Below are 57,671 nucleotides of genomic sequence, written 5' to 3' on the forward strand. Positions count from 1 at the left end.
TCGTTCTGAGCCAGGATCAAACTCTCAAGTTGAAAAGCACTTACATGCTTATCCTTGACGTTCGAACCTCTGCACATCACTTCCCGATCGGCTAAGATCGGGAATTGTCTCTGTTTGTTGTGCTTCGGGTTTCATCAGAAACCGAAAGCCGTACAAACAGTGAAGCTGACTATCCATCATCGGACCGAAATCCTAGGTAGTTGATATGTGCAGTTGTTTGTTCATCGAATGAACCAAACCGCCCACATATCTCTTCAGATACCAAATTGTCAAAGAGCGCGGACCCGAAAGTCCAGAGACAAAATCAACCGACTGCGCTAAATACTAACTAGCGCCGCCCGCTTCATAAACCTCAATAATGTGCCGCTTCGCTTCCCTCAAGAGCACCGCCCCGTCGTTCCGTCCCGCGTCCCAACCGCGCCTCAGCGCCGCCGGTGAAGGGGGTTCTAAGGTTATACCGGGAGACCCGCAACCCCTTTTTTCATCTAATGTGTGTGTTTTTTGAACTTTATGTGAAATATAATAAAGTCAATTACTTACATCACAACAGTTCTAGAAACGAACGCCTGAGACCGACAGGAATGCCGCTTTGCAGCGTTTGCGCCAACTATATCTTGGGTTATCCACAGACTTACCCACCAAACGCAGCGAGACTCAAAAATTCAGAGCAGACTCAGAACCGATGGGCCGCATGTCATCGCGCAAGAATCGCCGACAGCCGCCCAATGCCCGGACTATGCCAGTCGGACCCGATGACGGTATTTCAACCGAAGGGTCAGCAAGACGACCACCACGCCCAGATAGATCAGCGGCTCTACCGGGACTCCTTTCACCACCATGATGAAATGCGCCGCCCCCAGCAAAGCCACCGCATAGGTCAGGCGATGCAGTTTGCGCCATGTCTGCCCCAACCGGCGGATCGCGGCGTTGGTCGATGTCAGCGCCAATGGCAGCATCAGGACAAAAGCGGCCATGCCGATGGTGATATAAGGACGTTTGACGATATCGGCCCAGACCCGTGCCAGTGTCTGCACATCCAGCAGCGCCCAGATCAGCAGATGCGCCACGACATAGCTGAAGGCCAGTACTCCCAGCGTCCGGCGGAATTTCAGCAGGTTCACCCCTGCATAGCGCCGCAACGGCGTGATCGCCAAACCGGCGATCAACAGCTTCAGCGCCCATTCCCCATAGGCATGTTCCAGCGCCTTGACCGGATCAACGCCGAGCGCGCCGTTCCAGCCTTGCCAGAACAGATAGGCGATCGGCACAAGGCCAATCACATAGATGACCCATGTCGGCAGTTTGCGGGCCGTTCGATTGATCAGGTCGGTCATCTGATACATGGCCAGATCAGAAATGGGTCTTGAGGTTCATGCCACGATACAGCGACGCGACCTCGTCATAGCCGTTGAACATCGGCGTCGGCACCCGCTTGGTAAACAACCCGCCCCCGATCTTGCGCTCGGACCCTTGCGACCAGCGCGGATGATCCACCTCAGGGTTCACATTGCTGTAGAACCCGTATTCGCGGGCATTGGCCTTGTTCCAACTGGTCGGCGGCTGTTTGTCTGTCAGGGTGATGCGGACCACCGATTTGATCGACTTGAACCCGTATTTCCATGGCACCACCAACCGCAGCGGTGCGCCGTTCTGATTGGGCAGATCCTTACCATAGATCCCGGTCGCCATGAGGGTCAGCGGATGCATCGCCTCATCAAGGCGCAATCCTTCAACATAGGGCCAGTCCAGCACCGGCACTCGCTGCCCCGGCATTTCTTCGGGCCGCATCAGCGTTTCGAAGGCAACATATTTTGCGCTGTTCTGAACCCCGGCAAGAGCCAGCAGATCGGCCAATTCGAACCCGTTCCACGGAATCACCATCGACCAGGCTTCAACACAGCGGAACCGATAGATGCGTTCTTCTACCGTCATCGTCTTCAGAATGTCGTCGAAATCATAAGCACCGGGCCGGTCGACCATGCCGTCAATCTTGACCGTCCAGGGTGCAGTGGTCAGCTGACCGGCATGGCGGGCCGGGTCATCCTTGCCGGTGCCGAATTCGTAGAAATTGTTGTAGCTGGTCACCTCTTCCCAGCTATTCGGCGTCAGCGTCTCGGCCGCAGCCTGACTGCCCAGCCCGGTCAGACCGATCCCGGCCATCCCAGCCATCCCAGCCATGATCTGGCGTCGGTTCAAATAGGTCGTTTCGGATGTGACATCATTGTCGGTCAGTGTGTTTTTCCAGCGGCCAGCCATCGGGACATCCTTTTGTTGCGGTTGCGGTCAAGCTAACGCGCTGCCCCCAACGGGCCAAACCACATCGGCTCACAATCACGTGCCGGGGATGAAACAAATAAATTCCATATGCAAAGCTGCAAATATGTTTGACCTGAGTCAAAGCAATAGTGGCAATATTGGTTAAGTTCTTAAAGGATTATGCGGTCGCGCCGCGGCCGATACGGAGGAGGATTCCATATGAAACCGTTTATCCTTGCCGCGGCTCTTGCCGCAGCAGCAGCCACCACCGCTTTCGCTGACGGAATGGTCAGCTATTCCACAGAAGACAGTTTCGAAGACGTCGTGTTCGGATTGGAAAACGCAATTCTGGATCAGGGGCTGGTTATCGATGCTGTCAGCCATGTCGGGGAAATGCTGGAACGCACCCGGGCTGATGTTGGATCGAACGTGACGATTTTCACCCATGCGGATGTCTACAGCTTTTGTTCCGCCAATCTGTCGCGCAAGGTGATGGAGGCCGATCCGATGAATATCCGGTTCTGCCCTTACGACATTTTCGTGGCCGTACAGCCCGATACCGGCAAGACAACCATCGGCTACCGGGAATTCCCCGATGGTCCGATGCAAGAAGTGCAAGCATTGGTAGATACGATTACCCGCGCGGCGATCGGTATGGATTAAACTTGCACAATCGTCCGGCGATTTCGCCATTGCTTGAAAATCGAAACAGCCCCCGCTCAATCAGCGGGGGCTGTTTCGGTTTTTATCCCTTTTGGGACATAAACTTTGGCGCAACTTGGCCGCGGCGCGAACCTTACCCGATTCTTTTCCGGCCCGGTTTTGATTGCTTATCCGGGCCTGCATTCGGGTTAGGGGCGGGCAATTTCATGACCGAATTCACACAAGGAACCACTGCTGACGTTTCACTATCGAGTGCGATTGCCCAGATTATATTGACCTTCTGGATGGCAACGACACCTATTTCGGCGATAGTGACGCGGATCAGATTCTGGGTGGGTCCGGTGACGATTGCCCAAGAAAGGGCGCATACCGTCCTCACCGTCAGCAGCACCTATATGGTGACGCGACTGGATACGCTGGCCAGTAACATCGCGGCGGATGACTTCTGCTTCGCCTGATCCGATCCAGACACGCAAAAGCCCGCCCGGTTAAGGGCGGGCTTTTCTCTAGTCACCGGTTTTAGTGCACCACTGCATCTTCGGGCGGTTGCCGGTTCGAAGACCCGATCCGGTCGCCGATGATCAACCCATCGGCCCCGGCGGACACCACCAACCTGTCACCATCTTTCACATCCCCGGCCAGCAGCAATTCCGCCAACGGATCCTGCAGGGCGCGCTGGATCACCCGCTTCAGCGGACGCGCGCCAAAGACCGGATCATAACCTTCATCGGCAAGCCACTTCTTGGCGACGTCATCCAGTTCCAGCGTGATCTTGCGATCCACCAGACGTTTGGCCAGACGCTTGAGCTGAATTTCGACGATGCCATCCATATCGGCCCGGCCCAACCGGTCGAAGATGATGGTTTCGTCCAGACGGTTCAGGAATTCGGGGCGGAAATGGGCCCGCACCGCATCCATCACGTCGCGCTTGGCATCTGCGGCATCAGCCCCATCGGGCAATTGGCTCAGCGCCTGCGCCCCCAGGTTCGAGGTCAGCACGATCAGCGTTTGCTTGAAATCAACGGTGCGGCCCTGACCATCGGTCAGCACACCATCATCCAGCACCTGCAACAGCACGTTGAACACGTCCGGGTGGGCTTTTTCGACCTCGTCGAACAGCACCACCTGATAAGGCCGGCGCCGCACCGCTTCGGTCAGAACCCCACCTTCGTCATACCCGACATAGCCCGGAGGCGCACCGATCAGACGTGCTACGCTGTGCTTTTCCATAAATTCCGACATGTCGATACGCACCATCGCATTGTCGTCGTCAAACAGGAAATTGGCCACCGCTTTGGTCAACTCGGTCTTACCGACGCCGGTCGGCCCCAGGAACAGGAACGATCCCAGCGGACGATTTTCATCGTTCAGCCCGGCGCGCGCCCGGCGGACCGCATTCGACACCGCTTTGACCGCCAGATTCTGACCGATCACACGACGGTGCAAATCGTCTTCCATCCGCAGCAGTTTCTCGCGTTCGCCTTCCAGCATCCTGGCCGTCGGGATCCCGGTCCAGCGTTCGACCACAGCAGCAATCTGTTCGGGGCGGACGGCCTCTTCGACCATCATGCCCTGATCTTCCTGCGCTTCGGCATCGATCAGCTGCTTTTCCAGCCCCGGAATGACGCCATAGGACAGCTCCCCGGCCTTGGCCAGATTGCCTTCGCGCTTAGCGATTTCCAATTCGGCACGGGCATGGTCCAACTGTTCCTTGATATCACGCGCACCAGCCAGCTTATCGCGTTCAGCCTGCCATTTCGCGGTCATCTCGGCGCTCTGCTGTTGCAGATCCGACAGTTCCTTTTCCAGATTTTCCAACCGGTCTTTGGACGCTGCATCCTCTTCCAACTTCAGCGCCTCGACCTCGATCTGCATCTGCAGGATCTGACGATCCAGTTGGTCCAGTTCCTCGGGCTTGGAATCCACCTCCATCCGCAACCGGCTGGCGGCCTCGTCAACCAGGTCGATCGCCTTGTCCGGCAGGAACCGGTCGGTGATATAGCGGTGTGACAGGGTCGCCGCCGAAACCAATGCCGCATCCGAAATGCGCACGCCGTGATGCAGCTCGTATTTTTCCTTGATACCGCGCAGGATTGAAATCGTATCCTCGACGGTCGGTTCTTCTACCACGATGGGTTGGAACCGCCGTGCAAGGGCTGCGTCCTTTTCCACATATTTGCGGTATTCATCCAGCGTGGTGGCACCGATACAATGCAATTCCCCCCGCGCCAGGGCAGGCTTGATCAGGTTGGCCGCATCCATTGCGCCATCCGCCTTACCGGCACCGACCAGAGTGTGCATTTCATCGATGAACAGGATAATTTCGCCCGCAGCCGCTTCGATTTCCTTCAGGATCGCTTTCAGACGTTCCTCGAATTCACCACGGTATTTCGCGCCTGCGATCAATGATCCCATGTCCAGCGCCAGAAGCTTCTTGTTCTTCAGGCTTTCGGGCACGTCACCATTGATGATGCGCAACGCCAAGCCTTCGGCAATCGCGGTCTTACCCACGCCGGGTTCCCCGATCAGCACCGGGTTGTTCTTGGTCCGGCGGCTCAGCACCTGCATCGAACGGCGGATTTCTTCGTCCCGACCGATGATCGGGTCGATCTTGCCCTGTTCTGCGGCCTCGGTCAGGTCGCGGGCATATTTCTTCAGCGCGTCATAGCCTTCTTCGGCAGACGCGCTATCGGCAGTGCGACCCTTACGGATATCGTTGATCGCCCCGTTCAATTTCTGTGGCGTCACCGCACCGGCATCCAGCGCGTCCTTGGCCTTGGATTTGACCAGCGCCAGCGCCATCAACATCCGTTCCACCGGCACGAAACTATCGCCTGCTTTCTTGGCTATCTTTTCGGCTTCGTCCAGAACCCGCGCGGTTGCGTTGTCCATATAGACCTGACCGGCATCCCCAGACACTTTCGGCTGTTTGGCTACAGCAGCATCCACTGCCTCAATGACGCGTTCGGACGACCCGCCCGCGCGTGTAATCAGATTGGCCGCCAGCCCCTGATCGTCATCCATTAATGCTTTGAGTATATGTTCGGGCACCAAGCGCTGGTGATTTTCCCGCATCGCGATGGTCTGAGCCGCCTGAATGAAACCGCGCGACCGCTCGGTGAACTTGTTCAAGTCCATCGTATTCTCCTTTTCAAAAGCACCCTATCTGCGTAGCGCCCGCTTCGCGGCACGCCCTATGTTCGGGCCTCAAAAGTGAGGTGGGAACTCCGAAAGGATAGTTCAAGACCCCTCCCTCAGCACATCTGTAAAAACAGCTGGTTCAATCGTACTTTAAGTATAACCCAAATTTAACACCATGATCGTTAGTTTCAAAGAACCAGTGCAGGGCGTATTTATGTATATTACTCAGATCGAAGTTTCGCAGATGCAGGGAAATTCAGAATCGGGCCAAGCGTCCGGTTTCGTGTCATTCGACTCTGACATGGGCCATGTGCAAATGCACTGCGCGGTGACCGACGTAACCCCGACCAGTTGCCACCGCGCATTGATTTCCGAAGCGTTGCGTCAGCTGGGCCGGATGCCGGAATACCGGAATGGCCGCCGAACCTTGTCCTTTGCCCCTGGAATTCTGGCCGCCGAACCCGCCGCTGCTTGACGACTTGGCGATATCCCGCGAAAAGGGCGCAACCTTGCAGGAGCACCCTTCTCATGTCCGATGATCGTCTGATCGTAGCCCTCGATGTTCCCAACGCCCTCGAAGGTCTGAACCTGGCTGAACAGCTGGGCGATGCCGTATCCTTCTACAAAATCGGCCTTGGAATGCTCACCGGCGGTGGGCTGGCGCTGGCCAATGAGTTGAAACAGGATCACGGCAAACGCATCTTTCTGGACATGAAACTGTTCGATATCGGTGCCACGGTGGAAAGCGCAGTGCGCGGGCTGGCGCAATTCGATATTGATTTCCTGACCGTGCATGGCGATCCGCATGTGGTCCGCGCCGCCAAGGAAGGCGCAGCAGGCAAGGATCTGAAAATACTTGCGGTGACGATCCTGACTTCGCTGGATCGCGATGATCTGGACGCCAGCCTGATCAAACCCGGCACAATGGCCGATCTGGTGGTCGAACGCGCCGCCCGCGCTTTCGAAGCCGGTGCCGACGGCATTATCGCTTCACCGCAGGAAGCCGCCCTGATCCGTGCCTTGCCGCAGGCTTCTGGCCGTCTGATCGTCACCCCCGGTGTGCGCCCGGCCGGGGCCGCCTTGGGCGATCAGAAACGCATTGCCACACCGGCTCAGGCGGTGGCCGATGGCGTCGATCACATCGTGGTCGGTCGCCCCGTCTGGCAGGCAAAAAATCCGCGCGCGGCAGCCGAAGCGATCCTGACCGAAATGAACAGCCCGCAGGCCAAATCGCCCAATCACTGAACAGCCGCAGCGCCGGCGGTTCTTTATCCTTCACGGTCGCGCAGATAAATCCGCAGCCGTTCGGCGAAATGCGGGATTGCCTTGGGGTGCGCAAGATAAGTTTCGGCCTGCATCATCTGCCAACGCTGCCCTTCATCGCCCAGCTTGATATCGTCCATCCGCGCCGCTGGTAAATGCGCCGCGTAGAACCATACCGGCAATTGATCGTCACGCGGGAAAATCTGCTTCCACACCAAATCGCCGGGAACCAGACGGATCGACAATTCCTCTTCGGTTTCGCGGATCACGCATTGTTCGGGTGTTTCGCCAGGATCGCGTTCGCCCCCCGGAAAATCCCAGTAATCCGGCCAAGGGATATGGGAAAAATCATCCCGCAAGATTACCGCCAACTGCTCGCCCACAAAAAGCATCAACTTGGCGCCGGCGAATGCTGTAACGTTACTCTGAATACCCATATACCTATCCTTGCCTGCTCAAAGGAAACGCCGTTTCTATGCCATCGCTTTGTCGAGATTGCATGACAGATTTTGACACTGGCCCGCGCTGCCCTTCCTGCGGCAGCCCCAGACTCGTGCAACATCCTGAACTGTTTTCATTATCGATTGCCCACATGGACTGTGATGCATTCTATGCCTCGGTTGAAAAGCGCGACAATCCCGAACTGGCTGACAAACCCGTGATCATAGGCGGCGGGCGGCGCGGCGTGGTGTCGACCGCCTGCTATGTCGCCCGGATTCGCGGCGTGCATTCGGCGATGCCGATGTTTCAGGCGCTGAAGCTTTGCCCCGACGCGGTGGTGATCCAACCCCGCATGCAGGTCTATGCCGAAGTCTCGCGCGATATCCGGCAGATGATGCAGGACCTAACACCGGATGTGCAGCCGCTGTCTCTGGACGAAGCGTTCATGGATCTGTCGGGGACAAGTCGGCTGCATCACGCACCGCCCGCAGTGATGCTGGCGCAGTTGGTCAAACGGATGAAGGACGAATTGGGCGTGACCGGGTCGATCGGGCTCAGCCATAACAAATTCCTCGCCAAGGTCGCGTCAGACCTGCAAAAGCCGCGCGGGTTTTCAGTGATCGGCAAGGCCGAGACAGCGGATTTTTTGCGCGACAAACCGGTTCGGATGATCTGGGGCGTCGGTCAGGCCACCCAGACCGCGCTGGACAAGGCCGGGATTCGCACCTTCACCGACCTCTTGCGATGGGATCGGGACGACTTGAATATGCGCTTTGGATCGATGGGGGATCGATTGTGGCATCTGGCCCGAGGCCAAGATCGGCGCCGGGTTACGGCACATGAACCGATGAAATCGATTTCCAATGAAACGACCTTTTTCGAAGACACCAGCGCTCCCGACATTTTGGACGGCCACCTGTGGCGGATGGCGGAAAAAGTCGCCGACCGCGCCAAGGCCAAGGGACTGGCGGGCCGTGTCGTCACCCTGAAGCTCAAGCGATCCGATTTCAAATCCCTGACGCGCCGACACAAGCTCTATGATGCGACCCAGTTGGCCGACACGATTTACCGCAATGCACGGTCGCTTTTCGATCAGATCCCCGGAACCGGCCCCTATCGACTGATCGGTGTCGGATTGTCCGAACTGTGCCCCGAAGATCAGGCCGGGCTGGCCGGTGACCTGCTGGACCCCGAAGCAGGCAAGCGCAGCAAGGCCGAACGCGCCACCGATGCGATCCGTGAACGGTTCGGCAAGGACATGATCAAGAAAGGCAGATCACTGCGCTGATCACTCCGCTGCCAGCTTTGCTTCCCTTGCCCCGATATCCGCTATCCGCGCGATGATATCGCGCAGCACGGTGCGGAACGCGTTGAAATTGTTGTTCGGCCGGATCATCTGTTCGTTCATATATAGCGACCGGTCGATTTCGATCTGAATTGCATGTTGGCGCCGCGACGGGCGCCCGTAATGCTGCGCCGTATAAGCCCCGGCAAAAGGGGCATTGCGCGACACCCGAAACCCGGCTTCCAGAAAAGCAGTTTCAATTTGCTCGACGATATCGGCCCCGGCGGCCGCGCCAAACCGATCCCCCAAAACGATATCGGGTCGGGGGACGCCCGGACGCACCACGCTATCAACCGCCTCATGTGGCATCGAATGGCAATCGATCAGAATCGCTTCACCAAAACGGGTGTACGAATCGCTCAGCAACTTCTGCAACGCGGTGTGATACGGTAACCAATAGATGCTGATCCGTCTGTCGGCCTCTTCCCGGGGGATCTTGCCGTTATAAATCGCGCGGCCATTGGCGACCACGCGCGGGATAATGCCAAGACCCGAAGCGATTCGCGGATTATGCCCGCCACTGCGCACCCCTTCGATCAGCGCCGGGTCCAATTCGTCGGCGCTGCGGTTAAGATCGATAAAGGCGCGCGGCGCCCCCGCCAGCAACAGCGGGGCCCCGAAACGCGGGGCGCAATCGAAAAGCCTGTCTACAAAGGCATCTTCCGAACTGCGAATCGAATACTCATTCAAAACTGTGCGTCGTAAAAACGACGCGGGATAATCCCGGCCACTATGCGGAGATGCGAAAACCACGCTGGTATTGCGTGTTTCGGGGTGTATTAACTCGAACGCGACCTTGGGCAACGGAGACTCCATATTTGGAAAATACCTTAGCCTGAATATTCTTGTCGCCAAAAGCCCTTGATCCCCCCGCCGACTCCTTTTATAGGGTCCGAACCGGCGCGGAATTCCGCGCCCCTTTCTTTGGGGCTCGGGGCCAAACTGGACAAATACGGGCGATTAGCTCAGCGGTAGAGCACTTCGTTGACATCGAAGGGGTCACAAGTTCGATCCTTGTATCGCCCACCATTTACTTCGCTTCACATGAAGCGACCCGCAACCCAGGCGCAAAGGCGCGCCGCGAATGAAGGAGATAGGCCATGAAGGTCAAGAACTCGCTCCGCTCGCTGAAGCAGCGTCACCGCGACTGCCGTGTCGTGCGCCGCAAAGGCCGCGTTTACGTCATCAACAAGACTCAGCGACGCTTCAAAGCCCGTCAGGGCTGAGTACAGCTTACAAGACTTTTTGAAAAACCGCTCTGAGCATCAGAGCGGTTTTTCTGCTGCCTGCACCCTGCGAACGTCCATCACACGCCCGGTAGCGCAATAACCCCGATTTTCGATGCGATCCTGTAAGAAAACGCCGCGAGCACCTATATCTCTGATCTGCGTCATGAACTGTTCATCCGAATCATCGCATGGATAGGTCAGGAAATGTGAAAAGGGATCCGCAATGACCGCGCCTACTGCAAAACCGAATGTCGTGAAACTGCCCGATCCCGAGGCCCCCAAGCCATCCGCCATTGGGTCCAATCCGCAGCAGTCCCACAACCCTGTACATCCTCCTCAAATTCATCATCCAAATGATGCACTGGACCGGTCAATACGCGCAGCGATGTCGAAACTGACCTCCGGCATGTCCCCCTATGCAGCGTCAGAAGCATGGGTCGACTGGGCCGCGCATCTGGTCACCGCGCCGGGGCGGCAACTGGAACTGCTGGATCATGCGCAGAAAAACATGTTCAAACTTGCGTCCTTCGCCGCCGATCAATTCAGCCAGGATCCAAAGCCACCTTTCAAACCAAAACCCACCGATCATCGCTTCACCGATCCAGATTGGGCCAAGCCACCGTTTTCAATGCTGCAGCAAAGTTTCCTGTCGATTCAGGATTGGTGGGATCACGCCACCAATGACCTGCCCGGTGCGCAAAAGAAGAACACCGATCGCGCCGCCTTCATGATCCGGCAGATGCTGGATGCTGCATCACCGTCCAACCTGCCGATGCTGAACCCTGAAATCATTAAGAAGGCGCGCGAAACCAAAGGCGATTCCTTTGTTGAAGGGTTAAAAAATCTGGCTGAGGATATTCAGCAATACATCACTGACGATCCCGTTGAAGTGCCTGACGAATTCCGTGTCGGCGAAGCTTTGGCAGCAACGCCGGGCGAAGTGGTGTATCGCAATACCCTGTTCGAACTGATCCAGTACAGCCCGCAAACCGACAAGGTTCATGCCGAACCGATCCTGATCGTGCCGGCCTGGATTATGAAATATTACATCCTTGATCTCAGCCAGCATAATTCGCTGATCCGGAACTTGGTAACGCAGGGCTTTACCGTGTTCGCGATTTCTTGGGTCAACCCGACCGCGGAACAAAGCGACCTGTCGATGGATGATTATCGCCAGAACGGGGTGATGGCCGCAATCGACGCGATTTCTGACATCGTGCCGGATCAGAAAATCCACGCCTGCGGCTATTGCCTTGGCGGTACCATCCTGTCGATTGCCGCTGCGACCATGGCGCGGGACGGCGATGACCGACTGGCCTCGATCACGCTTCTGGCGGCGCAGACAGATTTCACCGAAGCCGGTGAATTGATGCTGTTTCTGGATGAAAGCGAATTGAGTTACCTCGAAGCCATGATGTGGGCACAGGGTTATCTGGATAACAAACAGATGAGCGGTGCCTTTCAGGCGCTCCGGGCCGAAGACCTGATCTGGACCCGCGCGGTACGGCGGTACTTGATGGGGATCGACGAAAAACAGGCCGATATTTCAGTCTGGAATCAGGACGCAACCCGGATGCCCTACAAGATGCATTCGCAATACCTGCGCGGGCTGTTTCTGGAAAACCGGCTTTCTGCGGGCCGCTTCGCGGTCGACGGTAAGGTGATCGCGCTAAAGGATATCAAGGCTCCGCTCTTTGTCCTCGCCACCGAAAAAGACCACATCGCGCCCTGGCGGTCGGTATATAAGACCAAACTTTTCACCGATGGGGACCTGACTTTCGTTTTGACCAAGGGCGGCCATAACGGCGGCATTCTCAGCGAACCGGGCCATAAGGGGCGGCATTATCGCATCGGATTCCGTCCCGCCGACGCGCTTTACAGCGATCCCGACAGCTGGGTCGCCGCGCATGATCCCAAAGATGGGTCATGGTGGCTGGAATGGAATGACTGGCTGCAAAAAGCCCAATCCGGTGCCGAACTGGTCGACCCTCCCTCAATGGGGGCCCCGGACAAGGGCCTTCCGCCACTGGTCCCGGCCCCCGGTACTTATGTGTTCCAGAAATAGCCTAGCGCGACATTTCCCTGGTCAACCGCACCATTGTTTGTTGCGACACATAACCGGTCACCGCCAGTCCGGTGGCCTGCTGGAACCCTTTCAACGCCGTGCGCGTCCGGTCGTCGAAATTCCCATCCACCGGACCGGGATCAAACCCGGTCTGCGACAAGGCCTGCTCCACCATCAGTCGTGAAACCGGGTTGCCCGCGATCGTGCGCTCCTCGGCCTTGGCCTTTTCTATCGCAGCAAGATCGGCGTTGCGCCGTTCCAATTGGGCAATACGGTCCCTTGCCTCTGCGACATGGCGGCTGTTGGGAAAAGATTGAACAAAGCCGCGATACGCGGCAATGGTGTTTTGCTGCATAGCGCTGTTCCACGCGGCGGTCTCGGTCCGGTTGCTGTCCATTTCGTCCAGTTTTCGCCGCGCCGTTTGGGCATAAACCCCATCGGGAAAGCGATCGAGATAAGCGCGAAGCCCTTCAACGGACCCCAATGCGCCGGTCTGATCCCAATACGCGCGATCCTGACGTTCCTGATCTGTCCTGACTTGTGCCGCTTCGCGCTGAATCTGCGCCAGTTGTGGCGCGGTCAGATAGGACGTTTCGGCATGACCCCGGCTTGTTTGATACCGCGAAATCGCGGCCCGTGTCGCCCTGCCGAAGATACCGTCGGCACCGCCGGTATTGAACCCAAGAATTGTCAGGTCCCGCTGCAACTGCTGCCGCGCGGCGCGGCTCAACCCCAAAGCGCCTTCTACGGCTTCGGCCTGACGCCGCGGTTCGTCTTCCACCGAATTGATCAATCTTTGCGCCTCAGTGGCGAACAGTCCTTTCGGAAATCGGTTGAGATAGGCCCGATATGCTTCGGGGCTATCGATATCGCGCACCGCGCTCCAATAAGCCGTATCGCCTTGATCGACCGGATCACTGCCGCCCCTGCCAAGCGCAATATCGTTGGGCAGATAGCCCCTAAGCGCCACACCGTCCGGCAGGCTGCGCGCGATCTGACCCAGCGGCTGCCGCGCCGCCAGAAGCATATCCCGGATCACCGGTTTGATCGCTTCGGTCGGCCCGGTCAGCACCGCAACACCCTGGGAGGCGGATAATTTTCTGGCCCCGACCCGCAATCCCGGCCCGGCCCCTTCACGGCTGCTCCAGGACGGTGCAACCACCAATACCCCATGCCCCTGAAAGGTCCCAAGCAGCCGGTCAATTTCAGCCAGAGACACCCCGTAACGCCCGGCATTCAGGTTCGACAACCCACGATATTCGCGCCCCAACAGCCAACTGTCGTTGAACGACGCCACCACACGCCCGGACAGAAGCACGACAATGCGGTCCACATCACCATCGCTCAGCGTCTGCCGAAACGACTCGATCGAACGGATCATCGTCTCGGTTTTCCAATCCTGCCCGCCAAAGACCTGAAACCCGGCCCCTCTCAGCATATTGGCCCATTCGTCATAAGATGCCGATTCCGGCTCCGCAGTGGCGGAATCATAGGATTTGTTCGACAGGATCAGGGCATAGTCCGCAGCCAGTGCCCCGCCTCCCCACACCAAGGTCGCGGCAACAAGACCAGCAAGACGTATTTTAAAGCGCATGACAGACCTCCCTAAGGTTCTGCCCCGAGCTTAATCGTACGAACGCTGATCCTCGATCACTTTTCCGTCGTTCGGCAGATCGCCGGGGGCAACCAACTGAATCTTGCCCTTCATCTTTAGCACATCAACCACCGACGCAGCATAGGCATCGGGCGACTGCGCCTCGGTTTCGATCTGAACCGTCATCGTGTCCATTTCGCCATCGCGGCCCGCGATGACACGGGCCTTGACGATATCGGCATGTTTGGCGACCAACTGCGCCACTTGTTCCGGGCGCACGAACATGCCCTTGATCTTGGTGGTCTGGTCGGCGCGACCCATCCAGCCCTTGATCCGCATATTGGTGCGGCCACAGGGGCTTTGCCCGGCCAAAACCGCGCTCAGATCGCCGGTGGCAAATCGAATCAGCGGATAATCGGGATTCAGGGTGGTCACCACCACTTCGCCCACTTCACCGGGTGCGACCGGATCGCCGGTGCCGGGGCGAACGATTTCCACCACCACGCTTTCATCGACGATCATACCTTCCATCGCTTCGGTTTCATAAGCGATATTACCCAGATCAGCGGTGGCATAGCTTTGCAGACAAGCAATACCGCGATCCGCGTATTCCTGCCTCAGTGACGGGAACAAAGCACCGCCGCCCACCGCCGCCTTGGTAATCTTGAGCGCAAGCCCCATCGCTTCGGCCTTGTCAAGAATCACCTTCAGGTAATCCGGCGTCCCGCTATAGGCCGTTACGCCCACATCATGGGCCGCACGCGCCTGCAATTCGGTTTGGCCGGTACCGGCCGGCAGCACGGCTGCGCCAACCGCACGGGCACCACTTTCGAAAATCATCCCTGCCGGAGTCAGATGATAGCCGAAACAGTTCTGTACAATGTCGCCCTTGCCGATGCCGCAAGCGTTCAAAAACCGCCCCATGCGCCACCAATCGTGTTCGATCCCCCCCGGTTCATAGATCGGACCGGGAGATTGAAAGATATGTGCAAAGCCGCTGGCAGGTTTCGTGGTTAACCCACCAAACGGGTAATCCGCTTCCTGTGCCCGGCTCAGATCGGATTTACGCAAAACCGGCAAGGTCGCCAGATCTTCAACCGATCTGATCTTTGCCGCATCGAAACCCTTCAAAGCGTCGCCATAGCCGGGCAATCCCTGCGCCCGCGCGATCTGTTTCGGCAGCGCCACGGTCAGCGCAGCCGCACGTTCATCCGCGCTGCGGGTTTCGAGATCGTCAAAGAAACGGCTCATAATCAATATCTCCGGAACAGCCCCGGACCTCTCATCCGGTGCAACAGTAAATGGGGACGGGCCCCGGGGCCCGACGAAAACTTTCTCAGCTCAACCAACGCTTGCGGCGGCGATACGACCGCACATCGCGGAAACTCTTGCGGCCTTCTTCAGACATGCCGAGGTAGAATTCCTTCACATCCGGATTTTCTCGAAGGTCAGCGGCTGGGCCATCCATCACCACACGGCCGGATTCCAGAATATAACCGTAATGGGCAAAGCGCAGCGCCACGTTGGTGTTCTGTTCGGCCAACAGGAAGGTCGCGCCTTCCTTTTCATTGAGATTCTTGACGATATTGAAAATTTCTTCGACCAACTGCGGTGCCAGCCCCATAGAAGGTTCATCCAGCAGGATCGTTTCCGGTCGGCTCATGATCGCACGGCCAATTGCCACCATCTGTTGTTCGCCACCCGAAGTATAACCCGCCTGACTGCGGCGGCGCTCTCTCAGGCGCGGAAAATAATTATAGACCATCTCAAGATCGGCATCGATTGCACCTTTGCCATCCTTGCGCGTATAGGCACCGGTCATCAGGTTTTCTTCGACGGTCAGGTGCTCAAAGCAATGGCGCCCTTCCATCACCTGGATCACGCCCTTTTGGACCAGATCGGCCGGGGCCAAGTCCTGCACGCGTTCGCCGCGATAGGTGATACTGCCCTTGGTAACTTCGCCACGCTCCGAGTGCAGCAGGTTCGAAATCGCCTTGAGCGTCGTGGTCTTGCCTGCTCCGTTCCCGCCCAGAAGCGCGGTAATCCCGCCCTTGGGCACTTTCAGCGACACGCCCTTCAGCACCAGGATAACGTGGTTGTAGATCACCTCGATATTGCTGACCTCCAGAAGGGTCTCGTCAGCGGGTCCTGCATCCAGCATCTGCATTAACTTTCTGGTTTTCGGTTTATGGGAATTCCGGCCGCGCACGCTGCGCGCGGCCGGAACCATGAAAGATTTAGTTACAACCCGGCGTGAGGTTGTTTTCCTTGGCGTAGGATTCGGAATCATCGTCGATCAGCGGCGTCAGAACGTCCTGATCGGCCTGCATATAGTCGGTGATCATGTTCCATTCACCGGCTTTCGCATCCCACTGAAGAACGGCGGCATAGCCGTCGCCACCATGATTTTCACAGCTCACGTTGAAGGACGGGCCGAAGTTGGGCATGCCCAGAGCGGTCATCTTGCCTTCGGTCATTTCCAGCTTTTCCATACCGTCGCGCATCATCGCAGGGGTGATTGCCGAAGTGCCATGGATCTGCTGAGCGGTTTTGGCCGCTTCGGCTGCCAACATCGCGGCATAGAGGCCACGGTTGTACAGAACAGTACCGATCTGGTCGCCCGCGCCAGCGGCCTTGCCTTCATCGACCACGAATTCCTGAATATCCTCATACACCGGATAATCAGACCCCACGTTGTGGAAGGTCAGGGACTTGTAGCCATTTGCAGCTTCGCCGGCAGGTTTCACGTCGTTTTCCGAACCCGACCACCAGATGCCGATGAAGTTTTCCATCGGGAAGCGGATGTTGACAGCTTCCTGAATGGCAACCTGATTCATCACGCCCCAGCCGTACATGATCACGTAATCGGGACGTTCGCGGCGAATCTGCAGCCACTGCGACTTCTGTTCCTGACCAGGATGGTCAACGGGCAGCAAAGTCAGGTCGTAACCGTGCTTCTTGGAAAGCTCTTCCAAAGTACGGATCGGTTCCTTGCCATAGGCCGAATTGTGATAGACCAAAGCGACCTTCTTGCCGCTGATGTCACCGTCGTTGATGTCCAGCAGGTGCTTGATCGCAACCGATGCACCATCCCAGTAGTTGGCAGGATAGTTGAAGATGTGGCTGAATACCTTACCGTTCTTGGCCGAAGTCCGGCCATATCCCATCGTGTGCATTGGGATATTGTCCGCGGTCGCTTTGGGGATCAACTGATAGGTAATACCAGTCGACAGCGGCTGATAAACCAACGCGCCTGTCCCTTTGGTCGATTCAAAGCATTCGACACCTTTTTCGGTGTTATAGCCGGTTTCGCATTCCACCAGGTTGACCTGTTCGCCGCCGATACCGCCATCGCGTTCGTTCAGCAGGGTGAAATAATCGGCATAGCCGTCAGCAAACGGAATGCCGTTTGCTGCATAGGGGCCCGTCCGGTAGCTGAGAGACGAAAATGTCAGGTCAGCCATGGCCGGCGATGCCGCCACAAGCGCAGCAATCGCTGCAGAGATCAGTTTCAATTTCATCGGTAAAGTTCCTCCCTTTGGTCATATCCGATGGTTTTGTACCGGGGCTCCTCCGACCCCCGGACTTATGGCAGGGCCCGTCCCTAGTGCGGGAAGGGCCAAAGCCGTAGTTTTTCTTTGGCGACGCGCCACAATTGCGCCAACCCATGGGGTTCCGCGATCAAGAAAATGATGATCATCGCCCCCACAATCATGAATTCCAGATGCGCGGCCAGATCGGTCGGCCAGCCCAGCATGCCAACCAGAACGTTTTTCAACAGCACTGGCAACAGAACAAGAAACGCCGCCCCTGCGAAGGACCCAAAGATCGATCCCAGACCACCGATGATGACCATGAACAGCACGAGGAACGATTTGGTGATGCCAAAGGCTTCGCCCACTTCAACCGCGCCGAGATAGACCGAGAAAAACAAGGCTCCCGAAACGCCGATGAAGAACGAACTGACAGCAAAGGCGCTCAGCTTGGACTTCAGCGGGTCAACCCCGATGATTTCAGCCGCGATATCCATATCGCGGATCGCCATCCACTTCCGCCCCTGGGTGCCCCGTGTCAGGTTTCGCGCCAGAATGCCGCAGATAAACACGAAAACCAGACAGAACATGTAAGAAGCCCAGGCGCTGGTATTGGCCCCGGTCACGGCAATACCGAAAACGGTACGTTCCGGCGCACTGATCTGTCCCGAAGCCGAATAGTTGTAGAACCACGGCACTTTGTTGAACAGCCAGACTAGGAAAAACTGCGCCGCCAGCGTTGCCACGGCCAAATAGAACCCCTTGATCCGCAAAGATGGCAAGCCAAAGGCCATACCAACCATTGCGGTGATCCCGCCGGCCATCAGAACATGGAAGAAAATATTCACTTCCGGCATCGCGGTCATCAGCTTGTAGCAGGCATAGGCGCCCACAGCCATGAAACCACCAGTGCCCAGCGAAACCTGCCCACAATATCCGACCAGGATATTCAGCCCGATCGCGGCAATCGAATAGATCAGGAACGGCATGAACACCGCGTTGACCCAGTAATCGTTAACCGCAAACGGAATAACCAAGAAGGCAGCGAATAGGACGAAATAGTACCGGTACCGGTCGAACCGGATCGGGAAAGTCTGGTTGTCATCGACATAGGACGTTTTGAATTCGCCCGCTTCACGATAGAACATCTGTTATTTTCCTTTCTGCCGCTTACAGCGGATGCTCGGCCTGCGCGCGTTCACGCGCTGCCGGATCAATCAGCGAGGTCTTGGCAGCATAGCCGCTGGCCTCGGCGCCGCGCGCCAGTTTCAGATAGGCGATCACCCCCACACCAAAGCCAAGACAGGCTAGGATGGCAGAGATGACCAGTTGCCGATCGCTAAATCCGTCAGACGTCAGGGCGAGATAGCCAAAGGACCAAAACCCGGCCCAAGCGATCACGTTGATCAAAGCGATGAGTTTCTGCATGCCTCAGACCCTCTCGATGATCTTTTCACCGAACAGACCTTGCGGACGGAACACCAAGAACAGCAGCGCCAGAACATAGGCGAACCAGTTTTCGGTCGCGCCGCCAACCAGCGGACCAACGGTGAATTCGAACAGCTTTTCACCGACCCCGATGATCAGCCCACCGACGATCGCACCGGGGATCGAAGTGAACCCGCCCAGCATCAGTACCGGCAGTGCCTTGAGCGCGATCAGCGATAGCGAAAACTGCACACCCGATTTCGCACCCCACATGATGCCCGCGACCAGCGCCACGAACCCGGCAACCGACCACACCATCACCCAAATGAAATTCAGGCTGACGCCAACGGACAGGGCCGCTTGGTGATCATCTGCCACCGCGCGCATTGCCCGGCCCTGCTTGGTGTACTGACTGAACAACACCAGCACGATCACCAGAATAGCCGCGATCACCGTTGCGACGATGTCCAGCTTGTCGATGAAGAAGCCAAAGAAATTTTCATTCCCAAAGCCCAGCCATTGGGTATTTTCCTCAATCCAGAAACTGCCCCCTTGCGGCAGACCAACATCCAGTTTCTTGATATCCGACCCCCACATGAGGTCGCCGAAACCTTCCATGAAATAAGCCAGCCCGATCGTGGCCATGAACAGGATGATCGGCTCTTGGCCGATCAGGTGTCGGAACACGAACCTCTGCACGCAGTAAGCCAGAACGATCATCATGCCCATGGTCAGGATGATCGACACAAATCCGTTGATATGCCACCCGAAATGGTGAATGTCCGTGCCCAGAACCGCGTTGATCAGATGGCTGAAGGGTACTTGCCCGTCCATGAAACCCACCAAAGTCAGCGCGGCGAACAGCGCCATCACACCTTGGGCATAGTTGAAGATCCCCGACGCTTTGTAGATCAAAACAAAGCCGAGCGCGACAAGGGCATAAAGAACGCCAGCCATAAGGCCGTTCAATAACACCTCGGTCCCGAATAGAAGTTGCGTAGGCATTCGTTACGCCCCCTTAACCTGTTGAATTTCGTGCGCAAAATCAATCATGAGACACCCCCAGATAGGCGTCGATCACGTCCTGATTGCTGCGCACTTCGTCGGGGGTTCCGTCCCCGATCTTCTTACCGTAATCCATCACCACCACCCGGTCCGACAGATCCATCACCACGCCCATATCGTGTTCGATCAGGGCAATCGTGGTGCCGAATTCGTCGTTCACGTCCAGAATAAAGCGGCTCATGTCCTCTTTTTCCTCGACGTTCATGCCCGCCATCGGTTCATCCAACAGCAGCAACATCGGTTCGGCGGCCAACGCCCGGGCCAGTTCGACCCGCTTTTTCAAACCGTAAGGCAACCGCGCCACCGGGGTTTTGCGGATCGACTGGATTTCCAGAAAGTCGATGATCTTTTCCACCGCTTCGCGGTTTTCGACCTCTTCCTTCTCGGCTTTGCCCTTCCACATGGCCTGATGCAGAATGTTGGACTTCATATAGTTCAGCCGTCCGGTCATCACGTTGTCGAGAACCGACATGCCTTCGAACAAAGCGATGTTCTGGAATGTCCGGGCGATGCCCTGTTGCGCCACCTGATAGGGTCTCATTTGCGGGCGTTTCGCGCCCTTGAACCAAACTTCGCCCTCTTGCGGCACATAGAACCCCGAAATTACGTTCAGCATCGACGACTTGCCGGCCCCGTTCGGGCCGATGATTGCCCGAATTTCGCCTTCCTTGATGTCGAAACTGATATCGGTGATCGCCTTCACCCCGCCAAACCGCAGCGTGATGTTCTTCATCTCCATCAGAGTGCCGCCAATCTTGCGGCCATCTGCGGTGACGTATCCTTCTTCGTTGCTCATTCTGCCGCCACCTTTCGCGTTGTCACCGGTACTACCTCGGCATCGATCAGCTTCAGCGTTGCGCTGATCGACCCTTTGCGGCCGTCTTCATAGGTCACTTCGGTCTTGGTGAAGATTTCATCCTTACCGCTGTACAGAGCATCGATCAGATCGTTGAACTTTTCCTCGATAATCCGGCGGCGCACCTTGCGGGTCCGGGTCAGTTCACCGTCATCCGCATCCAGTTCCTTGTGCAGAACCAGGAACCGATGAACCTGACACCCCGACAGCATTTCATCCACCGCCACGGATTTGTTGACCTCTTCCACATGCAATTTTATCGCGTTCAGAACCTCTGGATGACCGGCCAGTTCCTGATAAGAGGAATAGGAAATATTGTTACGCTCGGCCCAGTTTCCGACCGCGTTCAGGTCGATATTGACGAACGCCATACATTGATCACGGCCATTCCCGAACACCACTGCTTCAAGGATGTTGGGATAGAATTTCAGCTTGTTTTCAACGTATTTGGGCGCAAACAGACTACCATCGGCCATCTTGCCGACATCCTTGGCCCGATCGATGATCCGCAGATGCCCGGTATCGGGTTCGATGAACCCGGCATCGCCGGTGGCGACCCAACCTTCGGTGTCTTTGGTTGATGCGGTGCTTTCAGGGTTCTTGTAGTAATATTCGAACACCCCGGGACTGCGGTAATACACTTCACCGCTTTCGCCGATCTTGATTTCGACGCCGGGCGATGGAACCCCAACCGTATCCGACCGCACTTCACCATCAGGCTGGGCGGTGATGAACACCGTCGCTTCGGTCTGACCGTAAAGCTGTTTCAGGTTGATGCCCAAAGACCGGTAGAAATCAAAGATTTCCGGCCCGATCGCTTCACCGGCAGTATAGCCGACCCGCACACGGGAAAAGCCCAACGTATTCTTCAGCGGGCCATAGACGAACAGATCGCCCAGCCAGTATTTGAAACGATCCCCGAAACCGACCGGTTTGCCGTCCAGAATATCGCCACCCACTTTCTTGGCGTGATCCATGAAGTAATGGAACATACGCCGCTTCAGTGGCGACGCATCTTCCATCCGGATCATCACGCTGGTCAGTTCGATCTCGAACACCCGTGGCGGGGCGAAATAATAGGTCGGCCCGATTTCACGCAGATCGGCCTGAAGGGTTTCTTCACTTTCCGGGCAATTGACGCAAAAACCGCACCAATAAGCCTGACCGACCGAAAAAATGAAATCCCCGACCCATGCCATCGGCAGATAGGCCAGGATTTCCTCATCCAGACGCAGATGATCGAATTCGCTGGAATTCTTGGCGCTTTCGATCACGTTGCGGTTCGACAGGACCACCCCCTTGGGCTTGCCCGTGGTGCCCGACGTGTACAGCATCACACAAGTGCTGTCGTAGTCCAGCTTGTCGCTTCGACGCTTCAGCTCCGGCAGGAATTCTTCACGCGCGGCGTGGCCTTGTTCCTGAATATGGCTGAATTCATGCAGGCGAGAATGATCGTATTTCCGCATCCCGCGCGGATCGAGATAGATCATATGCTCGAACTGATGCAGGCGATCCTGAATCTCGATGACCTTATCGACCTGTTCTTGGTCCTCTGCGATCACGAAACGTGCGCCGCAATGATCCAGAACGTAAACCATCTCTTCGGCGGCACTGTCCTGATAGATCGGGACCGGCACCGCGCCAACGGATTCGGCGGCAACCATCGACCAATACATATATGGCCGGTTGCGCCCGATAATCGCGATAAAATCGCCTTCGTTGACGCCAAGATTGATCAGACCCAGGGCGAGATTCGTTATCTCTTTCTCTGCCTGTTTCCAGGTCCAGCTCTGCCAGATCCCGAATTCCTTTTCCCGATAGGCGGGTCTGTCGCCAAATTCGGTGGCGTTACGGTGCAACAACGCCGGGATGGACTTAAGTCCCCCCGCCGTCTGTGACGACTGTGCCAATTCTGTTCCTCCCAATTGCCCGTCAAACCGGACCTGCGGCTCTCCCTGCCGCGATTCTCCCTCTGCCAAAGGGAGCGAAATTAAATTTCACCGTCAACTTTTTCCTGATCATTTCCCAAATCTAACGAATTGTAACAACCGCGATTCAGGCGCTTTCCGCCGCCGCCCCTGAATGTTAGCCATAATGCAGGAGGAGCAAGAATGCCCCATATACCTCAGGATATTGCGGCAATGACCATGGCCGGGCTCAACCTGATCGAGCAAGGTTTGTCGATCTATGATCGTGATCTCAAACTGGTGGTGTGTAACCGTCCCTTCAGGGAAATGTTCGGCCTGTCGGGACATTTGGTCGAACCTGGTGCGGATTTCAAAGACACGATTCGCTATATCACTGAGCGCGGCGAATACGGGGAAGTCGATGATATCGACGAAGCCGTTCAGGCCCGCGTCGATCAGGCCAAGACCTTCACCCCACATTACATGGAACGTAAACGCGCCAATGGCCGTTGGATTTCGGTCGAAGGGTCGCCGCTGCCACAGGGCGGATGGATCACCGTTTACACCGACATCACCCCCACCAAGCAGCAAGAAGAATTGCTGCGCACCCGGTCCGAGGAATTGTCAGACAAGGTGCTGACCTATGCCGAACAGTTGGCCACCTCCAACCGCAAGCTCGCTGCGACCATCACCGCGCTGGAAGAAGCCAAAAGGCAACTGACCGAAACCGAAGCGCGTACCCGCCAGACCACTGAAATGATGCCGGCCCATATTGCGCATCTGGGAATGGATAGACGCTATACATTTTCGAACCGCAAGCTGTCTTCGATCATGCCCGGACGACCATCAGACATTCTCGGCCTGCATATCAAGGACGCTCTGGGCAAGGATATCTACACAGCGATCCTGCCGCATCTCGAAGTCGCCTACGCCGGAACCGCTTCGGTCTTCGAATTCTTCGACGAAGAAAGTTCCCGACGCATTCGCGCCGCCTTCACACCGGCACAGGACGCAGACGGTGAAGACGCAGGGATCTATATCCTGTCGATGGATATCACCCGCGAAACCCAGGCGCGCACTGCGTTGCAACAGACCCGGCGCCGGGAAATGGCGGCGCAGCTGACCAGCGGTATGGCGCATGATTTTTCCAACTTGTTGACCATCATCCTTGGCAGCCAATCGCGGTTGCAACGGATGGACTTACCAGAACCGGCCAAGCGCCAGATCGAAGCCACGCTTTCGGCGGCGCATCGCGGCGGCGCGCTGCTGAACCGGATCGCCGACATTACCGGTGCGCGGGAATGGAACCCGGCCCCCGCCGATGTCAGCCTGATGCTGCACGACCTGCAAATCCTGACCAACCCGGCGCTGCCAGACAATTTCACCCTGCATATCAGCAACCTGCTACGCGAAAATATGCTGATGCTGGATACTGGCATGTTGCAGGATTCATTACTCAACCTGATCCTGAACGCCCGCGACGCTTGTGGTGCCGCTGGCCAGATCAGCCTGACCGTCGCCCCGGTGCAGAACCTGTGGGCCGAATTTATCCTTGATGACAACGGGCCGGGGTTTTCCGACAGCGCGCTGGAACACGCGCTGGAACCGTTTTTCACCACCAAAGGCGGCGAAGGATCGGGGCTTGGCCTGTCGATGGTATATGACATGACCAAACTGGCAGGTGGGCGGCTTCGTATCAGCAACACCGAAACCGGCGGCCGGGTCGTCATCCGCCTGCCGTTGCAACCTGCCCCGCCACCGCTGGAACCCGGATTGGTGCTTCTGGTCGAAGACAGCCCCGACCTGCGCGAAACCGTGCGCGCGATGCTGACATCGATGGGCAATACCGTGATCGAAGCCGAAAGCGCCGACGAAGCGCTGGCGCTGCTGGAAGAATTGCCGGAAATCAATCGCATCCTGTCCGACATCACCCTTGCAGGTGAAAAAACCGGGCTCGATCTGCTTGATGCGTTGCGCGACGGTCACCAACCTTTATCGTTGATGACCTCGCTGCCACCCGAACACCCGCTGTACCAAACGGCCTCGACGCGGGTGCCATTGCTGCGTAAACCCTTTACCCAGTCCCAACTGACTTCTTTTTTGCACCATGAAAGCGCCCCCGAATGACCGCGCCCCTTGTCACCATCCTCGATGACGAACCTGCCATCCGCTCGATGTTGGCCGACGCGCTGACCGAAGCGGGGTTCCGCACCATGAGCTTTGGCCGCGCCACCGAATTCGAAGCGGCGCTGAAAACCGCAACGCCCGATGTCTGTCTTGTCGATCTGTCCTTGCCAGACAAGGACGGACTGACGCTGGTGCACCGGCTGGCGCTGGAACAGGGCGCGACGGTTATCATCATTTCCGGACGGGCACAGGTACAGGACCGGGTCACCGGGTTGGAACTGGGGGCGGATGATTACATCATCAAACCCTTCGATCCGGCCGAAGTCGTGGCCCGCATCCGCGCCCGGCTGCGGCGCGGTCAGTCACAACCGCAATCGGGCAATACCGCCCGTTTCAACGGTTGGACCGCCCATTTCGACAGTTACATTCTGGAAAACGAAGCGGGCGAAGAAACCCCGTTTTCCCACGCCGAAGGCGAAGTTCTTCGGCTGTTCCTCGAACGTCCCAAACGGCTGATTTCCCGTGCGGTGATGCAGGAAACGCTGGGCGGGGCAGCCGGGGAAAGTTTTGACCGGGCGATGGATGTACGGATTTCGCGGCTGCGCACCAAACTGCGCGAAGACCCGAAAAACCCGCGACTGATCAAAACGATCTATGGGGCCGGTTATATTTTCCTAGGTGATGTCAGCTGGAGCTGAGCGATCTTTGCGCCGCGAATCGAACGGGCTTGATCCCGGCGAATCACCCGCTTAGATTCACGCCATGACCTGCTGCCTGCTATACCGTCCCTCTTTGCGATCTTTCCTCCCGCGTTATTACCGGGTCGAAATCGAAATGAACCTCTTTGAAGAGGTTTCGGTGCTGCGCGAATGGGGCGTCAGCGGTGGCAAGGGCCAATGCCGGATCGACATGTTCGGCAATCTGCGCCAAGCTTCGGAACAGGCCGACCGGCTGCGCAATGCGGCGTTGAAACGGGGCTATTGCCGCGCCGCCGCCTGACCCGTTTTCCGGCATTTTTCGCTGCGGCCCCATTGCACCCCGTCGCAGCTTTGCCTAGGCCTTTGCCGAACCCGAAAGGCAAAGCATATGTCCACCATTACCCTTATCCGCCACGGTCAGGCCAATACCACGGCGCAAGATGAAATCAGCTATGACAGGCTCAGCGATCTGGGCTCCCAGCAGGCAGCGTGGCTGGGGGATCACATCCGTGGGACCGGGGAACATTTCGAACGCGTGCTTTGCGGCACCCTGACCCGCCATATCGAAACCGCCCGTGCCATGCAGGCACAAACCCATGCCGAAATCGTGCAGGACAACCGGTTGAACGAAATGGAATTCTTTACTCTCGCCAACCTGTTGCGCGAACAGCAGGACATCCCCCTGCCCGCCTCGCGTGAAGAATTCGTGCCCTATATGCCGATGTTGCTGGGCAAATGGCAAAGCGGGGATATTGCCCAGGCGCCAGAAAGCTTTCAAGATTTCGAAAACCGGGTCGGTTCGATAATCGCTGAAATCAGTCAGGGCCATGGCCCCGCCTTGGTGGTGACTTCTGGCGGGCTGATCGGCATGGTGATGCGCCACGTGCTGGGACTGGACATCCCCGCCTTTGCCCGCAGTAGCATTGCAATCATGAACACCTCGGTCCATCGTCTGCACCGGATCGGCGATGACCTGGCCTTGACCCAATTCAATGCCGTGCCGCATCTGGATCATCCAGATCGGCAATATGCCCAAACCCACCTTTGACGCCATATGCACGTGAATGGAAATCGATACGACATGACACATCTCTGGGTCCGCGCCGAACAGCGCCTGAACGAAGACCGGGTCGGCCTGACCCCGCAAGGCGCCGCCGCCCTAATCAAGGCCGGTATCCGCGTCACCGTTGAAGAAAGCCATGCGCGCGCCATCCCGATCGGCGGATACCGCGACGCAGGCGCCGAAATCGCGGCCGAAAATTCATGGCCCGACGCGCCGCGCGACGCAATCATCTTCGGCCTGAAGGAACTGCCCGAAGACGGCACCCAGCTGCCGCATCGCCACATCATGTTCGGCCACGCCTTCAAGGGGCAACATTCCGGCAAGGCGCTGCTGCAACGCTTCAAGGCCGGTGGCGGGACCCTGTACGATCTGGAATATCTGGTCGATGAGGAGGGTCGCCGGGTCGCGGCCTTTGGATACTGGGCCGGCTATGCCGGTGCGGCGGTGACGCTGAAAACCTGGGCGGCACAGCAGCGCGGCGAAATCTGCGGTCCGGTGGGTGTTTATCCCAGTCAGGACGCGCTGAATACCGAATTGCTGGCTGAACTCGACGCGATTGGCCCAAACCGCCCCCGCGCCATTGTGATCGGCGCGCTTGGGCGGGTCGGCAGCGGTGCGTCGGATCTGTGCGAAGCGATGGGGGCTGCTGTCACAAAATGGGATATCGCGGAAACCGCCAATGGTGGCCCGTTCCCGCAAATCCTGGATCACGACATTTTTCTCAACTGTATCTTCGCTCGCCCCGGCACCCCGGTTTTCGTGCCGCGCGACGCGCTTGATCAACCGCGCAGGCTGACCGCAATTGGCGATGTCGCCTGTGATCCTGACAGCGATTACAACCCGGTCCCGATCTATGACCGTGCCACCACCTGGGCCGAACCGGCGCTGCGTGTCGCTACCGACCCGGTGATGGACGTGATGGCGATCGACAATCTGCCCTCAATGCTGCCGGTGGAAAGTTCGCAAGATTATGCCGCACAGCTGTTGCCATCGCTGCTGACGCTGACCGATCTGGACAGCGGCGTCTGGGGCCGGGCCAAGGCCACCTTCGACACTCACATGGACTGAACATGGAACTCTATATCGGTTACCTCGCCGGGTTTCTCGGCACGATCTGCTGGATCCCGCAAACGTGGAAAGCCTGGGCCACCCGCGACACTTCCGGCCTGTCGCTGGCCGCGAATTTTCTGTTCCTGCTGACCGTGACACTCTGGTTGGTCTATGGTTTGCTGGTAACCGACTGGCCGTTGATCATCGCCAATGGCTGCGCGACGCTGATCGTGTTGAGCATCGTCGCGGCGAAACTGAAATACAAATAAAGACAAATAAGGGGAACGATTCATGACCATTCACTGGTGCGGAACCGGCCTGTCGGCAATTCCCGGCCTGCGGCGACTGATCGAAGCGGGCCAGAAAGTCACCGTCTGGAACCGGACGGTGGACAAGGCAAAGGAAGCCGTCGGCGATCTGACCGACGACATTCGCGCCTTCGATATGAGCGCGCTGGCTGGAGCTGTCGCCAAAGGCGATGTGGTTGTGTCCATGCTGCCCGCAGATCATCATGTGCCGCTGGCCAAGCTGTGCCTGCAAAAGGACGCGCATTTCGTGTCGTCCTCCTATATCGCGCCGGAAATGCGGGCGCTGAACGACGAAGCCAAAGAAAAGGGCCTGTGCCTGGTTAACGAAGTCGGTCTCGACCCGGGCATCGACCACCTGATGGCGCATGCCTTGATGGCCGATTACAAGGCGTCGGTCGTGTTCGATCCGGCCAACGAACTGTCGTTCATTTCCTATTGCGGCGGCGTGCCCAAGCACGAAAACCCGTTCCGCTATAAATTCAGCTGGTCGCCGCTTGGCGTGCTGAAGGCGCTGCGCTCGCCGTCCCGGTCGATCCGTGATTTCGAACCGTTCGACGTGAACCGTCCTTGGGACGCGATCAGCAGCTACACCGCGCCGCTGCCCACGCAAGAAGCGTTCGAAGTTTATCCCAACCGCGATTCCCTGCCGTTCATGGCGCAATACGGTTTTAATCCGGCTTGGCCGGTGCGCCAATTCGTGCGCGGCACGCTGCGGCTCAACGGCTGGACCGAAGCCTGGTCGGAGGTATTCCGCGAAATCGAAACGCTGGATGGCCCCGCAGGCGATGACCGGCTGAAAGAAATGTCCGATCAATTCTGGGCCGAAAACGCCTATGATGAAGGTGAACCGGACCGTGTCGTGCTCTGCGTCGCACTCAGCGCCGTGAAGGATGGCACAGAAGTCTGGCATAAAACCTACACAATGGATGCTTGGGGCGACGCCCGCGGCAACGCGATGGCGCGGCTGGTGTCGGTGCCGGTATCGCTGGCCATTGAATCGGTGCTAAAGGGCAAGATCACGCCGGGCGTATCTGCCGCCCCATCAGATGAGCCTCTGGTGCAGGACTGGCTGGGACAGATCAAGGGTTTGGTTCAGCATATGGAAATCGTCGATCACCTCGCCTGAACAAAATAGACGTTCTGAAACGACAACGCCCGCCAAAAGGCGGGCGTTGTTTTACATGCTGTGAGTGGTGGCTGAGGTGATCAGCGCAGGCTGGGATAAGTATCCGCAGGCTGGCCGCTGAACGTATACACGTTCACCGCTTCGTCCTGATACAGGCCAAGGTCCCGCTCGGTCTGATAGTCAACCGCATCGACCACCGATTTCTGCCCAACGGTCACCGACAGGGTATCGGTCGGGAACTGGCCGCGATCACGGTTGTCTTGATAGGTTGCGGCAACAACGTTGCGGGTCGAAACCGTGTCATTGGCATAGCCTTGGTCGGCATATACAACCGAAGAAGCGGTCAGGGCGATGGCGGCGGCGGTGATGAAGAGTTTCATGTTTTTTCCTTTCAAGGGTTCGTTTATTCCGTGTCGCTCGTTGCGACCTGAGCAACAGATGGCCCCTCCAACCCCGCGCTTCAATGACATTTAGCCCTTGGAATATGTGTGGGAATTGCCCCCGCCCGCGCGAAAATGCACACACATCTCCGTGACCTTATAAGTCACATAAATTCAATAGATTACCCGCCAATACCGGACAAGGAAGCAGAGGAAAATCGCGGCGGATGGTTCGGATAGATCCCAAAGATTTTCGAAGGACTTCACAGGACGACAACCTAAAAGGGCCCCACCTTTACGGTGCGGCCCAAATCAGGTGTCGAGGCAGGCAGAAGCCCCCCAAGTCGTCTTCTTCGATCAGAATCGATGCCCCGAAAACGGCAACGCCCGCCAAAAGGCGGGCGTTGTTTTACATGCTGTGAGTGGTGGCTGAGGTGATCAGCGCAGGCTGGGATATGTATCCGCAGGCTGGCCGCTGAACGTATACACGTTCACCGCTTCGTCCTGATACAGGCCAAGGTCCCGCTCGGTCTGATAGTCAACCGCATCGACCACCGATTTCTGCCCAACGGTCACCGACAGGGTATCGGTCGGGAACTGGCCGCGATCACGGTTGTCTTGATAGGTTGCGGCAACAACGTTGCGGGTCGAAACCGTGTCATTGGCATAGCCTTGGTCGGCATATACAACCGAAGAAGCGGTCAGGGCGATGGCGGCGGCGGTGATGAAGAGTTTCATGTTTTTTCCTTTCAAGGGTTCGTTTATTCCGTGTCGCTCGTTGCGACCTGAGCAACAGATGGCCCCTCCAACCCCGCGCTTCAATGACATTTAGCCCTTGGAATATGTGTGGAAATTGCCCCCGCCCGCGCGAAAATGCACACACATCTCCGTGACCTTATAAATCATATAAAATCAGCTAGTTAGACCCATATACCGGACAAAAAATCAGGGATCAATCGCGGCGGACTGTACGGATGGATTCCAACCGTTTTCGACGCCTCTCTCGGGACTACGCCCCAAAATGGCCCCACCTTTACGGTGCGATCCAGATCGGGTGTCGGGGCGTTGCACAAGCCCCCACCCAAATCATCTTCTTCGCTCACAATCGATGCCCCGCAAACGACAACGCCCGCCAAAAGGCGGGCGTTGTTTTTACATTTTGTGAGTGGGGCCGTCGCGATCAGCGCAGGCTGGGATAGGTATCCGCAGGCTGGCCGCTGAACGTATACACGTTCACCGCTTCGTCCTGATACAGGCCAAGGTCCCGCTCGGTCTGATACCCAACCGCATCGACCACCGATTTCTGCCCAACGGTCACCGACAGGGTATCGGTCGGGAACTGGCCGCGATCACGGTTGTCCTGATAGGTGGCGGCAACAACGTTGCGGGTCGAAACCGTGTCATTGGCATAGCCTTGGTCGGCATATGCAACCGATGAAGCGGTCAGGGCGATGGCAGCGGCGGTGATGAAGAGTTTCATGTCTTTTCCTTTCAAGGGTTCGTTTATTCCGTGTCGCTCGTTGCGACCTGAGCAACAGATGGCCCCTCCAACCCCGCGCTTCAATGAACTCAAGTCCTTGAAATATGTGTGAAAAATTGACCCCACCCGCGCAAAAATGCACGACACTTCCCCGTGATCGCATAAAGAGAATAAAATCAGTCGCTTAAGCATGAATAAAGGGGCGCAATAGCGGGGCATTCACGGCAAATCATAGAACCGGATCACACCCCTCCGCCAAGATCACATGGTGCAGCAAACAAAAAGGGCCCCGCTTTCCCAGCAGGGCCCGATCTGTGTCCCGGATGACCGGATCAACCGCCCCGGATCAGGTCGTCTTCTTCATCCGCCGCTGACAAACCCAAAGCTTCCAGCCCGTTTTCCAGATGATCGGACAAATGCGGCGTACCGATCAGGTAATCGGCGGTCGGGGTTGTGGCCTCGGTCAATGCGGTTGCACGGGCATCGGCCCATTCTTCCGCTTCAAAGCTGCCGCGCCCGATCCACATCAACGTGACCAGATCGGCCTGTTCTTCTTCGTTCAGCCGGTCAAGGAAGGCACGCAATTCGCCTTCGGCGCGGTTCAGTTCCCGCGCCATGAGGATCACATTGGCAACTTTTCTGATGCTGATTTCAAGCATATCTCAATCTCCTATTCGCGCGTGTTTGGATGATACCATGAAACCGGCACCACGCCGCGTCCTTGATCTGGATTAAGTTAGGTTTTCGGCGTTTCCAACGGAACCACCTGGGCATCGGGTTCCGGGGCCAGTTCCTCGAAATCGAAATTGTCCAACCGCCTTGCGCGGCGGCCCGCCTTATCGGAACTGATCTTGATCTCGGCAATGTCCTTGGCTGCCTGTCCGAAATGCCGATCAAGGTTTTCCACCCGCGTCCCTAACCGTTCCACGTCAGCAAACAGCAGCGCCAGTTCGCGGCGGATCGCACCGGCTTGTTCGCGCATCCGCGCATCCTTCAGGATCGCCCGCATCGTGTTCAGCGTCGCCATGCAGGTGGTTGGTGACACGATCCAGACCCGTTTGTCGAACCCTTCGCGCACCAATTCGGGAAAATTCGCGTGCAGCTCGGCATAGACCGCTTCGGACGGCAGGAACATCAACGCCCCATCGGCGGTTTCACCTTCGATCTGATATTTTTCGGAAATCGCCCGGATATGGGTGCGCACGCTCTGGCGCAGGAATTGCGCCGCGCGGTTCAATTGATCCTGCGTTTCGGCCCGGCGCAGTGCCTCATAGGCTTCCAGCGGAAATTTGCTGTCGATCACGATCGGGCCGGGCGGGTTTGGCAAGTGGATCAGGCAATCCGCCCGCCGACCGTTCGACAGCGTCGCCTGCCAAGTGAAACTGTCGCTCGGCAGCGCCTTGCCAACGATATCGCGCAGCTGGATTTCCCCGAATGCGCCCCGGGTCTGCTTGTTCGACAAAATGTCCTGCAGGCTCAGTACATCGCCCGACAGCTTGGTGATGTTTTCCTGCGCCTTGTCGATCACCTGCAACCGCTGTTGCAATTCGCCCAGACTATGCGCTGTGCGCCTGGAACTGCCTTGCAGGTTTTCGGTCATCTGGTGCTGTACCTGCGCCAGCCGCTGTTCCATCAGTCGCAGCATATTGGTCTGCGCCGCCGATTGCGCCTCGGCCACATGGGTCAGCCCGCCCGCCAGTTGCTGCTGCCCATCCGACAGCGCCTGCACCCGCTGGCCCATCTGACCGATCTGCATCGCCAAGGGTTCCGCCAGACGCGCCGACCGGCCCGAGGCCCGGACCGCCATGATCAGCAGGATCATCACCAGCGAAACAATTCCCGCCACGACCAAAGCCGCGATCACCAGCGGATCACCCCAAACATATTGTTGGCCGCCAATTTCGATCATGTCCGTCCAAACAACCGTTCGATATCGCTCAGTTTCAGTTCCACATAGGTGGGGCGCCCGTGATTGCACTGGCCCGAATGCGGCGTTGCTTCCATTTCGCGCAGCAGCGCGTTCATTTCTTCCGCCCGCATCCGGCGTCCCGATCGGATCGACCCGTGACAGGCGACCCGGCTCAGGATCGCTTCGATCCGGGCTTGCACCGTCTGACTGTCGCCCAGATCGGCCAGTTCATCCAGAATATCCAACACCATGGCGCGAGCGTTGACTTCGCCCAGGATGGCCGGGGTTTCGCGTACCGCGATGGCCCCGCCGCCAAAAGGTTCAATCCCCAATCCCAATTTTTGCAGATCCGCCTCAATTTCCAGAATCCGGGCGCAATCGCCCTCGGACAGTTCGACGATTTCAGGGATCAGCAGGGCCTGCGCCGCGACCCCGTTTTCGGCCATCTGGTGTTTCAGCTTTTCATAAACCAATCGTTCATGCGCCGCGTGCTGATCAACGATCACCATGCCGGTTTCAGTCTGGGCGATGATGTAATTTTCATGCACCTGCGCCCGCGCAGCCCCCAAGGGCAGCGCCTCGGCCCGCGTCTCGTCCGGCCCGTGCGCATCGGCCTCAACTACATCTTCCACCCGCGCACTATAACTTTGGCCGAACTCGGCAAAGCCCGGATCGGGGGCCTGTGCCCGGTAACTTTGCGCAATCGCCTGCTGTGAGGGCCGGTCCATCTGATAAACCCGCGCCGGGCCTTGCGCCATCGGTTCGGGCCGAAACGCGCCCAAGGTCGCCCCGGCAACGGTGGTCGATGCACGATGCCCCGCTTCGGCCAAGGCATGGCGCAAAGCCGACACGATCAACCCACGCACCATTCCCGGATCGCGGAACCGCACTTCGGATTTCGCCGGGTGCACGTTGACATCGACCCGGTGCGGATCGCATTCGACAAACAGCGCCGCCGCCGGGTGCCGATCGCGGCTGAGGAAATCGAAATAGGCCCCGCGCAATGCCCCGATCAGCAACTTGTCCTTTACCGGACGGCCATTGACGAACAGGAATTGCGCCACCGCCGACCCGCGCGAATAGGTCGGCAATGCGGCATAGCCGGTCAGCATGAAATCATCGCGTTCGGCGTCGATCTTCAGCGCGTTTTCAGCAAATTCAGATCCCAGTACCCGCGCCAGCCGACCATGCAGCGCGTCAAACAGATCGCCGCTTTCGGCATCGGCGCGAAACGTGACCCGGCCTTCGCCACCGCCCGACACATCGCGCAGGGTGAAACCGATGAACGGCTCGGCCATCGCCAGCCGTTTCACCACATCATTGATCGCCTGGGTTTCGGCCCGGTCGGTGCGCAGGAATTTCAACCGCGCGGGGGTGGCATAAAACAGATCGCGTAATTCAACCACGGTGCCCCGGTTCAATGCGGCCGGTTTGACCGCCCCCATCTGCCCGCCCGTCACCGTGATCTGCGCCGCTTCGGAACCGTCTACCCGACTGGTGATGCGCAACCGTCCCACCGCCCCCAAGGATGGCAGTGCTTCGCCCCGAAACCCGAAACTGTGGATGTCCAACAGGTCGGACCCGTCGATTTTCGACGTCGCATGGCGCGACAGGGCCAACGCCAACTGATCGGCGGCAATACCGCAGCCGTCATCGGTGACCCGGATCAACGTCTTGCCACCATCGGCAATCGCCACTTCGATCCGCCTTGCGCCCGCATCGATGGCGTTTTCGATCAATTCCTTGACCGCCGATGCCGGTCGTTCGACCACTTCACCGGCGGCGATACGGTTGATCGCGCCTTCGTCTAGTTGCCGGATGACGGGCTGATTTTCGCTTATATTGGGGGATGCCTGAACCATATAACAAGACCTAGCATAAAGAGCCGCGATTCGCCCATTGTTGATATTCGCAACAGGCTTACAGCGGCCCGGTCTTGTACAACGTCACCTTCAACCCGCCATGAGCAATCGGTGGTCCGGGCGGATCGAACGGCAGGGCGGTGGCCTTGGCCAGCCCCGGTTCGCTGGTCACGATCCCGACACGCCAGCCGGAAAACCGCTGTTTCAGAACCTGCCCCAGCGATCCGTAAAGCGCGAAAAGGTCTTTTTTGTTGCCAATCCGCGCCCCGTAGGGCGGGTTCACCATGATCAGCCCCGGCTGACCGTCGGGGCGCTCCAGATCGCTGATCGCGGCATGGGTGAACGTGATGCAATCGGCAACCCCGGCGCGGTCCGCATTGCTGCGCGCCATGTCGATCACCCCGGCATTGCGATCCGATCCGTAGAACTGCAAATCGATGGCTCGCGTCTTTGATGCGGCGCGCATTTTCTGCCATTGCGCGGCGTCGAACCCGGCCAGTTTTTCAAACGCAAACGACCGTGCCCGCCCCGGCAACAATCCCAGCGTGATCTCTGCCGCCTCAATCGGGAAGGTGCCCGAACCGCACATCGGATCAAGCACCGGCTCAGACCCGACATAGCCGCAGGCCCGCAGCAGCAACGCGGCCATATTTTCGCGCATCGGCGCCTTGCCCACGGCGGCCTTCAGCCCACGCTTATGCAGGCTTTCGCCGGATGTATCGACGCTGAGAATCACCAGATTGTCGTCGATCCGGGCCTTGATCTGCACCTCGGCTTCGTCTGAAATGACCGCGCCCAGTTCTTCTTTCAGCGCTGTTTCCAGCCGCTGCTTGGCGGCCCCGGCATGGTAGATTTTCGATTTCTTGTTGGTCGACACCTCGACCCGCACCGACTGCCCCGGATGCAAGATATCGCCCCAAGGGAATTTCCGCGCCCGCTTGTCCAGCTGCGCCAGATGAAAGGCGCGAAACGACCCAATCCGCGCCAACACCCGCGACGCCCCGCGCAATTCCAGATTGGCGCGCCAAACCTCGGGCCAGCCTCCGGTTAGGGTAACACCACCGGGCACCGCATTGACCCCGGAAAAGCCCTTTTCACGGGCTTCGTCGGCCAGATAGGGTTCCAACCCCGGCGGGGTGGCGAGGAAAATTTCAAATTCTGCATCCATTGCGCCTGATTAGCGGGGTTTGGATCGGGGCGCGATAGGAATTTATCACAGCACAAAGAAACACAGGCTCACGGCGTCCCTGCGGTCGCGGTCTGTGCAACGATCAAACCGCTGTCAGCCGTCCATCGCGGCCTTGTACCAAGCCACGATCTTGGCCCGTTCTTCGGGTTCGATATAGGACAGGTTCGCCAACGGCATCGCATGGCTCAGACCGGCCTGAATATAGATCCCGCGCGCTTGCGATGCGATCTGATGCGGGGTTTCCAACCGCACCCCTTTGGGGGCCCAATGCAACCCTTCCCAACCCGGTTCGGCGGCATGGCACATGGAACAGCGGCCCATGACGATATCCGCAACTTCGTCAAACCCTTCGGCTTGGGCAAAGCGCAAGGCGGCGCCATGCGCTTCTTCTTGTGCCTCGGTCCTGAACATCGGTGCGGTGGACAGCCACATGATCAGCACGAACAGCAGCGCAGTGGCCAACCAGGTCCAGGTCGGATTGCCTTTGCGCGCATGCAGCGAATTGAAATAATGCCGGATCGTCACCCCCATCAGGAACACAAGACTGGCGATGATCCAGTTATATTCGGTGGCAAAAGCCAACGGATAGTGGTTCGACAGCATCAGGAAAATGACCGGCAAGGTCAGGTAATTGTTATGGGTCGACCGCTGCTTGGCGATCTTGCCGTATTGCGCATCCGGCTTGCGTCCGGCGATCAGGTCGGCCACCACGATTTTCTGATTGGGAATGATGATGAAAAACACGTTCGCGCTCATGATCGTGGCGGTAAACGCCCCCAGATGCAGCATCGCAGCGCGGCCCGAAAACACCGACGTATAGAAATAAGCCATGCCCACCAACACCACAAACAGCGCCACCATCAGCGCGGTCTGATTGGCATTCACGAACTGCTTGCACAGCGCGTTATAGACGATCCAGCCAAACCCCAGCGACGCCATTGAAATCAAGATCGCCTGCCAATTGGCCAATTCCATCACCGCCGGATCGACCAGATAGAACTCGGCCCCCATGTAGTAAACCACCGCCAGCAAAGCGAAGCCCGACAACCATGTCGAATAGCTTTCCCATTTGAACCAAACCAACCCGTCGGGCATGTTGTCTGGTGCCACCAGATATTTCTGAATGTGGTAAAACCCGCCGCCATGGACCTGCCATTCTTCCCCATCGGCCCCGGTGGCAAGGTTGCGGTCGCGGTGCAATCCCAGATCCAACGCAATGAAATAGAACGACGACCCGATCCAGGCGATCCCAGTGATCACGTGCAGCCATCGCACCGCGAATTCCATCCATTCGCCCATGGCGGCAAAATCATACATCGAAAACTCCTGCTGATCGGTTTTGCAATCAGGGTATCCCCCGCCGCACTTGTTTGTTAATTCTTCAAATCGGAAGAACAGTTTCAAGAACTCACTGAAAATGGCCTATGTAAATAATATCCGGATGTTCCTGCGTGTCTATGAATTGGGCAGCATGAGCGCCGCTGCACGTGATCAGCGCACATCGCCGGCGGTCGCATCGTCACGGATTGCCGATCTGGAACGGCATCTGGGTGTGCGATTGTTCAACCGCACCACCCGCGCCCTGCACGCAACCGAACATGGCAAACTGTTCTATGACGGGGCCAGCAAAGTCCTCGACGCGATCGAAGACGCCGAATCCAAGGTGATGGTCGCCACCCAATCGCCGCGCGGTACGCTGTTCGTCGCCGCTCCTCTTGGCGTCGGGCGGCGCTTCATCGCCCCGATGGTGCCGGAATTCAAAGCGCTTTACCCCGATATCGATGTCCGGCTGCGGTTGTCGGACCGGATCATCGACGTGACCGGAGAAGGGCTTGATCTGTGTTTCCATCTTGGCCCCCTGCAAGACAGCGAATTGAAAATTCGCGTCGTGGCCGATTGCCCGCGCATCCTTTGCGCCGCACCCGATTACATTGCCCAGCGCGGGATGCCGGATACCGGCGACGACCTGCTGGCGCAAAATCACGATTGCCTGAACCTGCGCTTTCCTGGTGCCCGCGAATTCCAATGGACGTTGGAAACCGAAAAAGGTCCGCGCAAATTCGAAATCACCGGCCCGTTCGAATCCGATGACGGCGATGTGCTGACCGGTTGGGCGCTGAACGGATCGGGGATCGTCCTGAAACCGATTTTCGAAGTTGCCGATCACCTTGCGTCCGGCGCTCTGGTTCCGGTGGCTCAGCGCACCCCGCCACTACCAACACAGCTTGTCTGCCTGTCGCCCAGCCGGCGGTTGCGCGACCCGAAGGTCCAGTTGTTCGCAGAATTCATGGTTCGTAACTGCCGGGAAAAACTGGCGCAACTCCACGCGAGCTATGGCCCCCCGCGCTGATACCGTATTCGACTGCGCACATATTATGTTTCGACTCACCTCGAACACGCCCTGGTTGACGTTCGCGCATTGAAATCGCCGCAAACGCAAACGCTTGGCCTGCATACATACTTTGGTATAGCCGTTTCCGCCAAAACAAGTCTCTTTGGTATGTACGGCTATGGAATTACCCCTGTTACAGCATATCCTAAAACAGCGATTTAGCTCTGTTTAAAAGTTGCAAAAGCGGGGTTTCGAACCGCATGTTCATTGAAAAATTACCGGTCAGAAACTCGGCGTGCGCCGCTTGGGCGACCCTAGGAGGACCACAGAATTGAAGACCCGCAATATTTGCACTGGTTTCCTGCGGTCGTATCGGTCGGTTACGGGCCGCCTGTCGCCCTGCGCAATCGTGACCAAACCGCTTTTGCTATCAGAGGGGTGATCGGTGGAACGGAACATCAAATCCCTTATCGTGATGGTCTATCTGCTGGCGGCTGGCACGTTGATCACGGGCTACCTGATCATTGATGGAATTCTCGACAAGAATTACCGCAACACGCTTTCTGAACGATTGCTGGATGGTTTGCACAGCACCGAATTCGCGTTGGATTTCTGGGTCGAAGCGCACAAACGCGAAGCCGTGGCAATGGCGAAACTGGATATTGTCCAATCTGCAGCGCATGACCTTTTGGAAATCCGCAATGATCGCGCTGCGCTGATCGATCATCCGGATCAGCAACGGTTACGTGATTTTTTCGGGCACTACCTGTCCAACGATCATATCGAAGGCTATTTCCTGATCGCACCGGACGGAACCAGCCTCGCATCGTCCAGGGTCTCCAATACCGGCACATCAAATCTGTTGTTAAAGCAATCGGATCTGTACTTTTCCGCGCTTGCGGGACAGACGGTCATGACCCGATTGCAGGAATCGGAAGTACCTCTTTCGGATGAAACAACGCCCCGGGGAAACGCCACGCTTTTCGCGCTGGCTCCGATCAGGCAACAAGACGGTCAGGTAATCGCCTTGTTTGCCTTGCGTCTGTCACCCAGAGCCGAATTGTTCCCTCTGATCGACGGGAAACTGCCCGGCGCGCAATTGCGGTCATACGCCTTCGATTCCGACGGCAATCTGCTGAGCATGGTCGCCGAAACCGAAAATCCGAATGACCACAACATTTGGAACCAAGGCGACGCGCGCCCGCTGACCGCCCCCAACGCGACCGATCCAACCGATTTCATCATGCCTGTCCGCGAAGCGTTGCGTGGTGTCGATGGTCTTTCGACAGAAGGCTATGAAAACTATGCCGGCGTTGAAAACGTCGGGGCCTGGTCCTTCAACGATGCTTTGGGGATGGGCATCGTGACCGAAATCGACAAAAAAAACGCCTACCAGATGGTCGCGTTTTTCAAAAAACTGACCTTTATCGCCTTCGCCTTGGGGTTGCTGGTGTCGACGCTGGTATTCTTGGCAATGTTGCTCACCACGCGGCACGCGGACAAACAACGCCGCATGGTGGAATCCGTTTTGTCGGCCACCAAGGACGTCAATCTACTGCTGAATGCCCAAGGCATCATCACCGAGGTTAATCCCGCCTTCCGCAATGTCTTCGGACTGGCCCGCGAAGCGGCCATCGGTGAACCCATCACTACATTTGCCGCCCTTTACTCCGATCAGGATTGCGACCTGTCCCCGCAGGGGTTGAAAACGTTGGGATACGGCGAAACCGACAGGATCCTGCGCGCACGCGGAATTGGCCGGGGCGATAACAATATTCCCATCGGCCTTCGCGTCGAACGGCTGACCAGCGTAAATCAGGGCGATACCTATCTGGTCGTGATCCACGACTACCGCGACATCGCCAAACGCGAAGCCACGCTGCGCGAAGCACTGAACAAAGCGGAAGCCGCCAACCGCACCAAGGCGTCTTTCCTGTCGACCATCAGCCATGAATTGCGTTCGCCGCTGATCAGTGTGATTTCGGCCATCGAACTGATCGTCGGCCGGGCGACAAATGCCGAGGATCGCAATTTGCTCGACGCCTCACAGCGCTCGGCGCAGCTTCTTCTCGGCACGATTGATGACATTCTCGATTTTTCCCGAATGGAATCGGGCAATCTCGATCTGAGCAATCAGGATGTCGTGCTGGAAAACGTTCTGGAAAATGTCACCGACACGTTGCGGTGGCAGGCTTGGAATAACGATGTCAGGCTGATCCCCTATTGCACCCCCGACCTGCCGGTTGTGCAGGCGGACGGGCTGCGGCTGCGGCAAATCCTTGTAAACCTGATCGGCAACGCGATCAAATTCAGCGCTCAGATGCCGCGCAATGGCGAAGTGAAAGTGTCAATCCTGCCCGGCATTCGCCACGGTGACACCCAGCAAGTGATTTTGCAGGTCCGCGATAACGGCATTGGCATGACGCAGGAAACGATCGACCAGATTTTTCAGCCGTTTACGCAGGCGGACGGATCGATCCGCCGCCATTATGGCGGCACCGGGCTGGGATTGGCGTTGACCGACCGGCTGGTTCAACTGATGGACGGAACCATCAGCGTCAGCAGCAACGCCGGGTCCGGATCAACCTTCGAGGTCAAGATCCCGCTGCGATTTGCCCCGCCCGAACCTGCGGCCCTGCCAATGGATGCTCCGAAACCGCTGGCCGGCAATGCCATTTTGTTCAAGGGTCGGAATTCGGACATTCGCGACATCGTGCGCAGCTATGTCGAAAGCGCCGGCGCCCTTCTTTTGGAAAACGGTCTGCCACAGGACACCAATCGCGATATCAAGCCTGACTATGTCATCGTCTACGCTGAAACCGTGGCTGAACTGAAAGAGCTGTCACAAAATGTCGGCGATGTTGCACTGTTGGAAATCGTCAACACGGTGGAAGACAACGATCAGATCAGCAGCGATAGCCGCATGGCCGTGACGGCGCTGCTTCCCTCGTTGCTGGTCCGCAAACTGACCGATCTGAAATCTAAACCGGTTCGGAAACCGGCAACGGTCGTGATCCCGCAAAGCAAGGTCTTGCTGATCGAAGACGACAAGATGACCCGCGACATCACCATGCGGATGTTGCAGGAACTGGGGATCGCCGCCGATGCCGTCGCCAATGGCAAGGAAGGTCTGGAATTGTGGCGCAGCGGAAAATATGCGCTGCTTCTGTCGGATTGCCACATGCCGATCATGGACGGGTTCCAGATGGCCGCCTGTATCCGCGACGAGGAAATGAAGCGCAGACTGCCCAAAACCCCCATTGTCGCGGTTTCCGCCGATCTGACGATGGAAATCGAACAGTTGTGTCAGACCTGTGAAATCAACGAATACATCCCGAAACCGCTGACCCCGGCCAAACTCAAGGCCCTGATGGCCTCTTACGCCTCAAACGGCAAAGCCCATCACGATGCCTGAGACGCTGCGGTTTTGCGCCGGATTTCGGCATCGGCGGGGCTTGGTGACGCGGCCCTGCACGGCTTGAAATCGGCTGGTTCCGGCTTGTCGCCAGTGGCCTGAATCCGACCCTTATGCAACAGCACGAACTGGTCGCAAACCTGCGCGGCCTGTTCGGCATGACCGGTGCAAAAGATCACGCTCATGCCGGTTTTCCGGGCTGCGTCGATCTGCTTTAGCAGGCGATCGGCCTCGGGTTCCGGCACTGCTGACGTCACATTTTCCAGCACCAGAAGACTGGATTTGAAATAAACGGCCCGGGCAATGGCCAGCGCCCGCTGCTGCGCCCAAGACAGCGCCGAAACGGGTTGATCCACATCCCCACCGTCGATCCCCGCCGCCGCAAGAATGGTGCGTGACTGTTCGCGGGCCTGACGCTTCTTCAAAACCAGAACCGGACCGATCCTACGCCCGATCCTGTCCTCGTGAAGAAGAAACAGGCTGCGCCAGACCGGCAGCCCGGGATACAGGGCGTGTGCCTGCCAAACAGTGGAAATCCCCAAGGAAATCGCCGCCAGAGGAGGCCCCAGCGCGACCGGCTTGCCGTACCACACGATTTTGCCGCCATCAGGGTGCCGCAACCCGGCAAGGACCCGCACCAAAGCCGCCTTGCCCGCCCCGTTTTCCCCCAGCACCGCCAGAATTTCCCCCGGGTGAAGATCGAAACTGATCTTCTCCAATCCGGTTTGCGGCCCCGCAGCGACGGAAAGGTCTTGCAGCGACAAACGAGGCGCGGTGAACACATCCGACATCCGCTCAGGCCTCCTGCGATCGCATCAGAAAACGCAACATGATCACCGCCAGTGCCACCATCACCCCGGCGCGGTACCAAACCGGATCCCCCCCCGCCGTCAGCAGCGCTTGCTGGCTCATCTTCAAGATCAGCACGCCGCATATTATGCCCGAAACAGTGCCGCGCCCGCCACGCAGCGGCACGCCGCCGACAAGCGCCGCCAACAAAGCTTCGAAAACCAGGATATCGCCCATCTTGGGGACCATGTGGCCGGTTTGCACGCTGCTCATCACGCCGGCCAGCGCGGCCAGCGCCGATGCAATGGCAAAGCTTTGCAGCCGTACCGAAGTTACTGGCACCCCCATTTCACGCGCCGCTTGCGGATCGGCGCCGGTGGCATAGATCCAATTCCCCAACCGGGTCCACCCCAACCCCAGCGCAGCCAGCAGGACCAGCAAAACCATCCAGATCACACTGACCGGAATGCCCCCCAACACCCAGAAATCGAACAAACCAAAAGACCGGGAATACCCGCTCAGTTGCATTTGATGGTACTGACCCAACCCAACAACAGCGGCATGACAGGCCAGCATCGTAACGAAGGTCACAAGTAACGAATGCAGCTTCAACCGGGCAACCAGATATCCGTTCAGCGCGCCAATGATTCCGGCCCCGGTCAAAACCGCCGCGATGGTAAAACCGGGGATCAGGCCGATATTGATGCCGACGATTGTCATCCCCCCGGCCAAGGTGAACACCGCACCAACGGACAGATCGAATTCCCGCTGGATCAGCAACAGCCCGACACCCGTCGCAACAACCCCAAGCCGCGCCGAAACAAGTAAAACATTCGAAAGCACATCAGCCGAAAAGAACCCCTCGATCAGGATCGAAAACACCGCAAAACACACCACTGCGCCCCAGAAGCCAGGCCACGCCATCGAAAACGGACCGGGTTTGAAACTGGAATATCCTGTGGTGTGCAAAACAGTCGGTTTGGGTGTTGCGTTAGAAACCGCAGGTGCGGTTTCCGATCCCATTGTCGTAGGCATCTTGGTGCGCGGCTCTGACATGCTGCCTCCAGCCTGCGGCCCTACAATCAACCCAGCCGCGAATCCTTAAAGTCTCTTTAAACATAAGCGAAATGCGTTATCCCTCAAATAAAAAACGATTTTTTGCATTTTCTATCGGAGTCAATCGGATTTTTTTACAATCTCACCGAGACTGACCACACAATATTTTGTGGTGACAAACGAAAACCGCCCAAGACCATGCGGCGCTTGGGCGGTCGACCGCAAAATGGTGGAGGGATCAGAAAAAGATATCCGACAGGTCGTCATCCTCGGTCGCGGCCGATGCGGCTTGCGGTTCGGGGTCCACAATGACCTGTTCGCTGCCCTGTTTGCCGTTCAGTTCGGCGAACATGATATCGTGGATATTCCGTTCTTCCTGCATCGTGTAGCTGGCGCGGATTTCATCCAGATGCAGCGCAAAGGTTTCCGATGTGATCGCATCCGCCAATGGCAGCGGTGCCACCTCGACCGGATCTTGCTGTGCAAGCTGCTCCAGTTCACGGAAGAACGACAAAAAGGTATCCGCGCTCGACGAAATTGCCTGCGCGATCTGCGGCGCATCATTGGTCAGGCTGGGCAACAGTTTCGCCAGAACTTTTTGCGCCTCGTCCAAGGTCGGGTCGTTTTCACCAATCCCTTCGATTTCAGCATCCACCGCGCTGACTTCGCGCGATGCCCATTCGGTCACCCGCTGCTTGGTCATATCCATCGTTTCGGCAAACAGCTCGAATGTCACCGGCGCTTCGGAAATCACTTCGTTGATCTGTTGGGAAATCATGATCATATCCATCGCTTCCTTGAAGCCACGGGCACAGGTGATGATCGTATTCAACGCCGCCAACTGCATCTGAAAGGCGCAGTCCGACAGCGTCTTTGACCGCGCACCCAACGATTCGTCGGCCTCTTGCAGCCGGTGCTGGGCTTTTTCCTGCGCCTTGGCGCTGGCCGCAAAATCAAACTTGCGGTTGCCACTGTCATGTTCGGCCGGATTAAGCATCCGCGCACTGTCTTCGAAAGAAAATGCGATTTCCCGGCAGCGGGCCAGAAATTCGTTCTGCCGCCCCGCCAGATCGGCAAACTGACTGCTGGCCTTGCGGGTGTCGGTGACTGCCTCGGTCACGGTCTGCTGCATCTGCGCCTTGGCCAGAAGGATCAGGCTGTGACCTTCGGTCGATTGAGCCGGATAAAGCGATGCGCGCCCGGTGATGACCCGCACATGTTCAGCCCGTTGTCGGCTGCGGTCACCGACCTGAAGCGCCGAAATGACCTCGGACACATCGCGTTCGGCGACGGCGACGAATTCGGACAGCCACGCAGACGCAGACTGGGCTGCGGTCATGCCCTGTTCCAGCGCACCCAATGCCGTTTCCAGCGCCCGCGCCCGAGGTTTCAAAGTCGAAAACAGGGCCTTTGCGCGTTGTTCGACATTGCCGCCCATATCTTCAGTCGCGGCAACGATGCTGTCGATCACATCGAACATTTCATTCACCAGACCCGAGGCGTCACTGGAAATATCCGACAGGCTTTCGGCCAGCCGCACCAACTGACTGCCCAAGGGCCGATGCCGGTGGCCCTGCGCAATGATCCGCGCGTTCAGTGACACGATATTCGACGACTGGATGATCTTGGACAATTCTCGCAATGTCATCGACATCTTGCGGCTGTTGTCGCGCAGGTCCTGCACGAACGCCTTGGCATCGCCGCTGTTGCGGTCGATTTCGTCCATCAACTCGGCAACACCCTGCATACGTTGGTGGATCAAGGTTAAATTGGCCGGTTCCAACAACCGATCCAGATCGGCCACGCCTTCGCGCAGCTTCTTGGTGGTGTCGAAGGCAAAAAACAACTTATCCAGAATGTCGCTCAGAACACTTTCTATGCGCAAAAACGGGCCATCATTCAGACCGTGCGCATCCACTGGTACCATACGAAATTCTTTCATCACACTACCCTTTCAGAGCAACTCTGGCCAAGTGCTCAGCATCAAAACTCATGATCTGCGACGCGATCTTGGACAAATGCACGGCGCTTTGTGCCGCCCCGCGTTCCACGGCTTCGCGGGGCATGCCATAGACGACGCAACTTTCTTCGTTCTGCGCCAAGGTCGATGCCCCGGCTTGGCGCATTTCCAGCAGACATTGCGCCCCGTCATCGCCCATCCCGGTCATGATCACGCCCTGCGCATTCGCACCGGCGGAAATAGACAGCGACCGGAACAGGACATCGACCGATGGCTTGTGCCGTGACACCGGCGGCCCTTCGATGACCCGGCAGGTATAGGCCCGGCCGGTGCGTTCGATCGTGATATGGTGACTGCCCGGCGCGACCAGCGCCAGACCACGTTCCATTTTGTCACCGTCACGCGCTTCGCGCACGGTGATGGCACACAGCTTGTTGAGCCGGTTCGCAAAAGCTTCGGTGAATTTTTCCGGCATATGCTGGACGATCGCGATTGGCGGGCAGTCTACCGGCAATTCCTTCAACACTTTGGCCAAAGCCTCGGTGCCACCGGTCGACGCACCGATGCCGATGATCGGCGGCGTTTTGACCACGGCCGGTGCGTTCGGATTGCGGGCCGGCATGATTACATCGGGGGATTGTTTCTTCTGTGGGCTGAAATCGCGCACGGTGCGTTTCGGCTTTGCCCTAGATTTCGGGCTGATCCGCGCCTGCGACGCAGCACGCACCGCGTGACAAACCCGCTGGGTGCCTTCGTCATCCTTGGACAACGCACCGACATCCGCTTTTGACAGCACTTCGACCGCACCCATTTCCAGCGCCTTCATCGACGCCGCCGATCCCTGCTGGGTATGATTGGAACAGATCACCACCGGGATAGGATGCTGCGCCATGATCCGGCGCAGAAAGGTCAGCCCGTCCATACGCGGCATTTCCACATCCAACAGGATCACGTCGGGCAGCGCCTTGCGCATCTTTTCGGCGGCATCAAACGGATCACGGGCCATATCGACCACCCGCAGATCGGGCGCGGTTTCGACCATGTGTTTCAACATGGTGCGGGCGGTCAGAGAATCTTCGACGATCATCACGCGCACCTGATCGTGCGGGGTCACATGTGCATTCATCACTGTACCTCTTTACGGAACGCGGCGGCAGCGCATTGGGTCAGCCTAGGGTCGGTCACGACCGCAGATTCGGAATGGCCCACAAACAGATAGCCCCCCGGGCGCACATGGTCGGCAATGTTCGACACGACCTTTTTCTGCATCGCTTCGTCGAAATAGATCAAAACATTGCGCAAGAAGATCACGTCCATGTTTCGATCTACGGGATATTTCGGGCCGGTCAGGTTCATCTGGGCAAACACCACCTTGTCGCGCAGGCTTTGCACGATACGTGCCAGTTCCCGACCGTTGCTGGAATGGCCCATTTCCATGTATTGATCCTGCATCGATTGCGGAATATCGACCAGTTCCTCGCGGGTATAAACCGCTTGGCGCGCCTTGGTCACAACGGTGCTGGAAATATCGGTGCCCAGGATCGAATACTGGAAGCCCGGATTGCGCTTGGCATGTTCGGCGAAAGTCATTGCCGCAGTATAGGCTTCTTCGCCGCTCGAACTTGCCGCGCTCCAGAATTTGAAACTGCGCGTCGCCGGATGGTTGGGAAGGATGTGTTTTTCCATAAACCCGAAATGCGCTTTTTCGCGGAAAAAGTCGGTCTTGTTGGTGGTCAGAACATCAATGATATGCGGCAACTCGCTTTGCAAATGGCCATCGTCAAACACCATCTTCAGATAGGTGCGGATGTCCGGCACACCGACCGCCCGAATGCGTTTTCGCAACCGGCCTTCGATCATGGTCGATTTGTTTTCGGGCAACTGAATGCCCGTTTTCTCGGTCACGATGGCGCAAAGTTTCGCGCGCAGTTCTCGGTCAGCAGCAATGATGGGTGACGACATGGCAATCCCTTTACTAATTAATTATAGCTGCGCCTCAGCCTCTTCGGGGGTCTGGTGAAATTCCGCGATCACCTTCGAACTCAGCATCCGGTCAAGATCGAGAACGGTCACGAAATCGCCGTTGCGGCGACCGACACCTTCGACCATGCGGGTGTCCCAGTTCAGCAACCCGTCCTGGGCAAAGGTCTGCAATTTGTCATCGTCCAGGCGGGTCACTTCGAAAACCTGATCGGCGCGCAGGCCGACGGGCATTTCGGAACCGCCGTTTCGAACCGACAGAACCACGATCCGGGTTTCCGGGGTATCTTCCTTGTAGGGTCGCGCCAGCAACAGGCGCAGATCGACGACCAGAATACTTTCGCCGCGCAGGTCGATATAGCCCAGCAGAAAATCAGGCGCTTGCGGCAATCTGGTGGCCGGTTTTGGGTCAAGGATTTCCACCACCCGCGAAACCGGCAGGGCGACGCATTCCTCGCCGAGGCGACAGGTCAGAAAGGTCTTTTGGATTTCATCGGTCATGTGCTGCTGATCAAGCATGTTCGGCATCCTGTTTCACGGTTTGAAGAGCTGCGGCACACATCACTTCGGTAATGGGCCGTGCGGTTGCTATTGTTCGAAAGGCCGGATCGCGCATGGCTGAAACCTCACGCTGCGGCATCATCGGCATGGGCCGCGCCGATGTATTCCTGTGCGACGCGTTCCAGATCGATCAGATTGACGAAACGGTCCTGCCAGCGGCCGATGCCCTTGATGGTCTGCGCCGGCCAACGGGTACCGACAGACGGCACCGGCTGCACCGTTGCAGGGTCCATCGACATCACCGCATGCACCTTTTCGGCAATCAATCCGATGGTGACCGGGCCCGACGCCAAAGCCAATTCCAGAACCACGATCCGCGTGTCGATGTCGAACGGTTTGTCCTGCATATCGAACAAGGGCCGCAAATCCGTCACCGGTACGACCACGCCGCGCACGTTCATCAACCCGGCGGAATAAACCCCGGCCAGCGGCACCCGGGTGATCCGGGGCGGTTCCAGCACTTCGCGCAGGATGCGGGTCGGTACGGCCATCAATTCGCCGCCCATTTCGAAGGCCACCAGATCCTTCAGTTCATCTTCGGTGGCGGATACCAATGACAGGCTCATGCTGCTTGCTCCTTGTCCAGATTGCCCAGCCCCTGAGACCGGACCAGTTGCGCCACATCGATAATCAGCGCGACATCGCCATCGCCCAGAATGGTGGCACCCGAAAACACGTTCAGACGGCTGTGGATCGGCGACAGTTGCTTGATGACGGTCTGGTAGGACCCGATGATCCGATCAACCGCCAGTCCGACCTGGGTGTCGCCGGTTTCCACCAGAACCACCTTGGGATGCTCGTTCACCGGCCCCGAACACCCAAACACTTCGCGCAGGCGCATGATCGAAACCAATTTCTCGCGCAATTCGATCACAGTTGTCGGCTCGGACCCTTTGCGCAGATCGTCGGGCTGTTCCAGAATGCCCCCCACCGCAGCCAGCGGAATGGTGAACCGTTCATCCCCGACCTGCATCAGCAGCCCTTCGATGATCGCCAAAGTCAGCGGCAGCCGCAGGGTAAAAGTCGATCCGGCACCCAGTTCGGATTCGATTTCCACCGATCCGCGTAGCGCCTCCACCGTCGATTTGACCACGTCGGTGCCAACCCCGCGCCCGGACAGATCGGTGATCTGCTCGGCGGTAGAAAACCCCGGCTCCATCAGCAGCGCAAAGGTTTCGCTGCGGGTCAGAATGGTATTTTCCGCGATCAGGCCACGCTCGACGGCGCGCTGACGAATGAAATCGGGGTCCAGCCCCTTGCCGTCATCCTTCACGCTGATCAGGACATCGGCACCGGAATAGCGCGCGCTCAACGTGACAGTACCGCGTTCGGCCTTGCCCGCGGCAATCCGGGTTTCGCTGTTTTCCAGACCGTGATCCACTGCGTTGCGCAGAATGTGAACCAAAGGATCGGACAGTTTTTCGATCACCGTCTTGTCCAATTCGGTGGTTTCGCCTTCGATGACGAAATCGAAATCCTTGCCGGTCTTGCCCGCCAGATCATGCGCCAGACGCTGGAACCGTCCGGTGATACTCGACATCGGGGTCAACCGGATCGCCATCGTGGTATCGCGCAAGCCAAGCGCCAGACGCTGAATGTTTTCCACCACTTCCATCAGATCGGGATTTTCCAGCTTCGCCGCCAGATCCGACAACCGCGCCTCGGCGATCACCAATTCGCCGACGCGGTCCATGATATCGTCCAACCGTTCGGCAGAAACCCGCATCTGCACCTTGGCGGTGCCCGGCTTCTTGGCCGCTTGGCTCGCCTGTTGCTGATCGGTCGATGTCTTGGTTTCGGTCGGTGTTGCGGGCGTGATTTCCCCCCCAGCAGGCTGATCGGCAAGGATCGGTTCCAGCGACAGTTCCATCTGATCCTCGTGGAACATGAACACGTCGCGAATATCGGATTCAGACGCCTCCGCCGGCAGCGTCACCTGCCATCCGGTATGCATTTCCGACGGCTTTAGATCGGCCAATGCGGGCAATTTGTCGGTCAATGCCTCGACCACGGTGCCTTCCCCGCCGATTTCGATCAACTCGTCCAGCATCGCAATCGGGTTGCCGCCGATTTCCATGAAATCCGGGGGCAGTTTGAAAATCAGCTTCCACCCCTCGACTTCGCCTTCCACATGCGCCGCTTCGGCTGGCGCATCCGATTGCGTCACCGCCGCGGCTTCGCCTTTGGTGACGGCCGTCAAAGCCGCTTTCAGCTCGGCATCGCGGTCTGCCGGGGGGTCTTCACCGTCCAGCAGCGCCACGATCAAGTCATAGGCTTTCAAAGACACCTCGACCAGTTCGGGGGTAACGGTGGCATTGCCGGACCGCACCGCTTCGAACGCGGCTTCGAAATCGTGAATGAATTCGGCCAGACGGGCATAGCCGAACATCGCGCCGGTGCCTTTGAGCGTGTGCAGATCGCGAAACACCTGCGTCACCAGTTCGGCATCGTCGGGGGTCTTGTTCAGCTCCAGCAGCGCATCCTGAAGACTTTCAATCAGCGCCTCGGTTTCCTGACGGAATATCTCTTGGGTTTCTGCATCAATCATCAGCCGACCACCTTATTCACAACAGCCAGCAGCTTGGCCTGTTCAAACGGTTTCATGATCCAGCCCAGCGCCCCCGCCGATCGCGCCTGATCCTTCAGGTTACCTTCGCTTTCGGTCGACAGGAAAATAATCGGAACACCGCTGCTGCTGGGGTCGCTCCGATAGGCCTGAATGAATTCGATGCCGGTCATGTTGGGCATGTTCTGGTCGGTGATGACCATGTCGAAGCGTTTGGCCTTGGCTGTTTCCAACCCCTGCGCACCGTCTTCGCATTGCGTCACTTCGAACCCTTCTTGCTGCAACGTCATTGCGACCATGCGCCGGACAGAAGGGGAATCGTCGATAATCAGGATGTCTTTGCTCATGTCTCTGCAACCTTTGCGATGGTTTATTATACTGTTTCGGTCAAAACGGGCCCCAATCCCGTCTGCGCCAACATGGCGCTGAACGGGACATTTGCTTCGGCCAGATCGGCCAGATTTTCCCGGCTCACGCGGTTTTCCTTGCCAGCGGCGGCCAGCAACTGACCGAATGCGAACACTACCGATGGCGGCGCATCTTCGGTCAGATCCAGCTCAAGCTCTGCCGTTTTTCCCTCGGGTAGGCAGACAAGCGCGTCGCGGAACGGCACCAGCGTTTCGAACGTGCTGGCGCTATCCAGGGTGATCTGCAGGGCCGTATCGGGCATTGAATGTTCCTTGTCATGTTCATTGCGTGAGTAGGGAACCCGGCGGGGGAACAGGATGCCTTCGCCGGGCAATTGTTTACGAAGCGATTTTGAAATCGGCAGCGTCCTTGCCGCTTTCGCCTTCGTCTCCGAGATAAATGTCGGTGCCTTGCGCATCTTCGCCGCCTGCGTCCACCGCGTCGTGCGACACGGTGCGTTCGTCGATCTGGAAGAAGGAAATCACTTCGGCCAACTGTTCCGCCTGGCTCGACAATTCGGTTGCCGCGCTCGACATTTCTTCCGAAGCCGAAGTGTTTTCCTGCGTTACGCTGTCCAACCGCTGAACAGATTCACTGATCTGGGTCGACCCGATCGCCAATTCGCGCGACGATGCGGTGATGTCGCTGACCAAAGACGATGTCTTTTCGATATTGGGCACCAACTTTTTCAACATCTCACCCGCTCGGGTCGCCGATGTGACAGTATTCGCGGACAGCGCAGAAATCTCGGCTGCGGCGAGTTGGCTGTTTTCGGCCAGTTTGCGCACTTCCGAAGCCACCACGGCAAACCCACGACCATGTTCGCCGGCGCGCGCCGCCTCAACGGCGGCGTTCAGCGCCAACAGATCGGTCTGGCGGGCAATTTCCTGCAAAACCATGATCCGTTCACCGATGGTCTTCATGGCGTCAACCGCTTCGGACACCGCATCACCGGAAATCTGCGCATCGCTCGCGGCTCTGGTGGCGATTTCCTCGGTCATCGTGGCATTGTCCGAACTGGCGCTGATATTGGCCGACATTTCTTCGACCGCCGATGAAACTTCTTCGGTCGACCCGGCCTGTACCGATGCCCCTTCGGACAGCGATTCCGAAGTCGAAGCCATCTGGTTGGCCCCCGCCGCCAGATTGCGAACGGCCGAAGCGACGTTTTCAACGGTATCGCGCAGACGCAGAACCATATCGTTCTGCACGTTCAGCAAATCGCTGATTTCGTTATTGCCCGTGACATTCGCGGTTTCACGCAGATCGCCTTCGGCCACTCGGCGGGCCAATTCGATCGACCGCTTGAACCCCGAAGAGATACTGCGCAGGATCAGCAGTGCCGACAATCCGCTAACCGCAAAGGCAATGGCCACCAGAACGGACATGTTGCGCACCGTTTCTGACAACGCCGCCGTGGCACTGTCTACTTCGGTCTGCATGCCTGCATTCACCGTTTCGGTCAGGCCGCCCAACACATCCAGCGCCGCGCGCGTCGCATCGCGGGATCCGTTATGGTACAGGATCGTCGCTGCCCGAGCCTTTCCCTTTGATCCGCTCTGACTGTATTCCAGCGATGTCTGGTTGGTTTCATAGGCAAGGTCATGCATCGTCTGTAGCTGTGACAGCGATTCCTGGGTTTGCTCATCGACAGACGCCTGAAGATCACTCACCAAACCGTTATAGACCCCGTTCAGCCGGTCGATTTCCTTCATCATGCCCGGAATGCGTTCGGGTTCCCCGGTCGGCAAGGGGATCAGGATTTCGGAAACAACACTTCGCAACGCGCTTTCGGTGGCCGCGATTTTCTCGATGGTGTTCACCTTGGCCATCTCGACATTCACCACCCGGTCGAAGGTCGCGTTGGCTTTGCGCATTTCGCTGACCGCGAAATACATGCTGCCAGCGAACATGCTCAATATGAAAAGAAAGGTCAGGGCCAATCGGGCCTTGAGTGTGAACCGCATGGTTTATCCTTCTGGGTCATGACTTTGAGTTGGGAACAGGGGCATGGCCGTCTCGCTGGCGGTCAAACCACATCCGGAAACGAAATCGTGACGCAGGTGCGCAGTCGAATAACCCGATGCCGAAACTGACCCGTACATTCCAAACACACCCAAACCGTTACAATCACGAAACGCGCACGAAGCGCTCTGACTATGAAAACGGCATGAAACAGGGAATTTTACAGGGATCGACGAATGTTACTAAGGTCGTATCACGCTTGAGTGCCCATCCTAGACGAAAGACGGGGGAGACCCCGCCTTATTGTTGGGTGATCCGACTCATTTGAACCTAGGCAAGCCGACGAAGCGCAGGCAACCAATTGCACCGACTCGCCTTTTCGGACGGCGGGCACCACGACTTTGGTGCTGGGGGCAATCCTGCGGCAGGGTTCCATAGGACGCCGAAATGCCTGAATTTGGCACGGCGCTCGGCACCCGGTCGGGGTCAAATCTTTTTCTGTCTGCTATGGGGAAATGGTGGCGGTGCAGGGACTTGAACCCCGGACACGCGGATTATGATTCCGCTGCTCTAACCAACTGAGCTACACCGCCAAAGTGGGATGCGAAGTACGAAAGCCGGGCGGTGCCGTCAAGGGCGAAAATGCGCCTTGGCGACTCTTTTTCACCACTGCGCGCTAAACCGATCAGACCGAAACGGCTTCAACCAGTTCATCGCGGGTCACTTCCGATTTGGCACCGCTTTTCAAAACCGACCCGCGCCGCATCACCACGAAATCATCCGCCAGCCCATAAGCGAAATCGAAATACTGCTCGACCAGCACGATCGCCATATTGCCCTGATCGCGCAGATACTCGATCACCCGGCCGATTTGTTGAATGATATTAGGCTGAATGCCCTCGGTTGGTTCATCCAGCAACAGAAGTTTCGGCTTGGTGATCATCGCCCGAGCGATGGCAAGCTGCTGCTGCTGCCCCCCTGACAAATCACCGCCACGGCGATGCAGGAACTCTTTCAGGATCGGGAATAGCTCATAGATTTCATCGGGGATGACATGTTCCGACCGTGGCAGGCAGGCATAGGCGGTTTCCATGTTTTCCTGCACCGTCAGCAGCGGGAAAATCATCCGCCCCTGCGGCACATAGCCAATACCCTTCTTGGCCAGCAGATGCGCCGGCAATCGGCCCAGATCTTCACCGTCCAGTTCCATCGTGCCGCCAGATCGCACATGGGTGCCCGATATCGCCTTGAGCAACGACGTCTTGCCGACGCCATTGGTGCCCATGACACAGGTCACCTTGCCGGTTTGCGCCTCCAGAGAAACCCCGTTGAGGATTTGCGAACTGCCGTAATGCAGGGTCAGGTTGTCGATCTTCAGCATCTTTCAGCGCCCCAGATATACGTCGATGACGTCTTGGTTTTGGGTGACATGGTCCAACGATCCTTCGGCCAGAACCGACCCTTCATGCAGCACCGTCACCTTGCAATTCAGCCGCCGGACAAATTCCATGTCATGTTCCACCACCACCACGGCGCGGGTCTTGGCCGCTTCGACCAGAATATCGGTGGTGTGTTCACGTTCCGACAATGTCATCCCGGCGGCGGGTTCATCGACCAGCAGCAGCCGCGGTTCCTGCGCCAGCAACATGCCGATTTCCAGCCATTGCTTCTGTCCGTGACTCAATTCTCCCGATTTCCGGCTCAACTCGGAACTCAAGCCAATCTCACTGGCCAATTCCTCAACCCGCGCCAGATCCTTGAACTTTGGCTTGAAGAACAGAACCGACCACGGTGCCCGGTCATTCTTCAGCGCCATCAACAGATTGTCATGAACGCTTTGATCTTCGAACACGGTTGGGCGCTGAAACTTGCGCCCCACCCCTTCCCGGGCGATGCGGGCTTCGGACATCTTCAGCAGGGATATGGATTTCTCACCCCAGATCACCCGGCCTTCATCGGGCCGGGTCTTGCCGGTAACGATATCCATGAAAGTGGTCTTGCCAGCGCCGTTCGGGCCGATGATGGCGCGCATTTCGGCCGGGCCGATCTGAAACGACAGGTTGTTGATCGCCCGGAACCCGTCGAAACTGACCGAAACGCCCGAAACTTCCAACAGCGTGCTCATTCCCGTGCCTCCCGTTCCTGCAACGATCCGGAATCAGGCCCCAATGCTGCGCCGTGCCGGTTGGGGCTGCGGATCCCATCCAACAGATCGATCAGCCCGCCGATGCCCTTGGGCGCGAACAGCGTGACCAGAACGAAACTGAGCCCCAAAAGAACCTGCCACCAATCGACCCATTTCAGCGTATAGCCGCCCAGCGGCAGATCGGGCACCTGCCCGCCGGTGAACCAGGTCGAGACCAGCGATACCACCGCCGCGCCGATCACCGCGCCATACAGCCGCCCGCGCCCGCCGATGGCGACCCAGACCGCCAGATAGATCGACGCGATCGGCGCGATTTCCGCCGGGTTGATGATACCGGCCTGCGGATAATACAGCGCCCCTGCAATGCCTGAAATCATCGCGGTGATGACGAATATGAACAGCTTGTACCCTTCGACCGAATACCCCAGGAAGCGCACCCGCGCCTCGTCGTCACGAATGCCACGGATCACACTGCCGAATTTGCCCGACACGATGAAGGCAGCAAGGATATAGCTCAGCCCCAGCGCCAACGCCGAAGCCCAGAAGAACCAGATCGAGACCACGCTTTGCGGGATCGCATCCGCCCCGGGCAGGTTCTGCAATCCCGACAACCCGTTATTGCCGCGCAACCCGCTGTCGTTTTGAAACAGGTAAAGCGCCAGCGCCAGCGTCATCGCCTGGGTCAGGATCGACAGATAGACGCCGGTCACGCGGGACCGGAAGGCCAGCCAACCAAAGACCAGCGCCAACACCCCCGGGACTGCCACCACCAGAACAAGCTGCATGGTCAGACTATCGGCAAAGGCCCAGACCGCCGGGAAATCGCTGCTGCCGACGACGCCGAAAATCTGGCTTCCGATGGCATCGACCACTTCCTGCGCCGTGGGCGGTATTTCGGCATTGGCCAGCGACGTTTCGACGATCTGACGGGTGCGTTCATACATCAGCCACATGCCGATCATGTATCCGCCCAAGCCGAAGAAAGCGAAATGCCCAAGGGACAGAATACCGGTATAGCCCCAGACCAGATCCATCGCGATGGCGATCAGGCACAGGCACAACGTCTTGCCCAGGGTCTTGACGAAACTGGTGGAAATCAGCCCCGCGCCGGTGGCTTCCGACATCAACGTGACGGCAAGCGTGAACAGCGCCAGCAGGCCGAGGAAGATCAGGATGGACGGGTTGCGCATCAGGAAGCTGTTTTTCATTTTCCTGCCTCCATCGGGATGTGGGTTTCGTTGCGACGGCGGGCCGGCGGCCCGCGTCGCCATTGTCGCTCGGACCAATGGCGATCCAATAGCGACGCCTCGGAGTGTTTTTGGAACAATGAAAGAGCGGTTTTCATCTTGTTAATCTCCTGCGGCACGGCCCTTGAGGGCGATGATCCCGCGCGGGCGGAACTGAATGAAGACGATGATGAAGATGATCATATAAGTCTGCGCCGCCAGCGTGTTGGACGGGTTCAGCCATTCGATGCCCTTTTGCAAACCCCCGATCATGCCCGCGCCCAGCAGCGTCCCCCAGATATTGCCAACGCCACCCACCACCACGGTCATGAAGCTTTGCACGATGTAATCGGCACCCAATTCGCTGGTCACCTTGGCGTAAAGCCCGATGGCGACACCGGCGATCCCGGCAATACCGGACCCAAGCCCGAAGGTCAGCATGTTGACCCGGTCGGGATTGATCCCCATCGACGCTGCCATGCGCGGGTTCTGCGTCACCGCGCGGGTTTCCAGACCCAGCCGGGTTTTCTTCATCAAGAACAGGAAAAACCCAAGGAAGATCAGCGCCAGCACGAAAATCGCGATACGGATATAGCTGATCGATACCACGTCATTAAGAACCCATGCCCCGTCAAGCCAACCCGGCGACGTCAGCGGCCGCGCCTGGGTGCCGAAGATGTTCTTGGCGATCTGTTGAAGCGCGATGGAAATCCCGAAAGTCGCCAGCAAGGTTTCCAGAGGCCGTGAATAGAGCCAGCGGATCACCAGCCGTTCCATCGCGACCCCCGCCGCGAAAGTGACGACAAAGGCCATCGGGATGGCGACGATGATCGAAACGGTATAGTTCGGGATGATCTGCTGCACCACATAGCCGGTATAGGCGCCCATCATGATGAATTCGCCATGCGCCATGTTGATCACCCCCATCACCCCAAAGGTGATGGCCAGACCGATCGCGGCAAGAAAATAGATCGAGCCGAGCGATAACGCATCAAGCCCGAGATCAAGCGCCTGATTGAGCGCCACCTTGGTTTCAATCGCGTCGAGCGTGGCGCTGGCGGCATCGGTCACCGCCTGTGACGGTTCGTCATATACATCGACAAAACGATGTGCCCGGACGGCCTTGGCGGCCTCTGCATCGGTGACAGCGGCGGCAACCACCCCGGCGGTGACCAGACCGGCATAGGCGCGTTCCCGCGCGGCTTGGGTGTTCAATTCGGCCACCGGCACACCACCAACCATGCCATCCGCAGCATTATTCACCATCGCCGTGCGCAACGCGTCTGGCG

54 protein-coding genes and 2 tRNA genes (1 of these 56 running past the window's edge) are annotated in these 57,671 nt (G+C 57.8%); 17 read left to right on the forward strand and 39 right to left on the reverse strand.

The genetic code is table 11. The annotated features are described in order from the left end of the window. Nucleotides 1–734: 734 nt before the first annotated feature. Both msrQ and msrP read right to left on the reverse strand, forming a co-directional pair. Nucleotides 735–1,343, reverse strand: coding sequence for a protein-methionine-sulfoxide reductase heme-binding subunit MsrQ (gene msrQ, locus TG4357_RS08355; protein ID WP_058262438.1), 609 nt, complete (start codon nt 1,341–1,343; stop codon nt 735–737). A gap of 7 nt (nt 1,344–1,350) precedes the next feature. Further along, on the reverse strand, nt 1,351–2,256 hold the full coding sequence (gene msrP / locus TG4357_RS08360; protein WP_058262439.1) for a protein-methionine-sulfoxide reductase catalytic subunit MsrP: 906 nt from the start codon (nt 2,254–2,256) through the stop codon (nt 1,351–1,353). Nucleotides 2,257–2,475: 219 nt separating this feature from the next. Here msrP and TG4357_RS08365 point away from each other — a divergent pair, with 219 nt between their 5' ends. Both TG4357_RS08365 and TG4357_RS19285 read left to right on the forward strand, forming a co-directional pair. Then, nucleotides 2,476–2,919, forward strand: a complete 444-nt coding sequence (locus TG4357_RS08365; protein ID WP_058262440.1) for a DUF302 domain-containing protein — start codon at nt 2,476–2,478, stop codon at nt 2,917–2,919. Between the two features lie 206 nt (nt 2,920–3,125). Beyond that, nucleotides 3,126–3,377: a hypothetical protein gene (locus TG4357_RS19285; RefSeq protein ID WP_139193698.1), complete on the forward strand. Its 252-nt coding sequence runs from the start codon at nt 3,126–3,128 to the stop codon at nt 3,375–3,377. A gap of 61 nt (nt 3,378–3,438) precedes the next feature. Here the strand turns inward: TG4357_RS19285 and clpB are convergent, their stop codons facing one another. Continuing rightward, entirely contained in the window at nt 3,439–6,057 is a 2,619-nt protein-coding gene (gene clpB / locus TG4357_RS08375; protein WP_058262442.1) for an ATP-dependent chaperone ClpB, read from the reverse strand. Between the two features lie 217 nt (nt 6,058–6,274). Between clpB and TG4357_RS08380 the strand changes: the two genes are divergently transcribed. Continuing rightward, on the forward strand, nt 6,275–6,535 hold the full coding sequence (locus tag TG4357_RS08380) for a hypothetical protein (RefSeq protein ID WP_058262443.1): 261 nt from the start codon (nt 6,275–6,277) through the stop codon (nt 6,533–6,535). Nucleotides 6,536–6,588: 53 nt separating this feature from the next. Then, nucleotides 6,589–7,305 (forward strand): orotidine-5'-phosphate decarboxylase, encoded by a 717-nt coding sequence (gene pyrF, locus TG4357_RS08385; protein WP_058262444.1) that lies wholly within the window; start codon nt 6,589–6,591, stop codon nt 7,303–7,305. 23 nt (nt 7,306–7,328) lie between these two features. On the opposite strand, the gene TG4357_RS08390 is transcribed toward pyrF, so the two are convergent. After that, on the reverse strand, nt 7,329–7,760 hold the full coding sequence (locus tag TG4357_RS08390; RefSeq protein ID WP_058262445.1) for an NUDIX hydrolase: 432 nt from the start codon (nt 7,758–7,760) through the stop codon (nt 7,329–7,331). Nucleotides 7,761–7,798: 38 nt separating this feature from the next. On the opposite strand from TG4357_RS08390, the gene TG4357_RS08395 reads away from it, so the two are divergent. Continuing rightward, a complete protein-coding gene (locus TG4357_RS08395) occupies nt 7,799–9,052 on the forward strand; it encodes a DNA polymerase IV (RefSeq protein WP_058262446.1) in 1,254 nt (417 codons plus the stop codon). On the opposite strand, the gene TG4357_RS08400 is transcribed toward TG4357_RS08395, so the two are convergent. After that, nucleotides 9,053–9,913: an N-formylglutamate amidohydrolase gene (locus TG4357_RS08400; RefSeq protein ID WP_058262675.1), complete on the reverse strand. Its 861-nt coding sequence runs from the start codon at nt 9,911–9,913 to the stop codon at nt 9,053–9,055. It lies immediately after the preceding gene. Between the two features lie 150 nt (nt 9,914–10,063). Between TG4357_RS08400 and TG4357_RS08405 the strand changes: the two genes are divergently transcribed. After that, nucleotides 10,064–10,138: transfer RNA gene (locus tag TG4357_RS08405), tRNA-Val, on the forward strand. Nucleotides 10,139–10,209: 71 nt separating this feature from the next. Next, complete coding sequence (ykgO, locus tag TG4357_RS08410; protein ID WP_012177066.1) at nt 10,210–10,335, forward strand: type B 50S ribosomal protein L36; 126 nt, start codon at nt 10,210–10,212, stop codon at nt 10,333–10,335. A gap of 39 nt (nt 10,336–10,374) precedes the next feature. Here the strand turns inward: ykgO and TG4357_RS19680 are convergent, their stop codons facing one another. After that, the gene (locus tag TG4357_RS19680; RefSeq protein WP_168370956.1) at nt 10,375–10,632 is read right to left on the reverse strand and encodes a hypothetical protein; all 258 of its coding nucleotides are present in this window, start codon (nt 10,630–10,632) and stop codon (nt 10,375–10,377) included. On the opposite strand from TG4357_RS19680, the gene TG4357_RS08415 reads away from it, so the two are divergent. Then, nucleotides 10,562–12,403: a PHA/PHB synthase family protein gene (locus tag TG4357_RS08415; RefSeq protein ID WP_074647243.1), complete on the forward strand. Its 1,842-nt coding sequence runs from the start codon at nt 10,562–10,564 to the stop codon at nt 12,401–12,403. The two genes, TG4357_RS19680 and TG4357_RS08415, sit on opposite strands and share 71 nt — an antisense overlap. Nucleotide 12,404: 1 nt before the next feature. On the opposite strand, the gene TG4357_RS08420 is transcribed toward TG4357_RS08415, so the two are convergent. The 9 genes from TG4357_RS08420 to TG4357_RS08460 form a co-directional block, all read right to left on the reverse strand. Next, complete coding sequence (locus TG4357_RS08420) at nt 12,405–13,997, reverse strand: peptidoglycan-binding protein (RefSeq protein WP_058262447.1); 1,593 nt, start codon at nt 13,995–13,997, stop codon at nt 12,405–12,407. Nucleotides 13,998–14,027: 30 nt separating this feature from the next. After that, the gene (locus TG4357_RS08425; RefSeq protein ID WP_058262448.1) at nt 14,028–15,248 is read right to left on the reverse strand and encodes a phenylacetate--CoA ligase family protein; all 1,221 of its coding nucleotides are present in this window, start codon (nt 15,246–15,248) and stop codon (nt 14,028–14,030) included. Between the two features lie 85 nt (nt 15,249–15,333). Beyond that, nucleotides 15,334–16,158, reverse strand: coding sequence for an ABC transporter ATP-binding protein (locus TG4357_RS08430; RefSeq protein WP_058262677.1), 825 nt, complete (start codon nt 16,156–16,158; stop codon nt 15,334–15,336). A gap of 76 nt (nt 16,159–16,234) precedes the next feature. Then, nucleotides 16,235–17,518: an ABC transporter substrate-binding protein gene (locus tag TG4357_RS08435; RefSeq protein WP_058262449.1), complete on the reverse strand. Its 1,284-nt coding sequence runs from the start codon at nt 17,516–17,518 to the stop codon at nt 16,235–16,237. A gap of 83 nt (nt 17,519–17,601) precedes the next feature. After that, nucleotides 17,602–18,678 (reverse strand): branched-chain amino acid ABC transporter permease, encoded by a 1,077-nt coding sequence (locus tag TG4357_RS08440; protein WP_058262450.1) that lies wholly within the window; start codon nt 18,676–18,678, stop codon nt 17,602–17,604. A gap of 22 nt (nt 18,679–18,700) precedes the next feature. Next, nucleotides 18,701–18,958, reverse strand: coding sequence for a hypothetical protein (locus tag TG4357_RS08445; RefSeq protein WP_058262451.1), 258 nt, complete (start codon nt 18,956–18,958; stop codon nt 18,701–18,703). A gap of 3 nt (nt 18,959–18,961) precedes the next feature. Then, on the reverse strand, nt 18,962–19,963 hold the full coding sequence (locus TG4357_RS08450; protein WP_058262452.1) for a branched-chain amino acid ABC transporter permease: 1,002 nt from the start codon (nt 19,961–19,963) through the stop codon (nt 18,962–18,964). A 40-nt stretch (nt 19,964–20,003) separates the two neighbouring features. Next, nucleotides 20,004–20,819, reverse strand: coding sequence for an ABC transporter ATP-binding protein (locus TG4357_RS08455; protein ID WP_058262453.1), 816 nt, complete (start codon nt 20,817–20,819; stop codon nt 20,004–20,006). Then, the gene (locus TG4357_RS08460) at nt 20,816–22,789 is read right to left on the reverse strand and encodes an AMP-binding protein (protein ID WP_058262678.1); all 1,974 of its coding nucleotides are present in this window, start codon (nt 22,787–22,789) and stop codon (nt 20,816–20,818) included. The genes TG4357_RS08455 and TG4357_RS08460 overlap by 4 nt, the downstream gene beginning before the upstream one ends. 201 nt (nt 22,790–22,990) lie before the next feature. Here TG4357_RS08460 and TG4357_RS08465 point away from each other — a divergent pair, with 201 nt between their 5' ends. The 7 genes from TG4357_RS08465 (at nt 22,991) to TG4357_RS08495 (ending at nt 29,158) form a co-directional block, all read left to right on the forward strand. Then, nucleotides 22,991–24,913, forward strand: coding sequence for a hybrid sensor histidine kinase/response regulator (locus tag TG4357_RS08465; protein ID WP_058262454.1), 1,923 nt, complete (start codon nt 22,991–22,993; stop codon nt 24,911–24,913). Beyond that, complete coding sequence (locus TG4357_RS08470; protein ID WP_058262455.1) at nt 24,910–25,611, forward strand: response regulator transcription factor; 702 nt, start codon at nt 24,910–24,912, stop codon at nt 25,609–25,611. Before TG4357_RS08465 ends, TG4357_RS08470 begins: the two co-directional genes overlap by 4 nt. A 64-nt stretch (nt 25,612–25,675) precedes the next feature. Beyond that, nucleotides 25,676–25,912: a WGR domain-containing protein gene (locus TG4357_RS08475; RefSeq protein WP_058262456.1), complete on the forward strand. Its 237-nt coding sequence runs from the start codon at nt 25,676–25,678 to the stop codon at nt 25,910–25,912. Nucleotides 25,913–25,999: 87 nt separating this feature from the next. After that, the gene (locus tag TG4357_RS08480) at nt 26,000–26,659 is read left to right on the forward strand and encodes a histidine phosphatase family protein (protein ID WP_058262457.1); all 660 of its coding nucleotides are present in this window, start codon (nt 26,000–26,002) and stop codon (nt 26,657–26,659) included. 33 nt (nt 26,660–26,692) lie between these two features. Next, nucleotides 26,693–27,742: a saccharopine dehydrogenase gene (locus tag TG4357_RS08485; RefSeq protein ID WP_058262458.1), complete on the forward strand. Its 1,050-nt coding sequence runs from the start codon at nt 26,693–26,695 to the stop codon at nt 27,740–27,742. 2 nt (nt 27,743–27,744) lie between these two features. Then, nucleotides 27,745–27,993: a SemiSWEET family sugar transporter gene (locus TG4357_RS08490; protein ID WP_058262459.1), complete on the forward strand. Its 249-nt coding sequence runs from the start codon at nt 27,745–27,747 to the stop codon at nt 27,991–27,993. A gap of 22 nt (nt 27,994–28,015) precedes the next feature. Continuing rightward, nucleotides 28,016–29,158 (forward strand): saccharopine dehydrogenase family protein, encoded by a 1,143-nt coding sequence (locus TG4357_RS08495; RefSeq protein ID WP_058262460.1) that lies wholly within the window; start codon nt 28,016–28,018, stop codon nt 29,156–29,158. A gap of 80 nt (nt 29,159–29,238) precedes the next feature. Here TG4357_RS08495 and TG4357_RS08500 read toward each other — a convergent pair whose 3' ends face one another. The 8 genes from TG4357_RS08500 to TG4357_RS08540 form a co-directional block, all read right to left on the reverse strand. Next, on the reverse strand, nt 29,239–29,538 hold the full coding sequence (locus TG4357_RS08500) for a hypothetical protein (protein WP_058262461.1): 300 nt from the start codon (nt 29,536–29,538) through the stop codon (nt 29,239–29,241). 438 nt (nt 29,539–29,976) lie between these two features. Further along, nucleotides 29,977–30,276 (reverse strand): hypothetical protein, encoded by a 300-nt coding sequence (locus TG4357_RS08510; RefSeq protein WP_058262461.1) that lies wholly within the window; start codon nt 30,274–30,276, stop codon nt 29,977–29,979. Between the two features lie 442 nt (nt 30,277–30,718). Beyond that, nucleotides 30,719–31,018, reverse strand: coding sequence for a hypothetical protein (locus tag TG4357_RS08515; RefSeq protein ID WP_058262463.1), 300 nt, complete (start codon nt 31,016–31,018; stop codon nt 30,719–30,721). Nucleotides 31,019–31,350: 332 nt separating this feature from the next. Then, nucleotides 31,351–31,677, reverse strand: coding sequence for a DUF3775 domain-containing protein (locus tag TG4357_RS08520; protein WP_058262464.1), 327 nt, complete (start codon nt 31,675–31,677; stop codon nt 31,351–31,353). 77 nt (nt 31,678–31,754) lie between these two features. Next, nucleotides 31,755–32,927 carry a DNA recombination protein RmuC gene (locus TG4357_RS08525; RefSeq protein WP_058262465.1) on the reverse strand — a complete coding sequence of 391 codons (1,173 nt, stop codon included), beginning with the start codon at nt 32,925–32,927 and terminating at the stop codon, nt 31,755–31,757. Next, nucleotides 32,924–34,789, reverse strand: coding sequence for a DNA mismatch repair endonuclease MutL (gene mutL, locus TG4357_RS08530; RefSeq protein ID WP_058262466.1), 1,866 nt, complete (start codon nt 34,787–34,789; stop codon nt 32,924–32,926). The genes TG4357_RS08525 and mutL overlap by 4 nt, the downstream gene beginning before the upstream one ends. 58 nt (nt 34,790–34,847) lie before the next feature. Next, nucleotides 34,848–35,957 (reverse strand): THUMP domain-containing class I SAM-dependent RNA methyltransferase, encoded by a 1,110-nt coding sequence (locus TG4357_RS08535; protein WP_058262467.1) that lies wholly within the window; start codon nt 35,955–35,957, stop codon nt 34,848–34,850. Between the two features lie 114 nt (nt 35,958–36,071). Further along, nucleotides 36,072–37,295, reverse strand: coding sequence for a urate hydroxylase PuuD (locus TG4357_RS08540; protein WP_058262468.1), 1,224 nt, complete (start codon nt 37,293–37,295; stop codon nt 36,072–36,074). Between the two features lie 100 nt (nt 37,296–37,395). Here TG4357_RS08540 and TG4357_RS08545 point away from each other — a divergent pair, with 100 nt between their 5' ends. Then, the gene (locus tag TG4357_RS08545; RefSeq protein ID WP_058262469.1) at nt 37,396–38,328 is read left to right on the forward strand and encodes a LysR family transcriptional regulator; all 933 of its coding nucleotides are present in this window, start codon (nt 37,396–37,398) and stop codon (nt 38,326–38,328) included. A 427-nt stretch (nt 38,329–38,755) separates the two neighbouring features. Next, nucleotides 38,756–41,725, forward strand: a complete 2,970-nt coding sequence (locus TG4357_RS08550) for an ATP-binding protein (protein ID WP_058262470.1) — start codon at nt 38,756–38,758, stop codon at nt 41,723–41,725. Here TG4357_RS08550 and TG4357_RS08555 read toward each other — a convergent pair. The 16 genes from TG4357_RS08555 to urtB form a co-directional block, all read right to left on the reverse strand. Next, nucleotides 41,713–42,516: an ATP-binding cassette domain-containing protein gene (locus TG4357_RS08555; protein WP_058262471.1), complete on the reverse strand. Its 804-nt coding sequence runs from the start codon at nt 42,514–42,516 to the stop codon at nt 41,713–41,715. The genes TG4357_RS08550 and TG4357_RS08555 overlap by 13 nt on opposite strands. A 4-nt stretch (nt 42,517–42,520) precedes the next feature. Then, nucleotides 42,521–43,570, reverse strand: a complete 1,050-nt coding sequence (locus TG4357_RS08560; RefSeq protein ID WP_082644106.1) for an ABC transporter permease — start codon at nt 43,568–43,570, stop codon at nt 42,521–42,523. 238 nt (nt 43,571–43,808) lie between these two features. Next, nucleotides 43,809–45,512, reverse strand: a complete 1,704-nt coding sequence (locus TG4357_RS08565; RefSeq protein WP_058262473.1) for a hypothetical protein — start codon at nt 45,510–45,512, stop codon at nt 43,809–43,811. Nucleotides 45,513–45,516: 4 nt separating this feature from the next. Continuing rightward, nucleotides 45,517–46,644: a protein-glutamate methylesterase/protein-glutamine glutaminase gene (locus TG4357_RS08570; RefSeq protein ID WP_425329309.1), complete on the reverse strand. Its 1,128-nt coding sequence runs from the start codon at nt 46,642–46,644 to the stop codon at nt 45,517–45,519. A gap of 11 nt (nt 46,645–46,655) precedes the next feature. After that, nucleotides 46,656–47,492 (reverse strand): CheR family methyltransferase, encoded by an 837-nt coding sequence (locus TG4357_RS08575; RefSeq protein WP_058262475.1) that lies wholly within the window; start codon nt 47,490–47,492, stop codon nt 46,656–46,658. A gap of 21 nt (nt 47,493–47,513) precedes the next feature. Further along, nucleotides 47,514–48,029 (reverse strand): chemotaxis protein CheW, encoded by a 516-nt coding sequence (locus TG4357_RS08580; RefSeq protein WP_158509059.1) that lies wholly within the window; start codon nt 48,027–48,029, stop codon nt 47,514–47,516. A 107-nt stretch (nt 48,030–48,136) separates the two neighbouring features. After that, nucleotides 48,137–48,637, reverse strand: coding sequence for a chemotaxis protein CheW (locus TG4357_RS08585; RefSeq protein WP_058262477.1), 501 nt, complete (start codon nt 48,635–48,637; stop codon nt 48,137–48,139). After that, nucleotides 48,634–50,619, reverse strand: a complete 1,986-nt coding sequence (locus TG4357_RS08590) for a chemotaxis protein CheA (RefSeq protein WP_058262478.1) — start codon at nt 50,617–50,619, stop codon at nt 48,634–48,636. The genes TG4357_RS08585 and TG4357_RS08590 overlap by 4 nt, the downstream gene beginning before the upstream one ends. Next, nucleotides 50,619–50,984, reverse strand: coding sequence for a response regulator (locus TG4357_RS08595; RefSeq protein WP_058262479.1), 366 nt, complete (start codon nt 50,982–50,984; stop codon nt 50,619–50,621). Before TG4357_RS08595 ends, TG4357_RS08590 begins: the two co-directional genes overlap by 1 nt. Before the next feature lie 26 nt (nt 50,985–51,010). Continuing rightward, nucleotides 51,011–51,307, reverse strand: a complete 297-nt coding sequence (locus tag TG4357_RS08600; protein ID WP_139193658.1) for a hypothetical protein — start codon at nt 51,305–51,307, stop codon at nt 51,011–51,013. A 76-nt stretch (nt 51,308–51,383) separates the two neighbouring features. Further along, on the reverse strand, nt 51,384–53,012 hold the full coding sequence (locus TG4357_RS19465; protein ID WP_058262481.1) for a methyl-accepting chemotaxis protein: 1,629 nt from the start codon (nt 53,010–53,012) through the stop codon (nt 51,384–51,386). A gap of 514 nt (nt 53,013–53,526) precedes the next feature. Then, nucleotides 53,527–53,603, reverse strand: a tRNA-Met gene (locus tag TG4357_RS08610). Between the two features lie 92 nt (nt 53,604–53,695). Continuing rightward, nucleotides 53,696–54,391: an urea ABC transporter ATP-binding subunit UrtE gene (gene urtE / locus TG4357_RS08615; protein ID WP_058262482.1), complete on the reverse strand. Its 696-nt coding sequence runs from the start codon at nt 54,389–54,391 to the stop codon at nt 53,696–53,698. Between the two features lie 3 nt (nt 54,392–54,394). After that, complete coding sequence (gene urtD / locus TG4357_RS08620) at nt 54,395–55,135, reverse strand: urea ABC transporter ATP-binding protein UrtD (protein WP_058262483.1); 741 nt, start codon at nt 55,133–55,135, stop codon at nt 54,395–54,397. Next, nucleotides 55,132–56,364 (reverse strand): urea ABC transporter permease subunit UrtC, encoded by a 1,233-nt coding sequence (gene urtC / locus TG4357_RS08625; RefSeq protein ID WP_058262484.1) that lies wholly within the window; start codon nt 56,362–56,364, stop codon nt 55,132–55,134. The genes urtD and urtC overlap by 4 nt, the downstream gene beginning before the upstream one ends. Nucleotides 56,365–56,505: 141 nt before the next feature. Then, nucleotides 56,506–57,671, reverse strand: partial view of an urea ABC transporter permease subunit UrtB gene (urtB, locus tag TG4357_RS08630; RefSeq protein ID WP_058262485.1) — the 3' portion only. It continues 784 nt past the right edge of the window; only the last 1,166 of its 1,950 coding nucleotides appear in the window; its start codon lies off the right edge, out of view; the stop codon is at nt 56,506–56,508.

Source organism: Thalassovita gelatinovora (assembly GCF_001458355.1).
Classification (GTDB): Bacteria; Pseudomonadota; Alphaproteobacteria; order Rhodobacterales; family Rhodobacteraceae; genus Thalassobius; species Thalassobius gelatinovorus.

Coding starts and splice junctions, on each gene's coding strand:
- TG4357_RS08415 (WP_074647243.1), top strand. CDS start 10,562: ATGACCGCGCCTACTGCAAAACCGAATGTCGTGAAACTGCCCGATCCC.
- TG4357_RS08525 (WP_058262465.1), bottom strand. CDS start 32,927: ATGATCGAAATTGGCGGCCAACAATATGTTTGGGGTGATCCGCTGGTG.
- urtC (WP_058262484.1), bottom strand. CDS start 56,364: ATGAAAAACAGCTTCCTGATGCGCAACCCGTCCATCCTGATCTTCCTC.
- TG4357_RS08425 (WP_058262448.1), bottom strand. CDS start 15,248: ATGAGCCGTTTCTTTGACGATCTCGAAACCCGCAGCGCGGATGAACGT.
- TG4357_RS08465 (WP_058262454.1), top strand. CDS start 22,991: ATGCCCCATATACCTCAGGATATTGCGGCAATGACCATGGCCGGGCTC.
- TG4357_RS08560 (WP_082644106.1), bottom strand. CDS start 43,570: ATGTCAGAGCCGCGCACCAAGATGCCTACGACAATGGGATCGGAAACC.
- TG4357_RS08555 (WP_058262471.1), bottom strand. CDS start 42,516: ATGTCGGATGTGTTCACCGCGCCTCGTTTGTCGCTGCAAGACCTTTCC.
- TG4357_RS08600 (WP_139193658.1), bottom strand. CDS start 51,307: ATGCCCGATACGGCCCTGCAGATCACCCTGGATAGCGCCAGCACGTTC.
- TG4357_RS08480 (WP_058262457.1), top strand. CDS start 26,000: ATGTCCACCATTACCCTTATCCGCCACGGTCAGGCCAATACCACGGCG.
- TG4357_RS08580 (WP_158509059.1), bottom strand. CDS start 48,029: ATGCTTGATCAGCAGCACATGACCGATGAAATCCAAAAGACCTTTCTG.
- TG4357_RS08515 (WP_058262463.1), bottom strand. CDS start 31,018: ATGAAACTCTTCATCACCGCCGCTGCCATCGCCCTGACCGCTTCATCG.
- TG4357_RS08420 (WP_058262447.1), bottom strand. CDS start 13,997: ATGCGCTTTAAAATACGTCTTGCTGGTCTTGTTGCCGCGACCTTGGTG.
- TG4357_RS08510 (WP_058262461.1), bottom strand. CDS start 30,276: ATGAAACTCTTCATCACCGCCGCCGCCATCGCCCTGACCGCTTCTTCG.
- msrQ (WP_058262438.1), bottom strand. CDS start 1,343: ATGTATCAGATGACCGACCTGATCAATCGAACGGCCCGCAAACTGCCG.
- TG4357_RS08575 (WP_058262475.1), bottom strand. CDS start 47,492: ATGTCGTCACCCATCATTGCTGCTGACCGAGAACTGCGCGCGAAACTT.
- TG4357_RS08565 (WP_058262473.1), bottom strand. CDS start 45,512: ATGAAAGAATTTCGTATGGTACCAGTGGATGCGCACGGTCTGAATGAT.
- TG4357_RS08500 (WP_058262461.1), bottom strand. CDS start 29,538: ATGAAACTCTTCATCACCGCCGCCGCCATCGCCCTGACCGCTTCTTCG.
- ykgO (WP_012177066.1), top strand. CDS start 10,210: ATGAAGGTCAAGAACTCGCTCCGCTCGCTGAAGCAGCGTCACCGCGAC.
- mutL (WP_058262466.1), bottom strand. CDS start 34,789: ATGGTTCAGGCATCCCCCAATATAAGCGAAAATCAGCCCGTCATCCGG.
- TG4357_RS08535 (WP_058262467.1), bottom strand. CDS start 35,957: ATGGATGCAGAATTTGAAATTTTCCTCGCCACCCCGCCGGGGTTGGAA.
- TG4357_RS08450 (WP_058262452.1), bottom strand. CDS start 19,963: ATGCCTACGCAACTTCTATTCGGGACCGAGGTGTTATTGAACGGCCTT.
- TG4357_RS08390 (WP_058262445.1), bottom strand. CDS start 7,760: ATGGGTATTCAGAGTAACGTTACAGCATTCGCCGGCGCCAAGTTGATG.
- TG4357_RS08395 (WP_058262446.1), top strand. CDS start 7,799: ATGCCATCGCTTTGTCGAGATTGCATGACAGATTTTGACACTGGCCCG.
- urtD (WP_058262483.1), bottom strand. CDS start 55,135: ATGAGCACGCTGTTGGAAGTTTCGGGCGTTTCGGTCAGTTTCGACGGG.
- TG4357_RS08445 (WP_058262451.1), bottom strand. CDS start 18,958: ATGCAGAAACTCATCGCTTTGATCAACGTGATCGCTTGGGCCGGGTTT.
- TG4357_RS08380 (WP_058262443.1), top strand. CDS start 6,275: ATGTATATTACTCAGATCGAAGTTTCGCAGATGCAGGGAAATTCAGAA.
- msrP (WP_058262439.1), bottom strand. CDS start 2,256: ATGGCTGGCCGCTGGAAAAACACACTGACCGACAATGATGTCACATCC.
- clpB (WP_058262442.1), bottom strand. CDS start 6,057: ATGGACTTGAACAAGTTCACCGAGCGGTCGCGCGGTTTCATTCAGGCG.
- TG4357_RS19680 (WP_168370956.1), bottom strand. CDS start 10,632: ATGGCGGATGGCTTGGGGGCCTCGGGATCGGGCAGTTTCACGACATTC.
- TG4357_RS08545 (WP_058262469.1), top strand. CDS start 37,396: ATGGCCTATGTAAATAATATCCGGATGTTCCTGCGTGTCTATGAATTG.
- TG4357_RS08590 (WP_058262478.1), bottom strand. CDS start 50,619: ATGATTGATGCAGAAACCCAAGAGATATTCCGTCAGGAAACCGAGGCG.
- urtE (WP_058262482.1), bottom strand. CDS start 54,391: ATGCTGAAGATCGACAACCTGACCCTGCATTACGGCAGTTCGCAAATC.
- TG4357_RS08365 (WP_058262440.1), top strand. CDS start 2,476: ATGAAACCGTTTATCCTTGCCGCGGCTCTTGCCGCAGCAGCAGCCACC.
- TG4357_RS08475 (WP_058262456.1), top strand. CDS start 25,676: ATGACCTGCTGCCTGCTATACCGTCCCTCTTTGCGATCTTTCCTCCCG.
- pyrF (WP_058262444.1), top strand. CDS start 6,589: ATGTCCGATGATCGTCTGATCGTAGCCCTCGATGTTCCCAACGCCCTC.
- TG4357_RS08485 (WP_058262458.1), top strand. CDS start 26,693: ATGACACATCTCTGGGTCCGCGCCGAACAGCGCCTGAACGAAGACCGG.
- TG4357_RS08470 (WP_058262455.1), top strand. CDS start 24,910: ATGACCGCGCCCCTTGTCACCATCCTCGATGACGAACCTGCCATCCGC.
- TG4357_RS19285 (WP_139193698.1), top strand. CDS start 3,126: ATGACCGAATTCACACAAGGAACCACTGCTGACGTTTCACTATCGAGT.
- TG4357_RS08435 (WP_058262449.1), bottom strand. CDS start 17,518: ATGAAATTGAAACTGATCTCTGCAGCGATTGCTGCGCTTGTGGCGGCA.
- TG4357_RS08540 (WP_058262468.1), bottom strand. CDS start 37,295: ATGTATGATTTTGCCGCCATGGGCGAATGGATGGAATTCGCGGTGCGA.
- TG4357_RS08430 (WP_058262677.1), bottom strand. CDS start 16,158: ATGCTGGATGCAGGACCCGCTGACGAGACCCTTCTGGAGGTCAGCAAT.
- TG4357_RS19465 (WP_058262481.1), bottom strand. CDS start 53,012: ATGCGGTTCACACTCAAGGCCCGATTGGCCCTGACCTTTCTTTTCATA.
- TG4357_RS08585 (WP_058262477.1), bottom strand. CDS start 48,637: ATGAGCCTGTCATTGGTATCCGCCACCGAAGATGAACTGAAGGATCTG.
- TG4357_RS08595 (WP_058262479.1), bottom strand. CDS start 50,984: ATGAGCAAAGACATCCTGATTATCGACGATTCCCCTTCTGTCCGGCGC.
- TG4357_RS08495 (WP_058262460.1), top strand. CDS start 28,016: ATGACCATTCACTGGTGCGGAACCGGCCTGTCGGCAATTCCCGGCCTG.
- TG4357_RS08520 (WP_058262464.1), bottom strand. CDS start 31,677: ATGCTTGAAATCAGCATCAGAAAAGTTGCCAATGTGATCCTCATGGCG.
- TG4357_RS08440 (WP_058262450.1), bottom strand. CDS start 18,678: ATGTTCTATCGTGAAGCGGGCGAATTCAAAACGTCCTATGTCGATGAC.
- TG4357_RS08490 (WP_058262459.1), top strand. CDS start 27,745: ATGGAACTCTATATCGGTTACCTCGCCGGGTTTCTCGGCACGATCTGC.
- TG4357_RS08455 (WP_058262453.1), bottom strand. CDS start 20,819: ATGAGCAACGAAGAAGGATACGTCACCGCAGATGGCCGCAAGATTGGC.